The 56,324-nt window shown below is 64.9% G+C and carries 52 protein-coding genes and 1 riboswitch (1 of these 53 running past the window's edge); of the genes, 37 read left to right on the forward strand and 15 right to left on the reverse strand.

All coding sequences use genetic code 11. From position 1 onward, the window contains the following. Both AC1DGW_RS13605 and fabA read right to left on the reverse strand, forming a co-directional pair. Positions 1 to 972 (reverse strand): beta-ketoacyl synthase N-terminal-like domain-containing protein (locus tag AC1DGW_RS13605; protein ID WP_478023864.1); only part of this gene is annotated, 972 nt, incomplete at its 3' end. Next, positions 972 to 1,487 carry a 3-hydroxyacyl-[acyl-carrier-protein] dehydratase FabA gene (fabA, locus tag AC1DGW_RS13610; RefSeq protein WP_478023866.1) on the reverse strand — a complete coding sequence of 172 codons (516 nt, stop codon included), beginning with the start codon at positions 1,485 to 1,487 and terminating at the stop codon, positions 972 to 974. The genes fabA and AC1DGW_RS13605, both read right to left, overlap by 1 nt. A 191-nt stretch (positions 1,488 to 1,678) precedes the next feature. On the opposite strand from fabA, the gene dinB reads away from it, so the two are divergent. From dinB to AC1DGW_RS13630, 4 genes are all read left to right on the forward strand, one after another. Further along, on the forward strand, positions 1,679 to 2,764 hold the full coding sequence (gene dinB / locus AC1DGW_RS13615; RefSeq protein WP_478023868.1) for a DNA polymerase IV: 1,086 nt from the start codon (positions 1,679 to 1,681) through the stop codon (positions 2,762 to 2,764). 52 nt (positions 2,765 to 2,816) lie between these two features. Further along, the gene (gene gph / locus AC1DGW_RS13620; protein ID WP_478023870.1) at positions 2,817 to 3,464 is read left to right on the forward strand and encodes a phosphoglycolate phosphatase; all 648 of its coding nucleotides are present in this window, start codon (positions 2,817 to 2,819) and stop codon (positions 3,462 to 3,464) included. Positions 3,465 to 3,616: 152 nt separating this feature from the next. After that, complete coding sequence (locus AC1DGW_RS13625) at positions 3,617 to 5,860, forward strand: TonB-dependent siderophore receptor (RefSeq protein WP_478023872.1); 2,244 nt, start codon at positions 3,617 to 3,619, stop codon at positions 5,858 to 5,860. Beyond that, on the forward strand, positions 5,860 to 6,810 hold the full coding sequence (locus AC1DGW_RS13630) for an alpha/beta hydrolase (protein WP_478023874.1): 951 nt from the start codon (positions 5,860 to 5,862) through the stop codon (positions 6,808 to 6,810). Before AC1DGW_RS13625 ends, AC1DGW_RS13630 begins: the two co-directional genes overlap by 1 nt. Before the next feature lie 256 nt (positions 6,811 to 7,066). Here the strand turns inward: AC1DGW_RS13630 and btuB are convergent, their stop codons facing one another. Next, the gene (btuB, locus tag AC1DGW_RS13635; RefSeq protein WP_478023876.1) at positions 7,067 to 8,923 is read right to left on the reverse strand and encodes a TonB-dependent vitamin B12 receptor; all 1,857 of its coding nucleotides are present in this window, start codon (positions 8,921 to 8,923) and stop codon (positions 7,067 to 7,069) included. Between the two features lie 115 nt (positions 8,924 to 9,038). Continuing rightward, a riboswitch (cobalamin riboswitch) is annotated at positions 9,039 to 9,280 on the reverse strand. A gap of 133 nt (positions 9,281 to 9,413) precedes the next feature. Between btuB and cobT the strand changes: the two genes are divergently transcribed. Genes cobT through cobS form a run of 3 tightly spaced genes read left to right on the forward strand, consistent with a single transcriptional unit; the run spans position 9,414 to position 11,811 of the window. Then, positions 9,414 to 10,484: a nicotinate-nucleotide--dimethylbenzimidazole phosphoribosyltransferase gene (gene cobT, locus AC1DGW_RS13640; RefSeq protein ID WP_478023878.1), complete on the forward strand. Its 1,071-nt coding sequence runs from the start codon at positions 9,414 to 9,416 to the stop codon at positions 10,482 to 10,484. Next, positions 10,481 to 11,071 (forward strand): histidine phosphatase family protein, encoded by a 591-nt coding sequence (locus AC1DGW_RS13645; protein WP_478023880.1) that lies wholly within the window; start codon positions 10,481 to 10,483, stop codon positions 11,069 to 11,071. Before cobT ends, AC1DGW_RS13645 begins: the two co-directional genes overlap by 4 nt. Continuing rightward, positions 11,068 to 11,811, forward strand: coding sequence for an adenosylcobinamide-GDP ribazoletransferase (gene cobS, locus AC1DGW_RS13650; protein WP_478023882.1), 744 nt, complete (start codon positions 11,068 to 11,070; stop codon positions 11,809 to 11,811). Before AC1DGW_RS13645 ends, cobS begins: the two co-directional genes overlap by 4 nt. Positions 11,812 to 11,835: 24 nt before the next feature. Here the strand turns inward: cobS and AC1DGW_RS13655 are convergent, their stop codons facing one another. The 5 genes from AC1DGW_RS13655 to AC1DGW_RS13675 all read right to left on the reverse strand — a co-directional run bounded on the left by AC1DGW_RS13655 (position 11,836) and on the right by AC1DGW_RS13675 (position 15,438). Continuing rightward, positions 11,836 to 12,210 (reverse strand): TfoX/Sxy family protein, encoded by a 375-nt coding sequence (locus AC1DGW_RS13655; RefSeq protein WP_478023884.1) that lies wholly within the window; start codon positions 12,208 to 12,210, stop codon positions 11,836 to 11,838. Then, positions 12,207 to 12,689, reverse strand: a complete 483-nt coding sequence (locus AC1DGW_RS13660) for a GAF domain-containing protein (protein ID WP_478023886.1) — start codon at positions 12,687 to 12,689, stop codon at positions 12,207 to 12,209. Before AC1DGW_RS13660 ends, AC1DGW_RS13655 begins: the two co-directional genes overlap by 4 nt. A gap of 279 nt (positions 12,690 to 12,968) precedes the next feature. Then, positions 12,969 to 13,337: a phasin family protein gene (locus AC1DGW_RS13665; protein WP_478023888.1), complete on the reverse strand. Its 369-nt coding sequence runs from the start codon at positions 13,335 to 13,337 to the stop codon at positions 12,969 to 12,971. A 92-nt stretch (positions 13,338 to 13,429) separates the two neighbouring features. Next, positions 13,430 to 13,786, reverse strand: a complete 357-nt coding sequence (gene queD / locus AC1DGW_RS13670; protein WP_478023890.1) for a 6-carboxytetrahydropterin synthase QueD — start codon at positions 13,784 to 13,786, stop codon at positions 13,430 to 13,432. A gap of 242 nt (positions 13,787 to 14,028) precedes the next feature. Continuing rightward, positions 14,029 to 15,438 carry a DEAD/DEAH box helicase gene (locus tag AC1DGW_RS13675; protein ID WP_478023892.1) on the reverse strand — a complete coding sequence of 470 codons (1,410 nt, stop codon included), beginning with the start codon at positions 15,436 to 15,438 and terminating at the stop codon, positions 14,029 to 14,031. A 487-nt stretch (positions 15,439 to 15,925) separates the two neighbouring features. On the opposite strand from AC1DGW_RS13675, the gene AC1DGW_RS13680 reads away from it, so the two are divergent. Both AC1DGW_RS13680 and maiA read left to right on the forward strand, forming a co-directional pair. Beyond that, positions 15,926 to 16,915, forward strand: coding sequence for a fumarylacetoacetate hydrolase family protein (locus tag AC1DGW_RS13680; protein WP_478023894.1), 990 nt, complete (start codon positions 15,926 to 15,928; stop codon positions 16,913 to 16,915). A gap of 147 nt (positions 16,916 to 17,062) precedes the next feature. Beyond that, the gene (gene maiA / locus AC1DGW_RS13685; protein WP_478023896.1) at positions 17,063 to 17,719 is read left to right on the forward strand and encodes a maleylacetoacetate isomerase; all 657 of its coding nucleotides are present in this window, start codon (positions 17,063 to 17,065) and stop codon (positions 17,717 to 17,719) included. A gap of 81 nt (positions 17,720 to 17,800) precedes the next feature. On the opposite strand, the gene AC1DGW_RS13690 is transcribed toward maiA, so the two are convergent. After that, complete coding sequence (locus AC1DGW_RS13690; RefSeq protein ID WP_478023898.1) at positions 17,801 to 18,934, reverse strand: PilT/PilU family type 4a pilus ATPase; 1,134 nt, start codon at positions 18,932 to 18,934, stop codon at positions 17,801 to 17,803. A gap of 96 nt (positions 18,935 to 19,030) precedes the next feature. Between AC1DGW_RS13690 and AC1DGW_RS13695 the strand changes: the two genes are divergently transcribed. From AC1DGW_RS13695 to AC1DGW_RS13725, 7 genes are all read left to right on the forward strand, one after another. Continuing rightward, the gene (locus AC1DGW_RS13695) at positions 19,031 to 19,417 is read left to right on the forward strand and encodes a DUF4398 domain-containing protein (protein ID WP_478023900.1); all 387 of its coding nucleotides are present in this window, start codon (positions 19,031 to 19,033) and stop codon (positions 19,415 to 19,417) included. Next, positions 19,417 to 20,301 carry an OmpA family protein gene (locus AC1DGW_RS13700; RefSeq protein ID WP_478023902.1) on the forward strand — a complete coding sequence of 295 codons (885 nt, stop codon included), beginning with the start codon at positions 19,417 to 19,419 and terminating at the stop codon, positions 20,299 to 20,301. The genes AC1DGW_RS13695 and AC1DGW_RS13700 overlap by 1 nt, the downstream gene beginning before the upstream one ends. Before the next feature lie 383 nt (positions 20,302 to 20,684). Beyond that, a complete protein-coding gene (locus AC1DGW_RS13705; protein ID WP_056930865.1) occupies positions 20,685 to 20,903 on the forward strand; it encodes an HP1242/YdcH family protein in 219 nt (72 codons plus the stop codon). A gap of 185 nt (positions 20,904 to 21,088) precedes the next feature. Then, positions 21,089 to 22,459: a pyridoxal-phosphate dependent enzyme gene (locus AC1DGW_RS13710; RefSeq protein WP_478023905.1), complete on the forward strand. Its 1,371-nt coding sequence runs from the start codon at positions 21,089 to 21,091 to the stop codon at positions 22,457 to 22,459. 69 nt (positions 22,460 to 22,528) lie between these two features. Continuing rightward, positions 22,529 to 23,716: a cystathionine gamma-synthase gene (locus tag AC1DGW_RS13715; protein ID WP_478023906.1), complete on the forward strand. Its 1,188-nt coding sequence runs from the start codon at positions 22,529 to 22,531 to the stop codon at positions 23,714 to 23,716. After that, complete coding sequence (locus AC1DGW_RS13720) at positions 23,709 to 24,620, forward strand: GDP-mannose 4,6-dehydratase (protein WP_478023907.1); 912 nt, start codon at positions 23,709 to 23,711, stop codon at positions 24,618 to 24,620. The genes AC1DGW_RS13715 and AC1DGW_RS13720 overlap by 8 nt, the downstream gene beginning before the upstream one ends. Beyond that, entirely contained in the window at positions 24,617 to 25,603 is a 987-nt protein-coding gene (locus AC1DGW_RS13725) for a GDP-mannose 4,6-dehydratase (RefSeq protein ID WP_478023908.1), read from the forward strand. Before AC1DGW_RS13720 ends, AC1DGW_RS13725 begins: the two co-directional genes overlap by 4 nt. A gap of 245 nt (positions 25,604 to 25,848) precedes the next feature. On the opposite strand, the gene AC1DGW_RS13730 is transcribed toward AC1DGW_RS13725, so the two are convergent. Genes AC1DGW_RS13730 through AC1DGW_RS13745 form a run of 4 tightly spaced genes read right to left on the reverse strand, consistent with a single transcriptional unit; the run spans position 25,849 to position 33,548 of the window. Next, entirely contained in the window at positions 25,849 to 26,991 is a 1,143-nt protein-coding gene (locus AC1DGW_RS13730; protein ID WP_478023909.1) for a glycosyltransferase, read from the reverse strand. 5 nt (positions 26,992 to 26,996) lie between these two features. Next, positions 26,997 to 31,361 carry a glycoside hydrolase family 99-like domain-containing protein gene (locus AC1DGW_RS13735; RefSeq protein WP_478023910.1) on the reverse strand — a complete coding sequence of 1,455 codons (4,365 nt, stop codon included), beginning with the start codon at positions 31,359 to 31,361 and terminating at the stop codon, positions 26,997 to 26,999. Then, complete coding sequence (locus AC1DGW_RS13740; protein ID WP_478023911.1) at positions 31,358 to 32,722, reverse strand: ABC transporter ATP-binding protein; 1,365 nt, start codon at positions 32,720 to 32,722, stop codon at positions 31,358 to 31,360. The genes AC1DGW_RS13735 and AC1DGW_RS13740 overlap by 4 nt, the downstream gene beginning before the upstream one ends. Further along, a complete protein-coding gene (locus tag AC1DGW_RS13745) occupies positions 32,712 to 33,548 on the reverse strand; it encodes an ABC transporter permease (RefSeq protein ID WP_478023912.1) in 837 nt (278 codons plus the stop codon). Before AC1DGW_RS13745 ends, AC1DGW_RS13740 begins: the two co-directional genes overlap by 11 nt. Positions 33,549 to 33,669: 121 nt before the next feature. Between AC1DGW_RS13745 and AC1DGW_RS13750 the strand changes: the two genes are divergently transcribed. From AC1DGW_RS13750 to AC1DGW_RS13770, 5 genes are all read left to right on the forward strand, one after another. After that, entirely contained in the window at positions 33,670 to 34,548 is an 879-nt protein-coding gene (locus AC1DGW_RS13750) for a class I SAM-dependent methyltransferase (RefSeq protein ID WP_478023913.1), read from the forward strand. 54 nt (positions 34,549 to 34,602) lie between these two features. Next, entirely contained in the window at positions 34,603 to 35,493 is an 891-nt protein-coding gene (locus tag AC1DGW_RS13755) for a phytanoyl-CoA dioxygenase family protein (protein ID WP_478023914.1), read from the forward strand. Position 35,494: 1 nt separating this feature from the next. Next, positions 35,495 to 36,058, forward strand: a complete 564-nt coding sequence (locus AC1DGW_RS13760; protein WP_478023915.1) for a hypothetical protein — start codon at positions 35,495 to 35,497, stop codon at positions 36,056 to 36,058. 76 nt (positions 36,059 to 36,134) lie between these two features. Beyond that, positions 36,135 to 37,892 carry a hypothetical protein gene (locus tag AC1DGW_RS13765; RefSeq protein ID WP_478023917.1) on the forward strand — a complete coding sequence of 586 codons (1,758 nt, stop codon included), beginning with the start codon at positions 36,135 to 36,137 and terminating at the stop codon, positions 37,890 to 37,892. 87 nt (positions 37,893 to 37,979) lie between these two features. Beyond that, the gene (locus tag AC1DGW_RS13770) at positions 37,980 to 38,981 is read left to right on the forward strand and encodes a glycosyltransferase family 2 protein (protein WP_478023919.1); all 1,002 of its coding nucleotides are present in this window, start codon (positions 37,980 to 37,982) and stop codon (positions 38,979 to 38,981) included. 310 nt (positions 38,982 to 39,291) lie between these two features. Here AC1DGW_RS13770 and AC1DGW_RS13775 read toward each other — a convergent pair whose 3' ends face one another. Beyond that, positions 39,292 to 40,227, reverse strand: a complete 936-nt coding sequence (locus tag AC1DGW_RS13775; protein WP_478023921.1) for an electron transfer flavoprotein subunit alpha/FixB family protein — start codon at positions 40,225 to 40,227, stop codon at positions 39,292 to 39,294. Further along, positions 40,227 to 40,973, reverse strand: coding sequence for an electron transfer flavoprotein subunit beta/FixA family protein (locus AC1DGW_RS13780; RefSeq protein WP_478023923.1), 747 nt, complete (start codon positions 40,971 to 40,973; stop codon positions 40,227 to 40,229). Before AC1DGW_RS13780 ends, AC1DGW_RS13775 begins: the two co-directional genes overlap by 1 nt. 276 nt (positions 40,974 to 41,249) lie before the next feature. Between AC1DGW_RS13780 and rfbB the strand changes: the two genes are divergently transcribed. The 16 genes from rfbB to AC1DGW_RS13860 form a co-directional block, all read left to right on the forward strand. After that, a complete protein-coding gene (rfbB, locus tag AC1DGW_RS13785) occupies positions 41,250 to 42,305 on the forward strand; it encodes a dTDP-glucose 4,6-dehydratase (RefSeq protein ID WP_478023925.1) in 1,056 nt (351 codons plus the stop codon). A gap of 14 nt (positions 42,306 to 42,319) precedes the next feature. Beyond that, positions 42,320 to 43,207, forward strand: coding sequence for a glucose-1-phosphate thymidylyltransferase RfbA (gene rfbA, locus AC1DGW_RS13790; RefSeq protein ID WP_478023927.1), 888 nt, complete (start codon positions 42,320 to 42,322; stop codon positions 43,205 to 43,207). After that, positions 43,204 to 43,761, forward strand: coding sequence for a dTDP-4-dehydrorhamnose 3,5-epimerase (gene rfbC, locus AC1DGW_RS13795; protein ID WP_478023929.1), 558 nt, complete (start codon positions 43,204 to 43,206; stop codon positions 43,759 to 43,761). Before rfbA ends, rfbC begins: the two co-directional genes overlap by 4 nt. Beyond that, positions 43,758 to 44,675 (forward strand): dTDP-4-dehydrorhamnose reductase, encoded by a 918-nt coding sequence (gene rfbD, locus AC1DGW_RS13800; protein WP_478023931.1) that lies wholly within the window; start codon positions 43,758 to 43,760, stop codon positions 44,673 to 44,675. The genes rfbC and rfbD overlap by 4 nt, the downstream gene beginning before the upstream one ends. 199 nt (positions 44,676 to 44,874) lie before the next feature. Further along, positions 44,875 to 46,611 (forward strand): GspE/PulE family protein, encoded by a 1,737-nt coding sequence (locus AC1DGW_RS13805; protein WP_478023933.1) that lies wholly within the window; start codon positions 44,875 to 44,877, stop codon positions 46,609 to 46,611. Further along, entirely contained in the window at positions 46,604 to 47,812 is a 1,209-nt protein-coding gene (locus AC1DGW_RS13810) for a type II secretion system F family protein (RefSeq protein WP_478023935.1), read from the forward strand. Before AC1DGW_RS13805 ends, AC1DGW_RS13810 begins: the two co-directional genes overlap by 8 nt. Before the next feature lie 18 nt (positions 47,813 to 47,830). Beyond that, the gene (gspG, locus tag AC1DGW_RS13815) at positions 47,831 to 48,268 is read left to right on the forward strand and encodes a type II secretion system major pseudopilin GspG (RefSeq protein WP_478023938.1); all 438 of its coding nucleotides are present in this window, start codon (positions 47,831 to 47,833) and stop codon (positions 48,266 to 48,268) included. After that, entirely contained in the window at positions 48,243 to 48,668 is a 426-nt protein-coding gene (locus tag AC1DGW_RS13820) for a prepilin-type N-terminal cleavage/methylation domain-containing protein (RefSeq protein ID WP_478023940.1), read from the forward strand. The genes gspG and AC1DGW_RS13820 overlap by 26 nt, the downstream gene beginning before the upstream one ends. Next, positions 48,646 to 49,077, forward strand: a complete 432-nt coding sequence (locus AC1DGW_RS13825) for a prepilin-type N-terminal cleavage/methylation domain-containing protein (protein ID WP_478023942.1) — start codon at positions 48,646 to 48,648, stop codon at positions 49,075 to 49,077. Before AC1DGW_RS13820 ends, AC1DGW_RS13825 begins: the two co-directional genes overlap by 23 nt. Further along, positions 49,074 to 49,736: a prepilin-type N-terminal cleavage/methylation domain-containing protein gene (locus tag AC1DGW_RS13830; protein ID WP_478023944.1), complete on the forward strand. Its 663-nt coding sequence runs from the start codon at positions 49,074 to 49,076 to the stop codon at positions 49,734 to 49,736. The genes AC1DGW_RS13825 and AC1DGW_RS13830 overlap by 4 nt, the downstream gene beginning before the upstream one ends. 28 nt (positions 49,737 to 49,764) lie before the next feature. Continuing rightward, complete coding sequence (locus AC1DGW_RS13835) at positions 49,765 to 50,766, forward strand: hypothetical protein (protein WP_478023946.1); 1,002 nt, start codon at positions 49,765 to 49,767, stop codon at positions 50,764 to 50,766. Continuing rightward, positions 50,717 to 51,781 (forward strand): hypothetical protein, encoded by a 1,065-nt coding sequence (locus AC1DGW_RS13840; protein WP_478023948.1) that lies wholly within the window; start codon positions 50,717 to 50,719, stop codon positions 51,779 to 51,781. Before AC1DGW_RS13835 ends, AC1DGW_RS13840 begins: the two co-directional genes overlap by 50 nt. Beyond that, positions 51,778 to 52,407 carry a hypothetical protein gene (locus AC1DGW_RS13845; protein ID WP_478023950.1) on the forward strand — a complete coding sequence of 210 codons (630 nt, stop codon included), beginning with the start codon at positions 51,778 to 51,780 and terminating at the stop codon, positions 52,405 to 52,407. The genes AC1DGW_RS13840 and AC1DGW_RS13845 overlap by 4 nt, the downstream gene beginning before the upstream one ends. Further along, on the forward strand, positions 52,404 to 52,940 hold the full coding sequence (locus AC1DGW_RS13850; protein ID WP_478023952.1) for a hypothetical protein: 537 nt from the start codon (positions 52,404 to 52,406) through the stop codon (positions 52,938 to 52,940). Before AC1DGW_RS13845 ends, AC1DGW_RS13850 begins: the two co-directional genes overlap by 4 nt. A 125-nt stretch (positions 52,941 to 53,065) precedes the next feature. Continuing rightward, positions 53,066 to 55,321, forward strand: coding sequence for a secretin N-terminal domain-containing protein (locus AC1DGW_RS13855; protein ID WP_478023954.1), 2,256 nt, complete (start codon positions 53,066 to 53,068; stop codon positions 55,319 to 55,321). Positions 55,322 to 55,756: 435 nt separating this feature from the next. Beyond that, positions 55,757 to 56,324 carry the beginning of a hypothetical protein gene (locus AC1DGW_RS13860; protein WP_478023956.1) on the forward strand. Its footprint extends 911 nt past the window's final position, so 568 of the gene's 1,479 nt are visible here — the first part of the coding sequence; it begins with the start codon at positions 55,757 to 55,759; the stop codon falls past the right edge of the window.

Below are 56,324 nucleotides of genomic sequence, written 5' to 3' on the forward strand. Positions count from 1 at the left end.
CGAGGAGATCGGCGGCAACTCATCACCGAATACCTCGCGCACCGCACCCAGCTCCGTAATGTCTCCCAACGGCGTCGAGGTGCCGTGCGTGTTGAGGTAATCAACGCGACGATCCAGACCTGACAACGACATCTGCATGCAGCGTACCGCGCCCTCGCCGGAGGGGGCGACCATGTCGGCGCCGTCGGACGTCACGCCGTAGCCGATCAGCTCGGCGTGGATGCGTGCGCCGCGCGCGACGGCGTGGTCGTAGTCTTCCAGCACCAGCATGCCGGCACCGCCGGCGATGACAAAGCCATCGCGGTTGGCGTCGTACGGACGCGAGGCCTGGGCGGGAGTTTCGTTGAAGCCGGTGGACAGTGCGCCCATCGCGTCGAACATCACGCTCATCGACCAGTGCAGGTCCTCGCCGCCGCCGGCGAATACGACGTCCTGTGCGCCATGGCGGATCAGGTCCGCCGCTGCGCCGATGCAGTGCGCCGAGGTGGCGCAGGCCGCGGACAGCGAGTAGCTCAGGCCCTTGATGCTGAAGGCGGTGGCCAGGTTGGCCGACACCGTCGAGCACATCGTGCGCGGCACCATGTACGGGCCGACCTTGCGCACGCCGCGGTTGCGCAGCAGGTCGGCGGCTTCCACCTGCCACTGGCTGGAGCCGCCACCGGAGCCGGCGATCAGGCCGGTGCGGACATCGCTGACCTGGGCTTCATCCAGGCCGGCGTCGGCGATGGCGTCGCGCAGGGCGATGTAGCTGTAGGCCGCCGCGTCGCTCATGAAGCGCTTGAGCTTGCGGTCGATCTGCGCGTCCAGGTCGATGTCGACGCGGCCGCCGACCTGGCTGCGCAGGCCGGCTTCGGCGTGGTCGGGCAGGGCGACGATGCCGGAACGGCCTTCGCGCAGGGCGCTGGAAACGGTGTCCAGATCGTTGCCTAGGCAGGAGTTGATCCCCATGCCGGTGATGACGACGCGACGCATCAGAAGCTCTCGGTGGAAGTGAACAGGCCCACGCGCAGGTCCTTGGCGGTGTAGATCTCGCGGCCGTCGACCAGCATGCGGGCGTCGGCCTGGGCCATGACCAGCTTGCGGTTGATCACGCGGGAGATATCGATTTCGTACTGGACCCGCCTGGCGCTGGGCAGCACCTGACCGGTGAACTTGACCTCGCCGCAGCCCAGCGCGCGGCCGCGGCCTTCGGCACCCAGCCAGGTCAGGAAGAAGCCGGTGAGCTGCCACATCGCGTCCAGGCCCAGGCAGCCGGGCATCACCGGGTCGCCGATAAAGTGGCAGCCGAAGAACCACAGGTCCGGGCGGATATCGAGTTCGGCCCGTACCAGGCCCTTGCCATGCGGACCACCGTCATCGCGGATGTCGGTGATGCGGTCGAACATCAGCATCGGGTCGTTGGGGAGGCGGCCCTTGTTGGGCCCGAACAGCTCGCCGCGGGCGCTGGCCAGCAGCTGTTCGCGCGAGAACGCATTGAGACGGTTCATCGAAGCGGTAATCCGGAGCACGGAAACGTGGGTTAACGTCCGAGCATGCATGATGCGCGGGCTTTCAATCAACAGTTTTAACCGTACGCATCCGTAGTGTTGAAGGGAAAAGCCGGCATGTTCGTCGCAGATCGTACCGGTGCGTATGGGGCTCCGGGCTATGATGACGGCCCTTCGTCCCGCGGTCGACGTTGCTCGCCATGCGCAAGATCATCCACATCGACATGGACGCGTTCTACGCGTCGGTCGAGCAGCGGGACGATCCGGCGTTGCGCGGCAAGCCGGTGGTGGTGGCCTGGCGCGGGAACCGCTCGGTGGTATGCGCGGCGTCCTACGAGGCGCGCAGGTTCGGCGTGCGCTCGGCGATGCCGGCGGTGCGCGCCGAGCGGCTGTGCCCGGATGCCGTGTTCGTGCCGCCGGATTTCGCCCGCTACAAGGCCGTGTCGCGGCAGATCCGCGAAATCTTCCTGCAGCACACGCCACTGGTGGAACCGCTGTCGCTGGACGAGGCCTACCTGGATGTGACCGAGTCGCCGGCCTGCGACGGCATCGCCACCGAGATCGCGCGCACCATCCGCGCGCAGATCCGCGAGACGACCTCGCTCACCGCTTCGGCCGGGATCGCGCCGAACAAGTTCCTGGCCAAGATCGCCTCGGACTGGCGCAAGCCGGACGGCCAGTTCGTGGTGCCGCCTGCGCGGGTGGAACAGTTCCTGACGCCGCTGCCGGTAAGCCGCGTGCCTGGCGTGGGCAAGGTGATGGAAGGCCGCCTGGCGGCGCTGGGCATTGCCACCGTCGGCGACCTGCGCGGCCTGCCGCTGGAGCAGCTGGAGGCGCTGTTCGGCACATTCGGGCAGCGCCTGTACCGGCGGGCGCGCGGCATCGACGAACGCCCGGTCGAGCCGGACCAGCCGGTACAGTCGATTTCCTCCGAGGACACCTTCAGTGAGGACCTGCGGCTGGGCGAGTTCGACGAACTGATCGCCCAACTGGCCGCGAGGACCTGGCGCGCTACCGGGCGCACCGAACGCATCGGCCACACCGTGGTGCTCAAGTTGAAGACCGCGCAGTTCCGCATCCTCACCCGCAGCTTCACGCCCGATGCGCCGCCGGCCTCGGAAGAGGAACTGCGCGACATCGCGCTGGCCCTCTGCCAGCGTGTCCAGCTGCCGGCGGAGACGCGCTACCGGCTGGTGGGCGTGGGCCTGTCCGGCTTCCGCGACCGCGAGGATTCGGCAGTGCAGGGCGATCTGTTCCGCGACGCAGCCACCGACTGACGCGCTTCCGCGCCCGGCTACAATCGTCGGCTTCCTGTCATGGAGTGGATGCGTGGGCATCGCAGCGCTGGTATTCGACCTGGACGGCACGCTGGTGGACAGCGCCGATGACATCGCCGAAGCGGTCAACCGTACGCTGGACGACCTCGCACTACCGCGCGTATCCGAAGCGACGGTACGCAGCTGGATCGGGGAAGGCGTGCGCCGGCTGGTGACCACCGCATTGGCGCATGCCGGCAGCGCGCGCCCGCTGGACGGGGTGATGCCCGCCTTCATGTGCCACTACCGCGACTGTCTGCTGCGCAGCCCGCGCCTGTACGAGGGCGTGGCCGAAGCGCTGCAGCAGCTGCAGGCGCACGGCCTGCCGATGGCGATCTGCACCAACAAGCCATCGGCGCTGGTGCCGCCGCTGCTCGAGCATCTGGGCATCGCCGGGTACTTCGCGCACATCATCGGCGGCGACACGCTGCCGCAGCGCAAGCCGGCCGCCGAGCCGCTGCTGCATGCGGCCCGGCTGCTGGAACAGGCGCCGGCGCATTGCCTGATGGTCGGCGATTCGGCGACTGACCTAGGTGCGGCGAGTGCGGCCGGCATGCCCATCGTGCTGGTGCGTTATGGCTACCCGCGTGATCTCGACCTGGAAGCGGCCGGTGCGCTGGCAGTGATCGACGATCTGCGACAACTGGTCGCATGCGTATGAGTGCAACCGCCTCCTTCATTTGATGATAACGATTCTCGTTTGATGTAAAGTGCGCTGCATCCATGGCGACGCCATCCCGCGCGTCACGCCATCGCTGAAACGTCGCACCTCGAGCCGTCGCCAGAGGTCTATCCCCTGTCGAGAGGCTTTCCATGATCCGTGATCCCCGATCGCGGCTGGCGCTGCGCGCCCAGCCGTTCCCCCGTCATCCGCTTGCCGCCGCGCTGATGCTGTCGCTGTTGGCGATGGGCCCGGCCGTCGCCGACGAAGCGCCGGACGCCACCAACATCGACACCGTGCATGTCACCGCCGAGCAGATCGCGAGGCAGGCGCTGGGCACGTCGGTGATCACTGCGGTGGACCTGGAACGCATGCCGCCGGCCAACGACCTGTCCGAGGTCATCCGCCGCATGCCGGGCATCAATCTCACCGGCAACACGGCCTCCGGCGCCTACGGCAATTTCCGCCAGATCGACATCCGCGGCATGGGCCCGGAGAACACCCTGATCCTGGTCGATGGACGACCGGTCAGCGCGCGCGATTCAGTACGCATGGGCCGCAGCGGCGAGCGCAACAGCCGCGGCGACAGCAACTGGGTGCCGGCCGAGGCGGTGGAACGCATCGAAGTGCTGCGCGGTCCTGCCGCGGCGCGTTACGGCTCCGGCGCGTCCGGTGGCGTGGTCAACATCATCACCAAGCGGCCCACCGGCGACCTGGCCGGCTCGGTCACCCTGTATGGCAGCGTCCCGGAACATGGCGACGAGGGCGGCAGCAAACGCGCCGGCTTCCAGTTGTCCGGTCCGCTGGGCGAGCGTCTCTCGTTCCGGCTGTACGGCAACGCGGGCAAGACCGATGCCGACTCGCTGTACCTCAACAAGGATTTCGCCACTGGCGTAACCCCGCCCGCCGGGCGCGAGGGTGTGCGCAACCGCGACATCAGCGGCCTGCTGCGCTACGACATCAACGACGCGCATGTGCTGGAACTGGATGCCAGTGTCAGCCGCCAGGGCAACCTCTATTCCGGTGAGCGCGGTGTCGCCGGCGACGGCTTCCAGCGCCTGAACGACCTGTACGGCGCTGAGACCAACGTCATGCTGCGGCGCGCGTTCGGGTTGACCCATCGCGGCAGCTACGACTGGGGCACGTCGCGCCTCAGTGCGGCCTACGACCACACCGGCAACACCCGCTTGAACGAAGGTCTGGCCGGCGGCCCGGAAGGGTCGATCAACGAAGGCGCGACCTTCTCCACCTCGGACCTGGCCTCCACCCGCGTCGATGGCGAGATCAACCTGCCGCTGGCCTGGGGCGGCATCGAACAGGTCGCCACGCTCGGCTTCGAGTACCGCGACGTGCGCCTGGACGACCCGTATTCGATGACGCAGAGCCCGGGCAGCGGCGGCGGCATCCCCGGCGTGGGTGAAGGCCGCTTGGGGCGGAGCGACCAGCAGTTCGCCGCGCTCCATGCCGAGGACAACCTGTACCTGGGCGAGCGCTGGACCGTCACCCCGGGCCTGCGCTTCGACCATCACTCGCAGTTCGGCAACAACTGGAGTCCCAGCCTCAACGTGCAGTTCAAGCTCGCCGAAGACTGGGCGCTCAAGGGCGGCATCGCGCGCGCGTTCAAGGCGCCCAACCTGTACCAGGCCAATCCGAACTACCTGTATTACACCCGCGGCAACGGCTGCCCGGTGCTCAGCCCGAACATGGGGTCGGGCTGCTATGTGATGGGCAATGCCGACCTCGACCCGGAAACCAGCGTCAACAAGGAGATCGGCATCGAGTGGGCGCCGGATGGCGGCTGGCACGCGTCGTTGACCTATTTCCACAACGACTACAAGGACAAGATCGTCGCCGGCCAGGAGCGCATCGGCCTGACCAACGATACGAAGGGCCAGGTGTTCCAGTGGAGCAATGCGCCGCGGGCCATCATCCGCGGCATGGAAGGCAATCTGAGGGTGCCGCTGCTGGCGGGAGGCGATGTGCTGTCGTGGAACAGCAACGTCACCTGGATGATCGAGAACAAGGACAGGAACAGTGGTCAGCCGCTGTCGATCATCCCGCGCTATACCGTCAATACCTTCCTGGACTGGCAGCCCGGCGAACGCTGGTCGTTCCTGCTGGCCGGCACTTTCTACGGTCGCCAGGAAGCGGCCACGCAGTCCAGCACCACGGGCGCGCCGTTGCCGCCGGATACGCGCGAGGCCTACGACCTGTGGAGCCTCAGCGGGCAGTACCGGATCACCCCGGATGTGCGGCTGGGTGCGGGCGTGGCCAATCTGTTCGACAAGCGCCTGTTCCGCGAAGGCACCACCAGTACCAGCGCCACCGGTGCGGGCGCGGCGACCTACAACGAACCCGGACGCAGCTTCTGGGTGAACCTGACGGTCGGCTTCTGATGGGGAATACGGTTCGGACAACCGGCTGGACCGCGCGGCTGGCGCCGTTTCTCATCGCGTTGCTGGTCGCTTTGCCGGCAGGGGCACAGCCCGATCCCGGTGCGCGCGTCGGCCAGACCGTGGCTGACGCGCGCCTGCGCGGGTACCGCTTCGAGCGGCTTTCCATCGCCTCGGCCGACGGCCAGCGTCACTACCGCGTGCATCTGGCGGTGCCGACGGGCGCCACGCCGGCGCACGGTTTCCCGGTGGCCTGCATGCTCGACGGCAATGCGGTGCTGATGGCGTTGGAGGCGCCACTGCTGGAGCGGTTGGCAGCCAGTGCGCGTCCGCCGGCGCTGGTCCTCATCGCCCACGACAACGACCTGCGCATCGATGGCCCGGCGCGCACGCTGGACTACACGCCGCGGCGTGGCGAAGGCGGGGGCGAGGAGTTCGATGCGAGCGGCAACGGCCGCCGCAGCGGGGGCGCCGACGCGTTCCTCGCGCTGATCGTCGAACGGATCATGCCGGCGGTGCGGCAGCGCGTCGCCATCGACGAGGGCAGGCGGATGCTGTGGGGCCATTCCTATGGCGGGCTGTTCGCGCTGCACGCGCTCGCCACGCGCCCGGATGCCTTCACTGATTACGTGGCGGTCGATCCGTCGCTGTGGTGGGGCGAAGGTTTCATCGTCGATGAGCTGGAGCGCGCCGCGCCGCGGCATCCTGCCGTGTCGGCACGGCTGTGGTTGATGCGGGGCGCACCGGTGGATTCCCGCAGTGGCGACAAGGCGGGCCCGGGCGGGCGCGGTGCGGGCAATGCCGAGGCCGGCAGGCGGCTGGATGAGGCAGTCGCCGACACGCCCGGCATGGAGGTGCGGTACGTGCCCCTGCCCGGTCTGAGCCATGGGCAGACATTGGGTGCCGCCATCGCGCCGGCGCTCCAGGCGCTGGCGGTCGACGCATCGCCGTAGCGCCGGGCCTGCCCGACGGTGGCTCTGCCAGCGATGCCCACCGGAGCAGGCCCCGCTTCCCCAGGCAGGCCGTTGCCATGCCCTTGGCGCCGGGCTGTTCGAACACCTGTCCGATGGGGCCAATCCCGGCCGGTCCGGTTTGCAGCCAGGCGGGTCCTTCAACCCATGGCGTGCTGTTGCATGCCGGCATCCGCATGAAACACCAACGCCCCGGCATGGTGGCCGGGGCGTTGGTGGATCGCCTGTCGCTGGCTTTTCAGAGCGAGCGGTAGCGCAGGGTCAGCTGGTACTCGCGGCCGGGCTGGTTGTACCAGGCCACGGTTTCATATTCGCGGTCGAACACGTTGGCCGCCTTGGCCTGCAGGCTCCATGCCTCGTTGATGGCGTATTCCACGCGCAGGTCCACCGTGCCGTAGCCGGCCAGGCGCAGGCTGTTGGCGGTGTTGTCGAAACGATGGCCGGTGCCGGTGGCGGTCACGCCCACGCGCAGCGCGCCGAAGCCGCGGTCCACGTCGAGGCGGCCGCTGGTACGGGCGCGGCGCGGCAGCCAGTTGTCGTAGCTGGTCGCGCCGCTGGTGTGGTCGCGCGGATCGGTGAAGCTGGCCTGCGCATTGATGTCGAACCCGGCCAGCGACACGAAGCCGGTCAGCTCCGCGCCGCGGATGCGCGCCTTGGCGATGTTGTACGGCGTGTAGGTGCTGTCCAGCGCGATCAGCTGGTCGATGCGCGTTTCATAGGCGTTGAAGGTCCAGTTCCAGCCCTCGGCGTACTGTGCGATGCCGACGTTGACGCTCTTCGATTCTTCCGGCTTCAACGCCGGATTGCTCGACCACGGGTAGTACAGGTCGTTGAAGGTCGGGGCCTTGAAGCCGGTGCCGGCGCTGGCGGTCAGGCGCAGGCCGTTGCCGAAGGCGAAGCCGTAGCCGAGGCTGCCGGTGGTGTGGTTGCCGAACTGCTCGTTGTCGTCGTTGCGTACGCTGGCCTGCAGCGCATGCGCGCCGAACTGGCCCTGGTATTCGACGAACACGCCGGTGTTGTCGCGGCTGTCGATCGCATAGGCCGTGGTGCTGGTGACCTCGTCCTTCTGCCAGTCGGCGCCGGCGGTCAGCTGCTGGCCTTCGGCAAACAGGAAGTCGCCCTGAACACTGGCGGTGTCGCGGCGCGTGTCGAAGGTGGAGACGAAGCTGCGCTTGCCGGCCTGGACGAAGTAGCTGTCGGCCTGGTCGTTGTTGCGGCCGACCTGGGCGGACAGGCGGAACGCCTCGCTGGGCGTCCACAGCAGTTTGCCGCCATACACCTGCTGGTGGTTGTCGGCCTCGTTGCCGCTGTAGATGCTGCCGTCGTATTCGTTGCGGCTGCTGGCGTCGAGCACGTGGCCTTCCACGCTCAGGGTCTGCGCCAGCGCGTAGCCGCCGCGCACGTTGAGCGAGGTGTTGCGGTAGCCGTCGCGGTCGGGTTCATCGACGTAGCAGCCCTGGAACAGCATGGCCGAGCCATTGCAGGCGTTGATGCCGTCGGTCTCCTGCCAGGCGCCCTGCGCCGAGACCCAGCCACGTTCGCCGCGGTTGCTGAAACCGGCGCTGGCCTGGCGCAGGTTGTGGCTGCCGGCGGTCAGCGCCAGGTTCTGCTGCAGGCCCTTGCCGGCGCTGCGGGTGAAGATCTGGATCACGCCGCCGATCGCCTCCGAGCCATACAGGCTCGAACGCGGTCCGCGCACGATCTCCACGCGCTCGATCTGGTCGATGGGCAGGTCCTGCAGCGCCGGCATGCCGCTGGTGGCGGCGCCGATGCGCACGCCGTCGACCAGCACCAGCACCTGATTGGAGGCGGTGCCGCGCATGAACAGCGAAGTGAGCTTGCCGGTGCCGCCCTGGTTGGCGAAATCCAGGCCGGCGCGGCCGCGCAGCAGGTCCAGCACCGAGCCGGCCTGGCTGCGGTCGATCTGCTCGCGGTCGATCACCTGCACCGGCACCACGCTGTCGGCGATGGAGACCGGCGTGCGGGTGGCGGTGACCACGACATCGTCGAGCTCGGTGGGTGCCTGTTCGGCAGCGGCGACGCCCGGCAGCGCGAGCGCCAGGGCGAGGGAAAGGGTGTGGTACGGCAGTTTCATGGGAACTCCTGGATCCGCGCGCTCCCGCGCGGACGGACGGTGGGGGCTGCCAGGAGAAGGGAGTACGACGGAGCGCGCGCACGGCGTCACTGCCGCCGCCATGCCCTCCGCATCGCAACCAGTCGGCTTCCGGGCCGGTCTCCGGGCTCGCAGGCGAAGCGTGTCGACGCTTCCGTCCAGGCGCCTTCCCGTGCGGTGGATGCACAGTGGCGGTATGCCTGTCCTTGTCCTGCTTACCGTTGCGGGGGCAGCGCCGGAATGGCGCGTGCAGGGGCATCCCTGGCATGCGCGGCACCGGCTTCCCGTTTCAACCGGCCGGAGCAAGTCCGGCCGGTCACCCGAAAGTGCGCGCATTCTATGCCATCGCCCGCTCCGCCGCCCGCTCCGCCCGATGGCGGGCGGGCATCGCCGGATTGGCGCCCGGCACGGCACATCGTGGAAGCGGCCCGCGCCCTACAATGCGCGATTGCAACGCGGTATCGGAACACACGTGACAGAAGCATGGTTCACCCGGCCCTGCCCGGCGCCTTCGCAGGCGCACCGGCAGCACGCCATCGCCCGCCAGCGGCAACTGACCAAGCCGGAGGGCGCGCTGGGACGTCTGGAAACACTCGCCATCGAGCTGGCCGCCCTGCAGGGGCGTGAGCAGCCGCAGGCTGCGCGGGTGCCGGTGCTGGTGTTCGCCGGCGACCATGGCGTCGCCGCACAGGGCGTGTCGGCGTATCCGGCGGAGGTGACGGTGCAGATGCTGCGCAACTTCGCCGCCGGCGGTGCTGCCATCGCCGTGCTGTCGCGCGAACTGGGGTTGCCGCTGCATGTCTGGGATGTGGGCAGCCTGGCCGATAAGCCGGTGGCCGGCGTGACCTGCGACAAACCGCGGCGTGGTACCGACGATTTCAGCACCGGTCCGGCGATGACGCCGGCCGACCTCGATGCGGCCTTCGCCGCCGGCCGGCGCGCGGTGGAAACCGCTTGCGGCGACGGCGCGGACCTGCTGCTGCTTGGCGAGATGGGCATCGGCAACACCACCGCGGCCAGCGTACTGGCGGCGGCGCTCGGGCCATTGCCGCTGGTGGAGCTGGTCGGCGCCGGCACCGGCCTGGATGCGGCGCGCATCGCCCACAAGCAGGCCGTGACCGCACGTGCGCTGGCCCTGCATGGCGACGCGATCGCGGCCGCCACCGATCCCGGTCGTGAAGCCCTGCGCCGCGTCGGCGGGTTGGAGATCGCCGCACTGGCCGCGGCCATGATCGCCGCCGCCCAGCGCGGCGTGCCGGTGCTGGTGGACGGTTTCATCGTTTCGGCCGCGGCGCTGGCCGCGGTGCGCATCAATCCATCGCTGCGGCCATGGCTGCTGTTCTCGCACCGCTCGGCCGAGCGTGGCCATGCGCTCATACTCGGGAGCCTGCAGGCCGAACCGCTGCTGCAGCTGGATCTGCGCCTGGGCGAAGGTTCCGGTGCCGCGCTGGCGCTGCCGCTGCTGCGGCTGGCCTGCGCATTGCACAACGGCATGGCGACCTTCGCCGAAGCTGCTGTCGCCGAGCGGAGCGCCGCGCCATGATCCTGGACCTGATGCGCCATGCCTCCACCGGCCGCCAGGGCCATCTGGATGGCCGCACCGATCCGCCGTTGCTCGACGGCGCGATGGATGCGCTGCTGCGCTGTCATGGCGGCGGCCAGTGGAGCCGGGTGATCGCTTCGCCGCGGCGCCGCGCGCTGGATACCGCCACCGCGCTGGTCGCTGGCCGCGACCTGTTCTGCGAGATCCACCCGGATTGGGCCGAACTGGATTTCGGCGACTGGGACGGTCGCCATTACGACGAGATCCCTGCCGAGCTGCTGGCCGGGCTTTACGACGCACCGCACGCGGTGGTGCCGCCCAATGGCGAGAGCTGGCAGCAGTTCCAGTCGCGCATCGACGCGCAGCTGCAGCGACTGCTTGACGAGGACGAAGACGACGGTGCCGGGCCGGTGCTGGTGGTCAGCCACGCCGGCGTGCTGCGGCTGGCGGTGTCGCGAGCGTGCGGCATGCCACTGGCAGCCTTGTGGGCGATGCGCATCGACTACGGCACCCGCGTGCGCCTGCGCGTGGAGCGTGGCGAGGACGGCCAGTTGTGGGGCGAACTGCTGGAGCTGTGCCAGCCATGAGCGTGCGCCGGCTGATCCTGGCCATCCAGTTCCTGACCCGGCTGCCGACGCCGCAGGTGAAGGATTTCCGCGACGACGACCTGAGCCGCGCGGCGGTGTACTACCCGTTGGTCGGCGCGCTCATCGGCGTGCTGCTGGCTGTGCCGCTGTACCTGATCGCCGATCGTCCCTGGTTGGCCGGCGTGCTCACGCTGCTGCTGTGGGTATGGGCGACCGGTGCATTGCACCTGGACGGGCTGGGCGACGTGGCCGACGCTTTCGGGGCCGCGCACCGCGATCCGCAGCGCTTCCTCGAGGTGCTCAAGGATCCGCATATGGGCGTGTTCGGCGTGGTCACGCTGGTGATGCAGCTGCTGCTCAAGTTCGTGCTGCTGACCGAACTCGCCGCCGGTCCGCTGTGGTTCGGCATCGTACTGGTGCCGGCGTGGGCGCGTTGGGGCACGCTGTGGTGGAGCCGCCTGCTGCCTTCGCTGCATGGCGCGGGCATGGCCGAGCGCTTTTCCTGGCAGCTGAGCCTGCGCTCGATGTGGCTGTGGGCGCTGCTGCTGGCGGCGGTCACCGCTTTCGTCGCCTGGCCGCTGTTGCTCGCGCTGCTGCTGGTGCCGCTGATCGCGGCCTGGTGGCGGCGCCGGCTGGGCGGCATTTCCGGCGATTGCCTCGGCGCCAGCGTCGAGGTCACCGAAAGCCTGCTGCTGCTGGCGCTGGTACTGCTGGGCGGCGTCGCACTGCCCCTGCCGTAGCTGCCGGGCTGGCAGGAGGCCGCTTCAATCCTCGCCGAAGCGGATCTCGCCGGTGTCGTCGCCGCTGTCGTCAGGGGCCATATCGGGTTGCATATGGGTCTCGCGCACCGGCCCGGCCATCTGTCCGGCGCGTGCGGTCGGCAACCCGCCGGCCGCGGTTTCGTACTCGGCGACCAGTTGCTGGCGGCGTGCCTCCGGCACTTCCTGCCAGTGGCAGCCGACCAGCGCGCCCTCCAGCGAATAGAGCAGGTTGAGACTGGGCTTGAAGCCGGCGCGGCGTACCTTGACGAAGGCGCCAACCGCGCCGACGGCGGCCAGGTCCTCGGCGCTGCGCAGCCCCACCTGGCGCAGCCACGCCGCGCTCTTGGGGCCGATGTTGCGCAGTTTCAGTGCGCTCATGCCAGCGCCTCGACAAATACCTGGGCGATGGCTTCCAGCCCCGCCTGGTCGTCGGCATCGAAGCGCGAGGTGACCGGGCTGTCCAGGTCGAACACGCCGACCAGCGCGCCGTCATGGACCAGCGGCACCACCAGTTCCGAACGCGAGGCCGAGTCGCAGGCGATGTGGCCCGGGAAGGCGTCCACGTCTTCCACGCGCTGGGTCTGGCGGGTGCTGGCCGCCGCACCGCACACGCCCTTGTGCAGGGGAATGCGCACGCAGGCCGGCAGGCCCTGGAACGGGCCGACCACCAGCTCGGTGCCGTCGAAGAAATAGAAACCCGCCCAGTTGAGCTGCGGCAGCGCGTGATACACCAGCGCCGAGAGGTTGGCGGCGTTGGCAATGCGGTCGGTTTCGCCATGGACGAGCGCGCGGGCCTGGGCCAGCAGCTGGGCGTACTGTTCCGGCTTGCTGCCGGTGAGCGTGGTGGCACTGAACATGCCCAGAGTCTAACCGCTGCCCGCCGGCGGTGGTTCCGCGTGGCGCTCGCGGGAACGGTTCCTGACGGTCGTCCGTTGCTGGCCGGAAGAGGCGAGGCCAGCGATGGCGGCGATAGAGAAATCGCCGGGAGCGATTCCCGATACTCCCTGGCAATCGCCTGAAGGGGCATCGACAGGATGGCGACGACAAAAAGAAAGACCCGGCAACGGGAGAGAGGTCGTTGCCGGGTCCGGACAGGGCGCGGGGGAGGGGGTTCCGCGCGCTGTTGAGAGGGTGCGTCAGCTGGCCTTGGCGCGTGGGCGCCTGGCGGTACTGCTCTGGAACGGTTGCCCGGCCAGTTCGGCCAGTGCCTGCCCGGTCTTCAGGCCCAGGCCAGCGATTTCCTGCCCGGCCGTCGCCAGCCGCTGCAGGTTTTCCTGCGCCACCTGCAGGCCCTTGGGCAGCAGCGACGGCAGGTCGGCCTGCGGGCCGGGTTGCGCCAGTTCGCCGAGGAAGCCGGCGGTGGCGTTGGCATTGCGTTCGAAAGTGCGCAGCTGCACGCCGAACGCGCTTTCCGCGTTCTCCAGTGCCAGCCGGTTGGCGCGATTGGCCAGTGCCGCGAACTGCCGGGTGTAGCCGCTGATACCGTCGTCGAACCGGGCAGCCATGGCCGTGCTCCGTCATTTGTTGCGACGCAGCATAATGCCGGGTGCGGTAGTGCGGAAGCCCGGCGCCTGCCGCCGCCGGGGAATCGTTCAGGTCAGCTGCCGCGGTAGCGGCAGCCGGAGGTGCAGGTCTCGTGCACGGTCACCGCGCTCAACTGCGGCAACGCCGGCCTGAGCCGGTCCCAGATCCAGATCGCCAGGCGCTCGCTGGTCGGGTTTTCCAGCCCCGGGATGTCGTTGAGGTAGTGATGGTCGAGCTGATCGTAAAGCGGCTGGAAGGCCGCCTTGATGTCGCCGAAATCCATCACCCAGCCGGACTCGGCGCCGGGTTCGCCGCTCACCTCCAGGCGCACGCGGAACGAGTGCCCGTGCAGGCGCGCGCACTTGTGGCCGGTCGGGACGTTGGGCAGCCGGTGGGCGGCCTCGAGGGTGAAATCTTTGAAGATATCCATGCCGCGATTGTAACGGTCAGAGCAGGAAATCCCTTGCGCCGGAAATCGATCCGCTCAGGGGAATGAAGGGGACGCATGCGCTTTCCGCCATATCCGCATGAAGGCAGGTGACGGGCCCACCTGGAGCGTTGGATACGGCTTGTCCTTGTCCTTGTCCTTGTCCGGGGCCGGCCCTCCGCAGGGCTAAGGAAAAGGAAACGGCCGCAATGCGGCCGTTTCCTTTCTCCGGTACCGGGCGTCGGTCAGACCGCGCTGTTCGGCCGTGATGCGTTGCCGCGGCCACGGCCGCCGCGTCGGCGGCGTGCCGCACCGGCCGGCTGGCCTTCGCGGCGCTGGCTGTTGCCTTCGCCACGCGGCGCGCCGGAGGGCGCGCCCGCGCCGCCACGGCGCTGGCTCGGATTGTTGTCGCGGTGGCCGGCAGGGCGGCCACCGTTGCCGCGACGCGGCGGACGTTCGCCGCCCGGCTGCTCGGCCTTGCCGGGGGCGCTGTTGCCCCAGCGGATCGGCGTCTGCGGCTCGAAACCGGCCACGTCTCGGATGTCCATGTCGCGATCGAGCAGGCGCACGATCTGGCGCAGGTACTTGGCGTCTTCCTGCGCCACCAGCGAGACCGCCTGGCCGCTGGCGCCATTGCGGCCGGTGCGGCCGATGCGGTGCACGTAATCCTCGGCCACCATCGGCAGGTCGTAGTTGATGACCTTGGGCAGCTCGTTGATGTCGATGCCGCGGGCGGCGATGTCGGTGGCCACGAGCACGGTGACGCGGCCGGCCTTGAAGTCGCCCAGCGCGCGCAGGCGCTGGCTCTGGCTCTTGTTGCCGTGGATCGCCGCGGTCTTGATGCCGGACTTGTCCAGGAACGTGGCCAGCTTGTCGCTGCCGTGCTTGGTCTTGGCGAAGACCAGGGTCTGCTCGCGCGAATCCTGGGCCAGCAGGTGCAGCAGCAGTTCGCGCTTGCGCCCGGCATCGACCGGGTGCACACGGTGGGCGATGGTCTCGGCCACGGTGTTGCGCGGGGTCACCATCACCTCGCGCGGGTTGCGCATGAATTCCAGCGCCAGCTGCTTGATCGGGTCGGCGAAGGTGGCCGAGAACAGCAGGGTCTGGCGGTTCTGCTTGGGCAGCTTGGCCAGGATGCGCTTGATCGAGGGCAGAAAACCCATGTCGAGCATGCGGTCGGCCTCGTCCAGGATCAGCACCTCGATGCCGGACAGATCGACGCTGCGGCGCTCCAGGTGGTCGATCAGACGGCCCGGGCAGGCCACCAGCAGGTCCACGCCACGGCGCAGGATGTCGAGCTGGTTGCCCATGCCGACGCCGCCGTAGATGCAGGTGCTGGGGATGCGCAGGTACTTGCTGTAGCCGCGCAGGCTGTCATGCACCTGGGTGGCCAGTTCGCGGGTGGGGGTGAGGATCAGCGCGCGCGGCCGGCGCGGGCCGCTGCGCACTTCCTGCGCCGAGGTGGCCAGGTGCTGCAGCAGTGGCAGGCCGAACGCGGCGGTCTTGCCGGTACCGGTCTGCGCGCCGGCCAGCAGGTCGTGGCCTTCCAGCACCAGCGGGATCGCCTGCTGCTGGATCGGGGTGGGGTTTTCGTAGCCCTGCTCGGCGAGCGCGCGCAGCAGGAAGGGCGCAAGGCCCAGATCTTCGAACGACATTGGAAACTCCGTGATGGACGCGCCGGCCAGCAAAGGCTGGCGCTGGCGATCGGCATGACCGACCGGCTCGGAGCGTTCCCGTGTAACCGCGCTGCGAGGTGGGGTGCGACCGGCGCAGGCGCGCAGGCCGGAATGCATGACGAAAGGCGTCGGAGTGGGAGCGGGCGGGCGGATTCCCCGGGAGGATCCTGCGCCGCCGGTAATCCCCGAGGGAAACGGACGGCCGCTGGCAGACCGCGATAGTCTAAGGGATGTTCGGGAGCGGTACAAAAACCCCTGTTCAGGTATGGTCAGGGTGCCAGGGGTTTCCCGGCGCCCTTGGGGAATGGTTCCGTTGCCGGCCCCGGAGGGCGCAACGTGCAGGCCGGGCGGGCGCCCGCCATTGCGCGCATGCCTGATGGCCCGGCGTTCCTTCCGCGGCGCTGGTCGTTGTCAGACTATTCGTTACAATCGAAACTTATTTTCCGACCCTGAACTGGATGCTCCGATGAAGCTTGGTTCCCTGAAGGAAGGTGGCCGCGACGGCACCCTGATCGTGGTCTCGCGCGACCTGACCCGCGCCGTGCGTGCCACCGGCATCGCCGCCACCCTGCAGCAGGCGCTGGAGGACTGGTCCAACGTCGCACCGCGGCTGAACGCGCTGTCCGAATCGCTCAATGGCGGCGATGCCGACGGCGTGTTCGACCTGGACATGCAGGCGCTGGCCGCGCCGCTGCCGCGCGCCTACGAATTCGTCGACGGCAGCGCCTACCTGCCGCACGTGGCGCGGGTGCGCAAGGCGCGCGGCGCCGAGGTACCGGAAACCTTCTACACCGATCCGCTGATGTACCAGGCCACCAGCGCCGGCTTCCATGGCCCGCGCGACGCGGTCAAGGTGATCAGCGAGGACTACGGCATCGACCTGGAAGCCGAGATCGTGGTCGTCACCGACGACGTGCCGATGGCGGCGACGCCGGAGCAGGCCGCTGGCCACATCCAGCTGGTCGGCCTGGTCAACGACGTCAGCCTGCGCAACCTGATCCCGGCCGAACTGGCCAAGGGCTTCGGCTTCCTGCAGTCCAAGCCGCGCTCGGCGCTGAGCCCGGTGTTCGTCACCCCGGACGAGCTGGGCGAAGCCTGGCAGGGCAGCAAGGTGCACCTGCCGCTGGTGACCCACATCAACGGCGAGTGGTTCGGCGCGCCGGAAGCGGGCGTGGACATGCAGTTCGATTTCGCCCAGCTGGTGGCGCATGCGGCCAAGACCCGCCCGCTGTCGGCCGGCGCCATCGTCGGCTCGGGCACCATCGCCAACGAGGACACCTCGCTAGGCGCTTCCTGCTTCGCCGAGCGCCGCACCGTGGAAACGCTGCGCGACGGCAAGCCGTCCACGCCGTTCATGAGCTTTGGCGACGTGGTGCGGATCGAGATGTTCGACCGCGCGGGCAACAGCATCTTCGGCGCCATCGAACAGCGCATCGAGCAGGCTGCGAGGCCCTGAGGACAGTGCGTGCATCCGCCGGTCCGTGGGCACCCGCGCGCGGACCGGCGCGAGGCGTTCCCGGCCGGCGGCGCGATGGACCGACCGGCGGTGCGGGCCACCCCATCGCCGGCGGGTAAGGTGGCCTGCAGGCAACAGGAAACGGACATGCAACCGGCATTGACGCTCTACAGCTACTGGCGCTCCAGCGCCGCCTATCGCGTACGCATCGGCTTGAACCTGAAAGGCCTGGACTACGCCATCGCACCGGTGCACCTGGTGCGCGACGGCGGCCAGCAGCATGCGCCGGCCTACGCCGCGCTCAACCCGCAGGAACTGGTGCCGACGCTGCGCGACGGCGAACAGGTGCTGACCCAGTCGCTGGCGATCCTCGAATACCTGGAAGAAACCCATCCGCAACCGGCCCTGCTGCCGGCCGACGCCGCCGGCCGTGCGCGGGTGCGCGCGCTGGCGCAGCTGGTGGCCTGCGACATCCACCCGCTCAACAACCTGCGCGTGCTGCAGTTCTTCGACCAGGAATGGAACGTGCCGCAGGCCGAGCGCGACGAATGGATCCTGCACTGGATGCGCACCGGCTTTTCCGCGATGGAAACCGCGCTGGCGGGCTCGACGCAGACCGGCCGCTTCTGCCATGGCGATGCGCCGGGGCTGGCCGACTGCTGCCTGGTGCCGCAGCTGTACAACGCGCGCCGCTTCCACCTGGACATGGAGGCTTTCCCGACCCTGCGCCGGATCGAGGCCGCCTGCCTGGCGCTGCCTGCGTTCGACGCCGCGCGGCCGGAGAACCAGCCGGACGCCGCCTGATCGCATCGCGGAAGGACAGCAACAACGACAAAGCCCCGCCGAAGCGGGGCTTTGCGATGCGCCATCGAAGGCGTGATCCGCTCAGAACCCGTGGGTGATGGACGACGGCGCCGCCGCCGCGGAGAAATCCGCGTAGGGGTCGTGTTCGCCGCTGGCGCCTTCGGACAGCCGGAACTTGAGCGCCAGCCCGTCGCGCGAATCGGCCGCGCGCAACGCTTCTTCCTGCTCGATCAGCCCGTCCTTGGCCAGCCGGAACAGGCACTGGTCGAAGCTGTGCATGCCTTCCTCCAGCGACTGCTCCATGGCCTGCTTGATCTCGTGCACCTGCCCGCGGCGCAGCAGGTCGCGGATCATCGGCGTGTTGATCAGGACTTCGGTCGCTGGCCGACGGCGGCCGTCGGTGCCCTTGACCAGGCGCTGGCTGACCACCGCGCGCAGGTTCAGCGACAGGTTCATCAGCACGTTGCGGTGCGCACTCTCGGGGAAGAAGTTGAGGATGCGCTCGATGGTCTGGTCGGCATTGTTGGAGTGCAGGGTGGCCAGGCACAGGTGGCCGGTTTCGGCAAAGGCAATCGCCGCTTCCATCGTCTCGGCGTCGAGGATCTCGCCGATCAGGATCACGTCCGGCGCCTCGCGCATCGCGTTCTTCAGCGCGTTGTGGAAGGCATGGGTGTCCAGCCCGACCTCGCGCTGGTTGACGATGGACTGCTTGTGCCGGTGCAGGAACTCGATCGGGTCCTCGATGGTGAGGATGTGCCCGGTGGTGGTGGCGTTGCGGTGGTCGATCATCGACGCTAGGGAAGTGGACTTGCCCGAGCCGGTGGAGCCGACCACCAGCACCAGGCCGCGCGGGGTCATGATCACGTCCTTGAGCACGTCCGGAAGCTTCAGCTCCTCGATCGAGGGAATCCGGTTCTTGATCGCGCGGATCACCATGCCCACTTCGCCGCGCTGCTTGAACACGTTCACGCGGAATCGGCCCACGTCGGCCAGCGCGATGGCCATGTTCAGCTCCAGGTCGCGCTCGAACTGCGGTACCTGGCCCTCGTCCATCAGCGAGTAGGCGATCTTCTTGACCATGCCCGGCGGCAGGCCGGTATTGCCCAAGGGATAGAGCTTGCCCTCGATCTTGATGTGGACAGGCGCTCCCGTGGTCAGGAACATGTCCGAAGCGTTCTTTTCGGTCATCAGCTTCAGGAAATAGCCGATATCCATGGATGCGATTCCCCGGGCAATGGCCGCCCACCGTTGCAAGCACACGGCGGCCTTGACGACAATGGCCGCGCTCAACACTTTCGCGACGGCTCCCCAATGAAACCTAGCTTCGCACACTTGCGACACCTCCTGTATGTGACCGCGTGCGCATCTGCGCTCTGTGCCAGCGCGATGGCGCAGGATCCGGCCGCGGCCGACCTGCTTGCCGCGCAACAGGCGGTGGAACGCGCCGACCGCGCCGACGCCGACCAGTACGCGCCGGACACCATGGCCTTGGCCCGGCAGCAGCTCGAACAGGCCCAGCGCGCGGCCGGCGACCGCCGCGAGCGCAAGCAGGCGCCGTTGCTCGCGCAGCGCGCCACGGTCGACGCCGACCTGGCCCGCGCGCAGAGCGAGGAAGCCGTGGCGCTGGCCACGCTGGCCCAGCGCAAGGCCGAGGTGGAACGCCTGCAACGCCAGCTGGCGACCGGGGAGGGACACTGATGGGTATCCGCACTCTGCTCGTGGCCGGCCTGCTGGCCATGCCGATGCTGGCGTCCGCCGCCGCCGAAGACCCGGCGGTGGCGATGTTGAACCAGCGCCTGATCGCGCTGCAGGCCGACACGCGTACCACCGACCTGGCGGCGCTTGAACGGCTGCAGGCGCAACAGGCGATCGGCGTGCTGGCCAAGGCCAAGCGCAAGGAGCTGGACCAGGCGCGCTACCTGGCCGAGCGCCGGGTGACGATCGCCGAGACCAGCGCACGTGCCGAAGCCGCCCGCCGCGAGGTCGACCAGCTCGAACGCACGCGCAGCGAACTACTGGTCGAGGCCAGCCGCCGCGAAGCCGCGCGCGCGCGTCAGGAGGCCGAGCGCCTGCGCGTGCAGGCGCAGATCCAGGCCGAGGAGACCGAACGCATGCGCCAGGCCGCCGAGGCCGAGACGCTGGCCAGGCAGGATGCCGAGGCGGCGTTGACCAGCGTGGCGGGCAAGCAGGCGGCGCGGGTGAACTCGGCCCAGCAGAATGCGGCCAAGCTGGCCCGCGAAGAGGCCGAGCTGGTCTCCGGACAGAAGCTGCCGGCCTCGAAGTTCGACAACCGCGGCGAGATATTCACCCTCGCCGGCGACGCTTTCGCGGCGGGCCAGGCGACCCCGTCCAGTGCCGCGCGCGACCAGCTCAAGGCATTGGCCGAGTACCTGAACATCGGCAGGAAGGGGCGGGTGACCATCGAGGGCTACGACAGCGCCAACGGCGTCGGCCAGCGCCGCGCGCAGGCGTTGAAGGATGCGCTGGTGGCGGCTGGCGTCGGCGCCAACCGCATCCAGGTCAGCGGCAAGAAAGCCGCCGCCACGCGCGCGCGTTCGGCCGAGGTGATCGTCGCGCCGTGATGCGTGCCGACACCCATGGAGTGGGGCGTTGTCCCGCTCCGGCACTACCGGTTGTGTTCCTCTGACGGGGGCCATCTGGTACCGCACGGGCGTGCCGAGAAGGCAGGACGTGCGGCCGTTCCTGAACCTTTTCAGGCTCTCTCTGCTCCCCTTGCCGGAACCTTTTTTCAGGCGTAGGGTCAATCGTCCGGGCGACATTCTCGTCGTCCGGACAGCGGAGGACCGGGCCAGTGCAACCGTGGCGCGAACCAGTACCAGACAGCTTCCGGGGAATGGACCGGAAGGCGGCTGAAGGTTCGGCCGTGCCCCGCCCGGATCTCCATCCCGAAACGCCCCGTGCCGCAAGGCCGGGGCGTTCGTGTTTCCGCATGTAGGAGGTAGTCATGTTCGAAGGGCAGCCGCAGAGTGAGATCGACGCGTTGATCAAGGTCAACCCCGAGTTCAAGCAGCTCTATCAGCAGCACCAGAAGCTGAACAAGAAATGCATGGATGCGGAACTGGGAGTACTCCCCATCGACGATGTGACCCTGGGGCAGATGAAACGCGAAAAGCTGCTGGCCAAGCAGAAACTGCTGCGGATCTATGAAGACCGGCTCAACTGAACCTTCCCCACGCTGAGTCTTTCCGTCGCGGGCAATGGCGGCCTCCTCGTCGGTCGCCATTGCCCGCGTCACTTGCGCAGAGGCGGGATGGCGATGGCGCAAGAACCAATCGTCGCCTGACTTTCAGGCATATCCATCGGATAATCGGGCTCCGGCCGCCGCGCGGCGCGATTCCAAGCATATCGATGGCAATCCACTCCTCCGTACTCGAACTCATCGGGCGCACGCCGATCGTCAAGGCCCAGCGCCTGGATGCCGGCGTCTGCGAGCTCTATCTCAAGCTCGAAAGCGCCAACCCGGGCGGCTCGATCAAGGACCGCATCGGTCTGTCGATGATCGAGGCGGCGGAGAAGCGTGGCGACCTCACGCCCGGCGCGACGCTGGTGGAAGGCACCGCCGGCAACACCGGCCTGGGCCTGGCGCTGGTCGCCCAGCAGAAGGGCTACAAGCTGATCCTGGTGGTTCCGGACAAGATGAGCCGGGAGAAGATCTTCAACCTCAAGGCGATGGGTGCCGAGGTCGTGCTGACCCGTTCGGACGTGGCCAAGGGCCATCCCGAGTACTACCAGGACCTGGCCAGGGCCATTGCTGAGCGCACCCCGGGCGCCTATTTCATCAACCAGTTCGGCAACCCGGACAACCCGGCCGCGCATGAGTTCGGCACCGGCCCGGAGATCATCGAGCAGATGGGCGGCGAACTCGACGCCATCGTGTTCGGCTGCGGCAGTTCCGGCACCATGACCGGCCTGTCGCGCGCTTTCGCCAGGCTGTCGCCGAAGACCGAGCTGGTGCTGGCCGATCCGGTCGGTTCGATCCTGGCCGAATACATCAACGATGGCACGCTCAACGAGAAGTCGGGCTCGTGGCTGGTGGAAGGCATCGGCGAGGATTTCCTGCCGTCCATCTCCGATTTCAGCCGGGTCAAGAAGGCCTACGCCATCACCGATGCGGAAAGCTTCCATACCGCGCGCGAACTGCTGGGCAAGGAGGGCATCCTCGGCGGTTCCTCCACCGGTACGCTGTTGGCCGCCGCGCTGAAGTACTGCCGCGAGCAGACCGTACCGAAGAAGGTGCTGGTGCTGGTGCCGGATACCGGCAACAAATACCTGTCGAAGATGTACAACGACTACTGGATGCTGGACAACGGCTTCCTCGAGCGCCCGCAGTACGGCGACCTGCGCGACCTGATCCTGCGCCCGTACAGCCAGCGCGACACCGTGGTGGTCGGCCCGAACGACCTGCTGACCACGGCCTACCAGCGCATGAAGCTGTACGACGTGTCGCAGCTGCCGGTGATGGACGGCAACCGCCTGGTTGGCATCATCGACGAGAGCGACGTGCTGCTGCACGTCTATGGCGACGAGGCGCGCTTCCGCGACCCGGTGGCCATCGCCATGGTCAGCAAGCTCGACCGCCTGGACGTGAAGTCGCCGATCGAGGCGCTGCTGCCGGTATTCGACCGCGGCCAGGTCGCCATCATCATGGACGGCGGCGACTTCCTGGGCCTGATCACCCGCATCGACCTGCTGAATTACCTGCGGCGGCGGGTGCAGTGATCGCGGGCACCGGAACGGCTGGTTCAGGTCGGGCCGGTAGAATTCCACTCCTTTAAGCCGGAAAGCACCATGACGGACCAGCATCCACGCAGCCAGCACGGCGAGCGCAGCCTGTCGCTTACCACCCTGGCCATCCATGGCGGCCAGTCGCCGGACCCGAGCACCGGCGCGGTGATGCCACCGATCTACGCGACGTCGACCTATGCGCAGTCCAGTCCCGGCGTACACCAGGGCTTCGAGTATTCGCGTACCCACAATCCCACCCGCTTCGCCTATGAGCGTTGCGTGGCAGCGCTGGAAGGCGGCAGCCGCGGCTTCGCGTTCGCCTCCGGCATGGCCGCGACCTCGACGGTGATCGAGCTGCTCGATGCCGGCAGCCACGTGGTGGCGATGGACGACATCTACGGCGGCAGCTTCCGCCTGTTCGAGCGCGTGCGCCGCCGTACCGCCGGGCTGGATTTCAGTTTCGTGGACCTGACCGATCCGGCCGCGTTCGAAACGGCGATCACGCCGAAGACGAAGATGGTGTGGATCGAAACGCCCACCAACCCGATGCTGAAGATCGTGGACATCGCCGCGGTCGCCGCCATCGCACGGCGCCATGGCCTGATCGTGGTGGTGGACAACACCTTCGCTTCGCCGATGCTGCAGCGCCCGCTGCAACTGGGCGCGGACATCGTCGTGCACTCGGCCACCAAGTACCTCAACGGCCATTCGGACATGGTCGGCGGCATGGTCGTCGTCGGCGACAACGCCGAACTGGCCGAACAGATGGCCTTCCTGCAGAACTCGGTGGGTGGCGTACAGGGTCCGTTCGACAGCTTCCTGGCCCTGCGTGGCCTGAAGACGCTGCCACTGCGCATGAAGGCGCATTGCGCCAACGCACTGGAACTGTCGCATTGGCTGGAGACGCATCCAGCCATTGAAAAGGTGATCTACCCCGGCTTGCCGTCGCATCCGCAGCATGAACTCGCGACCCGGCAGATGGGCGGCTACGGCGGCATCGTTTCCATCGTCCTCAAGGGCGGCTTCGAGGACGCCAGGCGCTTCTGCGAACGCACGGAACTGTTCACCCTGGCCGAATCGCTCGGCGGCGTGGAAAGCCTGGTCAACCATCCGGCAGTGATGACCCACGCCTCGATTCCGCCAGTCCGCCGCCAGCAGCTGGGCATCAGCGATGCGCTGGTACGGTTGAGCGTTGGGGTGGAGGAGGTTGGGGACCTGCGCAGGGATCTGGAGCATGCGCTGCATGCCTGAGCTCAACGGGCGTCGCATTCTGGTAACAGGAGCGTCCGGCTTCGCGGGCAGGCATCTGATGGCTTCTGCTGCCTTCGCCGGCGTTGAGTTCGCGACCCTGCAATGTGTGGACATAAGAGATCGATCTGCGCTTGATGCGCAGGTCGCCTCGATCAAGCCTGATCACGTTATCCACCTGGCAGCGCAGAGCTTCGTGCCCCGATCCTTCGAGGATCCCGCCGGAACTCTCGAGGTCAATCTGATGGGAACCCTGAACCTGCTGCAGTCATTGGACAAGGTTGGTTTCTCCGGGCGCTTTCTCTATGTCAGTTCCGGTGACGTGTATGGAGCGGTGCGTGAATCCCAGCTGCCGGTGAAGGAGGAGCTGGTTCCGGCGCCAAGAAATCCCTATTCGGTTTCCAAGCTGGCGGCGGAGCAGTTGTGCCTGCAGTGGCATCGATCCAACAGGCTGGATGTGGTGATTGCCCGCCCCTTCAACCATGTTGGGCCCGGCCAAGGCAATGCATTCGTCGTGCCGGCGCTCGCTGCCCAGGTGGTGGCGATCTCGCGTGGGGAAGCCGTCCCCGCTATCAGCGCCGGGGACATCGATGTGACAAGGGATTTCACCGATGTCCGGGATATCGTTTCCGGCTATGCCAGCCTGCTTGCCTCCGGCACCTCTGGAGCGATCTACCAGCTCTGCAGTGGAGTCGAGCGCAGCGTTCGCGGGATCCTGGAGCAGCTCCTGGCACTCAGAGGAGTGGCGGCGAAAATAGAGCAGGATCCTTTGAAGTTCCGCCCGGCGGAACAGCGTCGGATGGTGGCGGACAACAGTCTGGTGTCGAGGGATACCGGCTGGCTTCCCACGATCCGATGGGAGACGACGTTGGAAGACATTATTGAAGAAATGGAGAGTAGGACGTGAGCATCCGTGGAAATTCGGCCCTCATTACGGGAATCACCGGGCAGGACGGTGCCTACTTGGCGAAGCTGCTGCTGGAAAAAGGGTATTCGGTCAGCGGGCTGCTCGCGCGCCGAAGTACCGATACGCTATGGCGTCTCCGCGAGTTGGGGATCGTTGATGATGTGAAGTTCATCGACGGTGACCTGGCTGATCTGTCGTCGCTTATCCGCGCGATGCAGTCGTCGAATGCGCAGGAGGTGTACAACCTTGGTGCGCAGAGCTTCGTTGGTACCTCCTGGCAGCAGCCGCTGCTTACTTCAGACGTGGATGGCCTTGGGGCGCTGAGAGTTCTCGAGGCCATCAGGCTGGTAAACCCGGAGGCGCGGTTCTACCAGGCATCCACGAGCGAGATGTTCGGGCTGATCCAGGCGGAGCGACAGGATGAACTGACTCCTTTCTATCCACGCAGCCCTTATGGAGTCGCGAAGCTGATGGCGCATTGGGCGACTGTCAATTACCGCGAAAGCCATGGGATGCATGCGTCAAGCGGCATTCTTTTCAACCATGAATCCCCGCTGCGCGGCATCGAGTTCGTTACCCGCAAGGTGACTCACGCCGTAGCGTCCATCAAATTGGGCCGGCAGAAGGAGCTCAGGCTCGGCAACATCGACGCGAAGCGTGACTGGGGGTTTGCCGGGGACTACGTGGAAGCGATGTGGATGATGTTGCAGCAGGACGTGCCCGATGATTACGTGGTGGCCACGGGCATCACCTCGACCGTAAGGGAAATGTGCGAGATCGCCTTTGCCCATGTTGGATTGCGCATGGAGGATCATCTGGTCATTGATGAGAAATTCATGCGGCCAGCCGAAGTGGATGTTCTGCTCGGAAATCCAGCGAAAGCCCGGGACAGGCTGGGCTGGAAGGCGACTACTTCGTTGCAGCAGCTCATCGAAATGATGGTTGAAGCGGATCTGCGGCGCATCACGGATGGCCGCTGCTGACAGCGGGTTCGTGCTCAAGCAAGCAGAGCCGCCCTGATGCGGTTCCCTTTTGACGTGGGGCGACGGACCTTCATGCGTAGAACCAGCGAGTGGCTGATCGGAGCTCCGTGATCAGCCTTTCTGCCTTTCCTGGTGGAGCCTCGGGTGCATTCCCCGGCAGCGCTTTGCCGGGGACAAGACCTGCAAAGCCGGAGGTCAAGGACAGCATCCTCGACCAGGCCTGAGCATTGACTGGAACGCTCTGCCTAGAGCGCCCGCATCCTGCGGCCATTCCGCATCTCATCGCGGATTTCCTGGATGCGTCTTCTGTAATTCATGCCCACAGTACGATAGCTGACGCGTGAGCGGACGGTACGGGAGGCTTGTTTTCCAAGTTCACGTGCGAGGTCCCTGTCCAGATACAGTTCGGACATGAACCTGGCGGCCTGCTCCACGTCCGCCTCTGCCCATACCTGGCCTGCCGCGAATGGATACTCCCCGTCCTTGACAGGTACGAGCGAGAAACTGGTGAGCAAGGCCGACTGGGCATCCATGAAATCAAGATTCCCGGAGTATCCGGTACAGATCAGCGGCTTTCCAAGGTACATCGCTTCGGCCAGGCCGCGTCCATAGCCTTCGGAACGATGAAGCGAAACAAAACTGTCGCAGCAGCGGACCAGGTTCTTGATCTCGTTGTCGCTGATCGTCCTGTTGATGAACGTCACCCGGCCGCGAAGGGGGCTCAAGGTCTCCTGCAGCCGCTCGAATGCAGCAGGGTCCGCTTCTGCTCCGTTCGTTTTGACAACCAGATGCGAGTTGGCGGTAGGCAGCGCCTGGCAATGCTGAAGAAAGGCGCTTACCACTGCCTCCGGATTTTTCCGGGCCGCGAATGAACGGAAATCGAAGAAGAACAGAAAGGTGAATGCGTTCTCCGGAATGCCGAAATACCGGCGGGAGAGCATCGACGAGAGTGTCACTTCACATGCGACCGGAAGGTGCCTGGTAATCGCTCTGGTATGGCCATCGATGGAGTCGAAAATGAACTGCGAAGGGCACCACACCTCATCAAATCTATCCAGGGATCCGATCCACGGCTCCGGGAAGTGCGATAGCTCCCAGTTCGGATAAAGAATGTTGTAGGAATCCGCGGGCAGTTGAAGGAGCGACAGCGCGGTGTCGACTTCATCTGCGTTGAGGTGAAATACGTTGATCCGTCCGAGCTTGTCGGTAAGGGCCCGGCCGAATTCCTGTTCGGCGTCATGTTCCGGCTTGAAATGGCCGAATACATCAAGCAGGAGCGGCGCGAGTGCGACAGAGCGGAACGCACGATACGAGCAGCGCAGGCTCTCGCCGCAGCCAATTGGTGCGAAAGGATGTCCAATCAGGACGATGTCGGATCCGTTGCTCATATTGCTCATCCGGGGAAGGAAGTCTTGCGCTCGACCAGATGCTCCGCTTCCAGCGCGTTGAGGTGTGCCTGCAGGAAGGAATGGCCGAAGCGCCTGTCCGGTTCCAGGTACGCACCTTCGGCCCATTCGTTCCATGCATTGATGAACACGATCTGCTCATCGCCGCTGTACTGCTGACGGGTACGTTTGACGGATGCCTCAAGCCATGCCTGGAATGCTCCAGGGCTGGAGTGCTCGAAGCTGTAGCTGTTGTTCTGCCTGCGTGCGGTATTGTCCCAGCCGGGCATGACCCCCATGAACCGCTTGTAGGCTGGGAGCTCGCGGGTCGCGTAGCGCACGGCCAGATCGCGGTAATCCGCGACGGCGCCGACGAAGTTCTTGTTGACGACTTCTCCCGACGGCGGACGGGGCTCGGCCATGCCTTGCGGGGGGAACTCAACGGCCGCATCACATCCGAGATCCTCGGGATGGATGCCGGCACTCGCCAACTCGAACGATTCGACCTGTGCCAGATATATCTCGCCGATGCCATTCTCGCGGCAATACTTTCGCCACAGTGAAGACGTGCGGGCGAAATCAGGGAAAAGCGTCACGCGATACACAAGCAGGAGCGGCTTGCCGTTGATGCGGATGTAGTTCGGGCTGCGGAAGTAGCGTGCGAGATCCTCGATGACTGCGAGATCATCCTCATCTGAGTGTTGCTGGGCCATCAGGACGTCCTGTTCCTGCCCATCCCAGCGACGGGTCCAGTTCTCATTGGCCCAGCACAGGCAGAAGGGGAAGTCGGGCTTGCCCGATGCAAGCATCTGTTCTATTGGCCGTTCCAGGAGCCTGTGGCCGGCGAACCAGTAGTAGTAGAAACAGAAGCCACCTATTCCGTAGCGGCGTGCCAGCTCAGCCTGTTTGCTCATTACCTCCGGGAGGCGAAGGTCGTAGTAGCCAAGATCGGCCGGAATACGGGGTTGGTCGTGGCCCACGTAGTTCGGGCGCGCCTTGGTGACGTTCGTCCATTCGGTGAAGCCCTCGCCCCACCAGAGATCGTTCTCCGGGACGGGGTGGAACTGCGGCAGATAGAACGCGATGGTGCGTACCTGCTGCATGGCATCCAGTTCTTCCCGCCACTTCTCGGTGAAAATACCAAGGTTGCGGGTTATGCAGCTGAGCTTGTAGTCGCTGGGCAGCGAGTCGGAGGTGACGCTCAGGTGATGGACTATTTCCGCCGATGCACAGAACACGATCCGCTTGCCGCGCTTGCGCAGTTGCATGCAGAGATCGGAATCCTCGCAATAGGCGGGTGCCAGCCGGTCGTCAAAGCCGCCAATGGCGAGGAAGTCGGCCCGCCTCACCAGCAGGCAGGCGCCAGAGCAATAGTCCACATCGCGGTCATACGAATAGGCAGCCTTGTCGGGCAGGCTGTTCAGCCCGATCATCTCGGTAGTTCCATCGCGATGAAGGCGTGTTCCCGCATCCTGCAGCCAACCGCTGGGGTAGATGATCCTGGGGCCGACCGCTCCAATCTGGATATCGGAGTTCAGGCAGGTCCATAGTGCTTTGAGCCAGCCCGGCTTTACCTGCACGTCATTGTTGAGGAAAAGCACGGCCTTGCCATTGGCCTGCCCGCCGGCTCGGTTGCAGTTCCTCAGGAAGCCAAGATTCTCCTCCTGCCGGACAAAGCGGATGCCGGCGACGCGCGATACGGCAAGAGCGGACGCTTCGGTTGATGCATCGTCCGCAACGATGATCTCCATTGTCGGGCCTGCCGGATCATGGGAATCTGCAATCGACGCAAGGCATTCGAGCGTGCGGGCGGCATGGTTGTACGCCGGAATCACGATGCTCACATCGGGCGAATCTCCGGTCGTGGGCAGTCTCAGTTGATCTGCGATCTTTTCCAGATCCCGGGTGCTGAAGTCCAGCATCCCGACGGCAGCCGGTGGCTGTTCTTCATGCGAGTGGAGTGTTTCCGCGATCCTGCGCTTGACGTCCCCGTAGTCCCGCCATTCCGCCACGCCGTCCGCCGTGTATAGAGCCGGCAGGAGGCCCATTGCATCCGATGATTCGAAGTAGGCAGCAGGCGAATACGCGTGGACTTCCGCCGCGTGGGTCGCGATATGGGCCCTCCAGCGCCTGTATGCATTGGTCCTTGAGAAAAGCAACGGGAAATTTCCGAACAACGCAGTCTTTATGGAGAGCTTGCTGTGCATGGAAATAGGCAGCTTGCGATATATCTTCCGGGCAGCGTTGGTCGAGCTTGTGACGGCCGCATGAAGTATTCCGCGGGCAAATGCCTTCGTGGATCTAAGCGGTCGGGTGAGGCGCCAGCTGGCTGAGTTCCTTATCAGGTCGAGATCCGCGATGAGGTGATCGACGGCATTGCGCTCGCCCTGCAGCTGCTGCTGCAGGGAAATCGTTGCAGCGTTTGCCGTATGCAGCAACGAAGATGTCTCCGCGAAGCGATCGTTCTGTTCAGCCAGGCGGCTATTGCATGCGGAAAGCTCCGCAACGCGGGCTTCAACTTCATTCTCCATCTCCTCGAGCCTGTGCCGGAGAGCTCCATGCTCCTGCTGCGCGGACTCGAGGATGGCCTTCTGCCGGGCCAGCGTTTCCAGGAGCTCTGCTGGCATGCGTGCCTTCGCGCCGTGCAACATCGAGGTGACATCCGGGGCGGATACCAGTACATATGCCTCGTATTGGTCAAGCGTAAGCGGCCTGGCCAGCTTGCCTCGAACCTCGCTCTCGAACGCGGCATCGAAGTCGAGATAGTCGAGGATATGGGATGCCGTGACGATCAGGCCGAGCTGCCGCAAACATGCACGGAAAAGCGTCGGCACGTGCAGCAGCGCGATATCCGCCGGTTCCGCTACACATGTGATCGATGCCAGGCTCACATTGAATGCCCTGAACATCAGGTAGCCAAGGCTTATGGGATGGAGAAGCTCCCACTCCTGGTCGAAGAAAATCCATCTGCCGTCGGCAGCTCTGATCAGGTTTCTTGGCACGGCGTCGATCAGGCTGCCCGGGAGTTCGTCGTGCAGCGAGATCCTGTCGGCCATGCCGGGACCGGTGGAATGCCGTTGCAGCGCTTCGAGCCATGAGCGCAGCCAGCCCGCTACGTCGTCCGCAGTCCAGCCATGCCGGCTGAGTACCAGATCAAGTTCATCCACCCAGTGCCTGCCGAGTACATATGGCTCAGTCCGTGACGCATGGGAAAGCAGGGTGGAGTGCTTCGCCGGCGCATCCTCGAGCAGCGGCCGCCTGCAAACTTCGATCGATCCGGATTTTTCCTGGATGGTCGTCGAGGTGGCATAGCGCGGACTCCGTTCGGCAGCATAGTGATGCGCCAGGACCCCTGGAGAGAACTGAGCGAAGCAGGGAGAGCCGCTGGTTGCCTGTGCGAGCACCAGGAACGAATTGGATAGATCCGCGAGCAGGCCATTGCGTTGCGCTACCGAGAAAGCCTGGTTTGTTGAAAACAGCAGCGGATGATCGAGCTGGCGATCGCTGCGCGTGGCCTGGCCCGCGAGCGTGGCGCTATCAAAGCGTTCGTTTCCATCCCAGCCGGCAGGGAGAATCAGATTGCTGGGAAGCTTGTAGTCGGGAAATGGCAATGCGAACTCGCAGGAAGCGAAGCCCGCAGCCCGGATGTGATTGGACAGTTCGCGGCGGCCGAATGTCACCACGCCGTTGGGCGCGTAGTGGTCCTGGATGCCCTCCATCGCGCGCCCGAGGTGGTCCTCGTGCATTCCGGCGAAGTATTTCAATCCCAGTTGATTCTCTATCGCGACCACAAGCACGCCGTCTTCGCTCAACAGCGATCTTGCTTTGCGCAACGTGCTCGCAATGCCATCACCTTCCGATGAGTACTTGCGGGCATACTCAAGCACGCCGATCAGCGTCACGACGTCGAAACGTTGTCCTTCCGGAAGCTCATCGAACCTGCAGTTGACGATGGTGACGTTATCCAGGTCACGACAGCGGCTCGCGGCGATTGCAGCCCGTCGTTGGCTGCCTTCCACGGAGAGGAGTTCACACCCCTGTTCCCCCAGGTATCTGCTGATGGCGCCACACCCGGCGCCGATCTCCAGGATCCTGCGGTTTTTGAGGATCTGATGCAGTGGGCGCATCAGATTGGCGCGGATGGGGCTCAAATGATAGATGGATGCCCAGTCGGTCTGATGGAGAGCCAACTCCTCCGAGAAAAGAGAAACGTCACTGCTGGCCGCAATGATGTCCGCGATCCTGGTCTCGACTTCATCACCATCGGTATAGTCGAACGTGGCCTCCGGCCCGCACGACCATACCCTCGAGTCATCGCTCCTGCGAAACCCGTTCCGGTGCAGAAGTTCGGAGTAGCTGTTGCTGGTAGTCAAGACCGTAGTTCCTTGATGCTGAATGTCATTGGTAGCTTGTTGAAGCCAAAGCATTCATCGTCCATGACGGTGAAGTGTATGGAGTCATAGCGTCTGTCATGAGGGACGAGCTCATCGCCGTTCCTGCTGGCCAGGCCGACCGATATGAAATAGTCGCCGGGGCCGAGATTGCAGTCAAAACGTATGTCCACTTCTATCTCCGCTCCTTCCTCCACCGATGCGGGCAGGCCGGTAAACTGGACCAGCTCCGAATTTGTTCCAAAAACAGTGACGCCGTCCTTCGATTTGATCGTCAGGCCCATGATCGGGCGGCTGATGTCGCGCTGGAACGATATTCCGAACAGCAGTTGCAACGGGGTTCCCGCCGCAATGATCTGTGCAGCCTCCATGCCGTTATCGAGGAGTCTGAAATCCGCTATGCAGGCGGCTCCGTCACCCCATCGGAATTCATAGGGATTGTAATGTGGCTGGCTGGCATAGCCGTTGCCGTGGGTTCCCAGCGGGACTTCGTCGCTGCCGGTGGGCAGTGGGCTCTCGGGTTGAGGCGCGAGTTGTTTCGATGGCGCCTGCGCCGGAAGTTTGCCGAACAGCAGGTCCAGGTAGGTATGGACGACATCCTTGGGCTGGCCGCGTTGCTGCAGCCGTCCTCCCTCGATCAGGATGGCGTCATCACAGTGACTGACGATCTGCTCGGTCGAGTGGGATACGAACAGGATGGAGGTTCCTGTTTCCTTCAATGCCTCCAGCCTGGCAAAGCACTTGGATTGGAACTTCGCATCTCCGACGGCAAGCGCCTCGTCGACGATGAGTATCTCGGGATCTACCTGGGCCTGAACGGCGAACGCAAGGCGGACCATCATGCCCGATGAGTAGGTCTTGACCGGCCGATTCACGAAGTGCCCGATATCGGCGAATGCGAGGATGGAGTCCATCCGCTCGTCGATCTCTCCCGGAGAAAGTCCAAGAATCGCGGCATTCAGTCTGGCATTCTCGATGCCGTTGAACTCGGGATTGAAGCCCGATCCGAGCTCCAGCAGCGCGGCGATTCTGCCGCTTACATCCACCGTGCCTTGGCTGGGGGACAGCGTGCCCGCGATTATCTGCAGCAACGTCGACTTGCCGGCGCCGTTGCGCCCAACAATGCCCGTCGTATGGCCCCGCATGACTTCGAAGCTTATATCGCTGAGCGCGACGAACTCCTGGACGGCTTCCTGATCGGTCGCAATTTCCGGAAGCCCCATCTTCCTGAGGACATTGTTCGCGCGGAGGCCGAGTGCATGGGTGAGGCGCTTCGCTGGATTCGAATATGCGCGGAACACCTTGCTTACGTGATCGACGCGCAGTGCGACCTCAGAGGACATCGGCGAATCCTTTGCGGGTGAACTGGAACCAGGCGAATCCGAGGTAGCAGGCGAGCGCCGCGATTCCTGTGAATGCCAGAAGCTGCGGCCAATCCGGCTGCAGGCCGAGGATTAGTATTCTCCGGGTCTGCTCGACGAGAAACGTCAATGGATTCAGGTAAAAGAACGGACGGAACTTTTCCGGGATTGCGGTTATCGGGTAGAAGATGGGGGAAAGAAACATCGTCACCATCAGCAGATGTGCGATCAGCTGGCTGATGTCACGGATGAAAACGCCAAGCGACGATATGAACCACGTCGCGCCGAGGGTGAGCAGGATGAGCGGGATTGCGACGGCAGGGAACAGAAGGGCCGTCGCCGGCGGCGGTCCCTTGGTCGCTGTGAACACTATCAGCAGCAATGCCAGGCCGATCATGAGCTGGAACAATCCGCTGATCACCGTTACCGGTGCGGATATTTCCAGGGGAAATACGATCTTCTTGACGAGATTGGGGTTGCCGGTGATCAGGTGAGGTGCGCGGGACAGGGTCTCGGAGATGAAGCCGAAAATTATCATCCCCGTAAACAGCATCAGCGCGAAGTCCAGCGGGTGGTCCAGTCCGCCGCCCCAGCGCATGCGGAAGATTTCGCTGAATACGAACGTATAGATGGCAAGCATCAGCAGCGGGTTGATCAGCGACCAAAGGACCCCGAGCACCGACCCCCTATATTTGCTCTGCACCTCGCGCTTGGCCAGTGCACGGATCGTGGCGCGGTGGCGCCAGATCGATGCAGAGAGCGCAACGGGAGAAATCGATGAGGTTGAGCTGGGTCCTAGAGGGGGCATCAATCACTGTCCTTGGCTGGCGTGGCTGGCATAAGTATCGATGGGCCTTGTATCGGCGCCTTGAACCGATGAATTATAAGGCTTGTAGAGAACGGCTTGCGGGTCGTGCGGAGGAGGTGTGATGCCGGTTGCAGATGAACCCACGCGAGGCTTCGACGGCATGTCGTCGCTGGAGCAGGTGATGGATGCTTTGTCTCCCATGGCGGCCATGCTGGAAAGACGCTCACTCGATGAGGGAGGGGTGTTCGGCTATTGCCGAGGCTGCGGCGTATGGGGTTGGTTTGCCCAGCCGACTGACGTGGAGGGCTGGGCGAACCTATCAGAAGGCATGCTGTGCGGCTGCGGCCTGAACGGAAGGATGCGGGGCGTACTCGCGGTCGTTGACGATGTGCTGGCGCGTGGACGCGTCGCCGCGGAAGCCGCGGTGTTCGAACGGCTCACGCCCATGTTCGAGCCCCTGCTCCGAAGGGTGCCGGGCATGACGGGAAGTGAATTCCTGGGGGCGCGCTACCGATCCGGGGATCTTGTGGATTGCGGTGGGCTGCTGGTGCGCCACGAGAGCATGGATGATGCATCGTATGTGAACGATGCGCTGGGTCTGGTGATGCACTTCGATGTACTCGAGCATGTGCCGGACCCGATGGCCGCACTGCGGGAGTGCCATCGCATTCTTGCGCCTGGCGGCTGGCTGGTCTTTTCCACGCCTTTCTATGAGGAGCTGGCTACGTCCATCAGGCGTGCGCGCATAAGCGAAGGCGTGCTGGTGCATGACCTGCCCGCTGCCTATCATGGCAACCCGGTTGACGAAGGTGGTGCCCTGGTCTTCACCCAGTTTGGCCGGGATCTGTTTGATATGTTGACGGAGGCGGGCTTCTGCAAGGTGGAAGCCCAGCTTGCGTTCAACCCCGTCGAGGGCGTCTTCTCGAATGGGTGTCCTTATCCGGACGGGCACGCGTGGCCCGTAGTCTTCGTGGCAGCGAAGCCGATGCTTTCGGCCTGATGCATCGGGATGGCTTTCCGGTTTTTCAATTTTCGAGTTGCTGAGGAGTGGTCGATGGAAGGGTTGTGGCTGGATGAAGTCGATGCGATCGCTCAGTTGGAGCGGCGGGCAGGAGGGGATAGGCAGTTGGAGGCCATCGGCTCGAGCATGATCAACGATGGTTTCGTGGTGCTCCCCGGGGCGATAGCCGGCTCGGAATGCGATGCCGTTGTCCAGGATTATCAGCGCTTCATCGATGGTCTGGGCGCCGAGGTGGAGAAGCACAAGGATCCATCGGGGCGGTTGCTGCGGGTCGTCAACTTCCACCTGACTTCAGCGTCGGCGGCAAATGTCGGATCGAATTCCCGGCTGATGGAGATTCTCGATTTCCTGTTTGGTGATGAGGCTTCGATCTATTCCTCGTTGTACTTCGAGTATGGAAGCCAGCAGCCCATACATCGTGATTCTCCCTTCTTCGAAACTTTCCCGCGCAATCTTTTCTTTGGCATGTGGGTTGCGCTTGAGGATATCTCGATGGATGCGGGCCCGCTCATGTATGTTCCCGGCGGGCATCGCTTTGAATGCGATCCGCACGGCATCTACGACGCGGTGGCGGCGCGCATGCCTGGGGCGCCGCGCGAAGCGCTGATCAGTGAGTCGCTGGAGCAGTACTACGGTGACGTGATCAGGACGGCTTCCGGCTTTGATGCGCCGACGCGAACGTCATTGAAAAAAGGTGACGTGGCGATCTGGCATCCGCAGTTGCCCCATGGAGGCAGTCCTGCGGTGAATCCTGACCTGACCAGGCGGAGCATGGTTTTCCACTGTGCGCCATCTTCGCGCCAGGTATATCAGCAGGACGTATTCTTCGCGCATCGCGGGCAAGCTCCGGCACCACGTTACGGTTTCACCCGGGTCAATGGGAGGAATGTCGCGCTCTCGGGTGGCACGACATTCCAGCATTGATATGTTCGATGTGAATCGCCTGTCCATGCAGAGAGTCGGCATGAAAATTCTTTTTTCCTTGGCTTTGGTTTTTCTTGTTGCCGCCTGCAGTCGTCCTGAGCGGGCGGCTTCCGGCCGGCAGGCCGATGTCGCTGCTGAGAAGGGGGTCCTGGTCGCCGAGTCCCCAATGGCGGTTGCCCCGGTTCTTTCCGGGGCATGCAACATTGAAACGGTGGATGGTGCCGTTGTGCAGGACATGAATCCCGTCGTGACCAAGGGCAGGGTCTTCCCGATCGGTGGATGGCTTATTGACGAGGTTGATGGCGTAGCGCCCTCCGAAATAGGAGTCCGGATTGCTTCGCAGTCGGGCGACGGGCGTGTTTGGCAGCAGAAAATCGTGCCCGCCCTCGATCGCCCGGATGTGCGGCAGGCTCACGGTGGAGCTGCGGATGCGCTGAAGTCGGGCTTCTCCAGCGAGATCGACGCTTCGGCCCTCGAAGGTGGCACCTACCGTTTGGTGCTTTCCTACGTACGTGGCGGGCAGAATGTCGTATGTGACAACGGGCGGGCCGTGATCCTGAAGTGACTGGTCCCGACATCTTCCGTGGCGCCGGGAATGTCCGGCTTCCAGATATCCTCTTTTCTTACCTTTGGAATTTCCTATGAGGCATTTCTGGGAGCGTGCGTACGCCACGCAGGTGCCAAAGGCGCTTCTGGTTGCGATGTTTGTTGCATTTGTTGTCCTGGTCGGCAGGGTTGTTTCCACCGAATCACCGGTGATGGCCAGTGATGAATATGCCTACTTCATGGGGGCGAAATACGCGGCTGAAGGGCAGGAGCTGTATCGCTATGACCCTGCGATGCAGCCCGTCGACAACAAGGCCTACCGGCTTCTTTTCGATGCATGGGCGCTGGTTTCAGTCGAGCATGTGGCTCTCGTGGGGCGTTTGTTCAATTCCCTGGTGTTCGTGCTGTCGTCCCTGCTGGTGTTTTTCCTGGGGTGCAGTGCTTTCGACAGGAAAACCGCCGCCATTTCGTCGATAGTCTATCTGGCATTCCCGTTCTCCTTCTATTCAACGATTCTCCTCCCCGAGGTTGAGTTCCAGGCGCTCGTCTATGCCGGCGTGCTCCTTGCCCTGTGGGCATCGAGCCGGCGGTCGGCCTGGATGGTTCTGCTGCCGGCTCTGGTGTCGGCAGCTGCATATTTCGTAAAGCCTCATGCGGTGGCCTTGGTGGTCGGCACCGCGGCATTCTTTGCGGTGAGCGATCTGATAGGCAGGATCGACGGCAGGTGGGCGGGGATGAAGTCCGGCCTGCTCCGTGCCGCGCTTTATATTTTTTCAACCGGCGTATTTGTCCATGTCGTGCGCCTGCTTTCCGGCGAAGCGGGTGGCGGCGGGGTTGTCTCCAGTTTCTACGCGTATTATCTGCAGCGGTTGTCCTCGCCCGCGTATCTGCTTGGTAATGCCTGGTCGATGCTCGATTATATTGCCGGGCATGCATGGGTGCTGATGGTGATGTTCGCTCCGGGCTGCCTGTTGATCGCTGGCGAATGTTGGAAGGCGGCAAGGCCCCGGCCTGCAAGTCGCGCCGAAACTGCACTCCCGGATGAGGCTCTTCAGCGGAGGCGGTTCGCGGTTCTTCTCGCGCTGCTCTGCATTGCTTTCCTGGCGATGATTGGTGCGTTCACCAACGCGGCATCGCAGGTAAGCGAGTTCGAGAGGTACCGCCTCCACGGCCGCTATCTGGAACCGTTGTTGCCCCTGCTGCTGTTGTTCTCGGTATGGGCCGTGTATGTCTCGCGAAGGCTGAAGGTGATGAGCGGGGCCTTGTTGGTTTCGGTGCTCATGTTCAGCTTCTATCTGCGTTTCCAGTACCACATTTATCCATGGGACTATCCCGATATATTTGTTTTCTTTACGTCTGCTTTGCAGCACTGGTCGCTTCCGGGGATGAACGATTGGCTGATGTGGCTGGTCGTGCTTGCAGCCTTCATCTTCTTCATCTGTGGACTCGTGGACAGGTTCGCGGCGAAGGCCTATCTCTTCTATCTTGTGCTTCTGATGGTTGGGAGCCACGTCCAGATGGCCAATTGGCTGCGACAAGTCTCAAGGGATAATCAGGCGATGATCGAGGCCGGCGATATGCTGCGGGAATGTCTGGTCGGCGCCCAGCCGGGAAGCGGCCTGATCCTTGTCGACGATCGGTATGGAAAATCTTCGTTCTTTCTCATGCAGTTCGCCGGTCTGCAGCATGTCCGTAGCATCGAGAAGGCAGCGGATTTCTCAGGTGAGCTGCCGCCGGGTGTCAGGTGGATCATTGCTCCTTCCGACGTGCATGTTGATCGAGAGGCATTGGGAAGATTGGAGTTTGGACCGCAGAGCTTGTATCGCTTCGATCAGGTCGGGGCCTGTCAATGACAAGAAGGAGAGTCTTTTGTCATCGTATGGAACGATACTGGCTGGAAATCGCGGCTCTTTGTGTTCGTGCTGGCAGCGTGAACGGCAATGAAGGTGGGCAGCTTCGCCATGAATTCGATTGAATCCAATGACGTAATCGCGGTTGTCATTCCCTGTTACAAAGTGCGCAGGCATGTGCTGCAGGTGATCGGCGCGATTGACGACAAGGTAAGCCGGATCTATTGCGTCGACGATGCCTGCCCGGATGGGAGCGGTGATCTGGTCGAACAGGAATGCCGGGATCCGCGGGTGACGGTGCTGCGACACGCCGTCAACCAAGGGGTAGGTGGCGCGATGCTTACCGGATATCAGCGGGCAGCAGCGGACGGAGCCACGATCGTCGTGAAGCTGGATGGCGACGGGCAGATGGACCCGGCGTTGCTGCATCAGTTCGTACTTCCCATCCTGATGGGGGAGGCTGATTACACGAAAGGGAACAGGTTCTGGGATCTCGGCGAGATCCGGCAGATGCCATGGCTCCGCAGGGTGGGAAACCTTGGGTTGTCCTTCATGTCAAAGGCATCGACGGGATATTGGGATGTATTCGACCCAACCAATGGGTACACCGCCATCCATTCGAGAATAATAGAAAGACTTCCCGTCAGTTCGATCAGCAGGCGCTATTTCTTTGAAACCGACATGCTGTTTCGGTTGAATACGATGCGGGCAGTGGTGGTGGATATCCCGATGGATGCAAGGTATGCCGATGAGGAAAGCAACCTCAGGATATCCCAGGTCGTCGGCGAGTTTTCACTGAAGCACTTGAAGAATTTCTTGAAGAGAATCGTATACCGATATTATCTGCGAGACCTTTCGGTCGCGTCCCTCGAGCTTATGGCTGCGATCGTGCTGCTGACCGGGGGGCTTGTTCACGGCGGCGTGCATTGGTGGATTGCCGCGCGTTCAGGGGTGCCCGCATCCACAGGTACCGTCGTTCTGCCCGCATTGGCCATCATCAGTGGGCTTCAGTTTCTTCTGGCCTTCCTTGGATATGACATCCAGGCTGTGCCGAAGCGCCCCATTCATCGATCGCTTTCGAGAAAGGGCTAGCGTTTCCTGGCCTTCATATGCCGGGCGCCGTTCGTGGCTCGGCGGGCTTTATGTGCATCCACTCCGACGGCACCGCCACTCGCCGTCCTGACGGGCAGGTGCGAGTAGTCTGGTGTACTCGATGCCGTGGATACCCGTATACGGTTCTCGCCTCATGGGTCGACCATCCTGCTGGACGATCAGGCTTTGCCGCCCGTAGAGGTAAGGGCCGGGCATACGAAGGATGCGATGGCGCCTGCGATGACAGGAAGCCCCGAAAGCTGGTTCGCACGGATAGGGGCGCCGTGTCCGGCGCCCCTATCCGGCGGTGTCAGAGCGCGGCTTCCAGCTCAGGCAGGATGGCGAACAGGTCGCCCACCAAGCCGATATCCGCAACCTCGAAGATCGGCGCGTCGCCGTCCTTGTTGATGGCCACGATGGTGCCGGCGTCCTTGATGCCGGTCAGGTGCTGGATGGCGCCGGAAATGCCGACGGCGACGTACAGTTCCGGGGCGATGATCTTGCCGGTCTGGCCGACCTGCATGTCGCTGGGCACATAGCCGGCATCGACAGCGGCGCGCGAGGCGCCGACGGCGGCGCCGAGCTTGTCGGCCAGCTGGTAGATCACCTTGAAGTTCTCTTCCGAACCGACGCCACGGCCACCGGAGACCACGCGCCTGGCGCTCTGCAGGTCCGGGCGGTCGCTCTTGCCGGCGGCCAGGCCGACGAAGCGGGTGTGCGAGGGCAGGGCGGCGTCGACGCCGATGGCCTCGACCGGGGCGTTGTTGCCTTTGGCCGCTTCCGGCCACGAGGCGGCGCGCACGGTGGCGACGACCACCTGGTCGGCCGGCACTTCGACGGTGATGATGGCGTTGCCGGCGTAGATCGGGCGCTTGAAGGTGTGCGGGCCATCCACGGTCATCAGGTCGGACACCTGGTTCACGCCCAGCAGCGCGGCCACGGCCGGCATCAGGTCCTTGCCGGTGGTGGTGGACGGGCCGAACACGTGGCTGTAGCCGGCGGCGGCCTTGGCGATCTGCGGGGCCTGGACCTGCGCCAGGGCGTGTCCGTTGGCCGGGTTGGCGACAGTCAGCACCTTGCCGACGCCGGCGATCTGCGCGGCCTGCGCGGCGACGGCGGCCGGGTCGGCAGCCAGTACGAGAACGTCGATATCGCCGCCGACGGCGGCAGCGGCCGAGACGGTCTTGGCGACGGCGCTGTTGAGCTTGCCGTCCAGGTGTTCGGCGATGACGAGAATCTTGGCCATTACAGCAACCCCTTCTGCTTGAGTGCGGCCACCAGTTCGGCGGCGTCCTTGACCATCACGCCCTTGCTGCGCTTTGCCGGCGCGGCGTAGTGGGTGGTCTTGAACGTATCGGCGGCTTCGACGCCCAGGTCGGCCAGCTGCAGGGTCTCCAGGGGCTTGGCCTTGGCCTTCATGATGTCCGGCAGCTTGATGAAGCGCGGCTCGTTCAGGCGCAGGTCGGTAGTGATCACCGCCGGCAGGTCGACTTCCAGCGTTTCCAGGCCGGCGTCGACTTCACGCGTGACCGTGGCCTTGCCGTTTGCGATCTCGACCTTGGAGGCGAAGGTGGCCTGCGGGCGCGCCCACAGCGTGGCCAGCATCTGGCCGGTCTGGTTGGCGTCGTCGTCGATGGCCTGCTTGCCGAGGATCACCAGGTCCGGCTGCTCCTTCTCCACCAGCTTGAGCAGGGTGCGGGCCGCGGTCAGCGGCTGGATGGCCTGGTCGGTGACCACGTGGATGGCGCGGTTGGCGCCCATGGCCAGGCCGTTGCGCAGGTGTGCCTGGGCGTCGGCCGGGGCGATGGTGGCGACCACGACCTCGGTGGCGATGCCCTTGTCGCGCAGGCGGAGGGCTTCTTCCAGCGCGATTTCGTCGAACGGGTTCGGCGAGAGCTTGACGCCGTCAGTGACCACGCCGGAACCATCCGGCTTGACCTGAATGCGGACGTTGTAGTCCACCACGCGCTTGTACGCGACGAGGATTTTCATGTGCTGCGGGATCCTTCGGTTGCAGGGGGCCGGCGCCAATGCCGGACGGAGGAAAGTCCCGATTCTAGCGGGTGGGGGATTCCCATGCGAACGCGTATGGATACCTGCTCAGGCCCCGCAGGCCAGTGGCCCTGCCGCGGCCTGTTTCTGCCTGCCTTTGCCGCGCGTTTCAGTGGTGTCAAGGCAGCGAAGGTGGGGCAGCCTGTATCCTTTGCCGCCTGGAGCAAGCTTCGGATCGTGGAGATCCGGGCGTATGGACGTATCAGGAGACAGATAGTGCCCACCTGGCTAGTAACCGGCGGTGCCGGCTTCATCGGCGGCAACTTCGTGCTGGAGGCGGTCGCCCGCGGCATCAAGGTCGTCAACCTCGATGCCCTGACCTACGCAGGCAACCTGCGCACGCTGGCGAGTCTGGAAGGCAATCCGGACCATGTGTTCGTGCAGGGCGACATCGGCGATCGTGCCCTGGTCGAGCGCCTGCTGGCCGAACACCAGCCCGACGCGGTGCTGAATTTCGCCGCCGAGAGCCACGTGGACCGCTCGATCGACGGCCCGGGCGCCTTCATCCAGACCAACGTGGTCGGTACCCTCGGCCTGCTCGAAGCGGTGCGCGATTACTGGAAGGCGCTGCCGGCCGGGAAGGGCGAGGCCTTCCGCTTCCTGCATGTCTCCACCGACGAGGTCTACGGCACGCTGGGCGAGACCGGCAAGTTCACCGAAACCACGCCGTATGCGCCGAATTCGCCGTACTCGGCCTCCAAGGCCGCCTCGGACCACCTCGTGCGCGCGTTCCACCACACCTACGGGCTGCCGGTGCTGACCACCAATTGTTCCAACAATTACGGTCCGTACCATTTCCCGGAGAAACTCATCCCGCTGGTGATCGCCAAGGCGCTGGCCGGCGAGCCGCTGCCGGTGTACGGCGATGGCAAACAGGTCCGCGACTGGCTGTTCGTCACCGACCACTGCGAGGCGATCCGTACCGTGCTGGCCAAGGGCAGGGTCGGCGAGACCTATAACGTCGGCGGCAATTCGGAAAAGCAGAACATCGAAGTGGTGCAGGCGATCTGCGCGCTGCTGGACCAGCGCCGTCCACGCGAAGATGGTCAGCCGCGCAGCAGCCAGATCACCTACGTCACCGACCGCCCCGGCCATGACCGCCGCTATGCGATCGATGCCTCCAAGCTGAAGAACGACCTGGGCTGGGAACCGGCCTACACCTTCGAGCAGGGCATCACCTTCACCGTCGACTGGTACCTGGACAACCAGGCATGGGTCAACGGCGTGCTGGATGGCAGCTATCGCCTGCAGCGCATCGGCACCGCCGCCTGATCCTCGGAGACGACATGACCCAACGCAAAGGCATCATCCTCGCCGGCGGTTCCGGCACGCGCCTGTATCCGATCACCAAGGGCGTCAGCAAGCAGCTGCTGCCGGTGTACGACAAGCCAATGATCTATTACCCGCTCAGCGTGCTGATGATGGCCGGCATCCGCGAGGTGCTGATCATCAACACGCCGCATGAGCAGGCCCTGTTCCAGGCGTTGCTGGGCGACGGTTCGCAGTGGGGCATGGACATCCAGTACGCGGTCCAGCCCAGCCCGGACGGCCTGGCCCAGGCCTATCTGATCGGCCGCGACTTCGTCGCCGGCAAGCCCAGCTGCCTGGTGCTGGGCGACAACATCTTCCACGGCCATGGCCTGCGCGACACGCTCAAGCGTGCCGATGCCCGCGACGCGGGCGCGACCGTGTTCGGTTACTGGGTCAACGACCCGGAGCGCTACGGCGTGGCCGAATTCGACCAGGAAGGCAAGGTCGTGGGGCTGGTCGAGAAGCCGGAGAACCCGCGCTCCAACTACGCGGTCACCGGGCTGTATTTCTACGACGGCAATGCCAGCGACCACGCCGCCGGGCTCAAGCCATCGCCGCGCGGCGAGCTGGAGATCACCGACCTGAACAAGTGCTACCTGGATGCCGGTGCGTTGTATCTGGAGCAGCTGGGGCGTGGCTATGCCTGGCTCGATACCGGCACCCACCAGTCGCTGCTGGAGGCATCCAACTTCATCGAGACCATCCAGACCCGACAGGGCCTGCAGGTCTGCTGCCCGGAAGAAATCGCCTACGGGCAGGGCTGGATCGGCGCCGGTGAACTGGAAGCGCTGGCCGCACCGCTGCTCAAGAACGGCTACGGCCAGTACCTGCAGAAACTGCTGCAGCGCGGAGTGGTGCCATGAAGGTGATCGCGACCTCGCTGCCGGGCTGCGCAGTGATCGAGCCGGCGGTGTTCGGCGACGCGCGCGGCATGTTCTTCGAGACCTGGAACGCCGAGCGGTTCGCCGAACATGGACTGCCGACGCAGTTCGTGCAGAGCAACGTCTCCACCTCGGTCAAGGGCGTGCTGCGCGGCCTGCATTACCAGTGGCCGCGGCCGCAGGGCAAGCTGGTCAGCGTGCTGGAAGGCGAGGTATATGACGTGGCGGTGGACATCCGCCGCGGCTCGCCGACTTTCGGCCACTGGGAAGCCGTGCTGCTCAGCGCGGAGAACCACCGCCAGTTCTGGATCCCGGAAGGTTTCGCGCATGGCTTCGCGGTGCTGTCCGAGCGCGCGGTGTTCAGCTATCTGTGCACTGACGTCTACGTGAAGGAGGCCGACGCCGGCGTGCGCTGGAACGATGCCGACATCGCCGTCGACTGGCCGATCAGCGCGCCCACGCTCTCGGCCAAGGACGATAACGCGCCGTTCCTCAAGGACATCGCAGAGGATCGCCTGCCGGTGTACGCGCCATGACGCTGCTGGTGTTCGGTGGCAACGGCCAGGTGGGCCGGGAGCTGCTGCGCGCGCTGGCGCCGCTGGGCACGGTGGTGGCTACCACCCGCAGCGGTGCGTTGCCCGACGGCAGCGCCTGCGAAGTGGCCGATTTCGACCAGCCCGACAGCCTGCCGGCGTTGCTGGACCGTCTGCAGCCTACGGTGGTGGTCAACGCCGCGGCGTACACCGCGGTGGACCGCGCCGAGCAGGAGCCGGAAGCGGCGTTCCGCGCCAATGCGCAGGCGCCGGGCGTGATCGCGCGCTGGTGCGCCGCCCATGGCGTGCCGCTGGTGCATTACTCCACCGACTACGTCTTCGACGGGCAGGGCAATGCGCCCTACCGCGAGGACGAGCCGACCGCGCCACTGGGGGTGTATGGCACCAGCAAGCGCGATGGCGAGGAGGCGGTGCGTGCGGCGGGTGGGCGCCACCTGATCTTCCGCACTGCATGGGTGTATGCCTCGCATGGCGGCAATTTCCTGCGCACCATGCTGCGCGTGGGTGCCGAGCGCGAGCAGTTGCGCGTGGTCGCCGACCAGATCGGCACGCCGACACCGGCGACGCTGATCGCCGACGTCACCGCGCAGGCGCTGCGGCATCCGGGCGGCCTGTCCGGCACCTGGCATCTGACCGCTTCGGGGCAGACCAGCTGGCATGGTTTCGCCGAGGAAATCTTCAGGCAGGCGGATGCGATGGGAATGATCGGGTACATGCCGGAGGTGCTGCCGATCACCACGGCCCAGTATCCGACGCCGGCGCGACGCCCTGCGTATTCATGCTTGGACACCTCTGCGTTGGTGGCGGACTTTGATCTTGAACTGCCTGATTGGCGCGAAGGCGTAGGGCGGGTGCTGCGCGAATTGGCGCAGCACCGGCGGGAGGATCGACGGTAGCCGGTTGGTCTCCATCTTCCGGGCGCCATCGGAGGGCGGGATCTGCGCGCGGATGCCTCCATCGAGGGCATGGCTCCGGCTTGGGTTTTGCGGATACCATGTCGCCCGGCTTACCTTCGAGTGAGTGCGGGGTTGCGGGCGTCGATGCGCCGCACCCCCTAGACCTCCGGTATCGCATCGCCTTCTGGATAGTCCAAGCATGAATCCGTCGATTGACACGCATCCCCTGCCGCCTTCCGCTGCAGCAGGTATTGCAGGGCGGCGGCTGGGCGAGATTCTGGTAGAGCGCCGGTTGGTTTCCAGCAACGATGTGGGCAAGGCGCTGGCTTTCCAGGAGCAATACGGTGGGCGCATCGGCAGCGTTCTGGTCCGGCTTGGCGCCCTTTCGGAAGAATCATTGCTGCCGGTGCTTTCCGAACAACTGGGCATGCCGCTGATCCACGCTTCGGAATGGCCCATGGAAGCGGAGGCCATCCGCAGCCTCCTGAGCGCATCGCCGTATGCGCTCGGCTGGTGGCTGGACAATGGCGTGGTGGCGTGGGAATCACCAGGCGGCGATGGGATTCTGGTCGCTGGTGTCGACCCACTGGAGCCGGTGGTCAACGAAGCCTTGCTGCGCGCGTTCCCCGACCGCCCCTGGCAATGGCGGCTGCTTCAGTCGCAGGAGCTTGCCCGGCTGCTGGAGCTGGCCAATGCGGGAGGAGGCGGTTCCGATCCGTCATGGGACGATGATGTCAATCATCTGCGTGAACTGGCTGAAGAAGCTCCGGTCATCGAACTGGTGAACAACATGCTTGCGCAGGCGATGGACTTGCGTGCCTCGGACGTCCATATCGAGCCTGAGGAGGCCCAGTTCCATGTGCGCATGCGCATCGATGGCATCCTCCATTCGCGAATGACCCTGCCCGCCAGCCGTTATCCGGCAGTGGCCTCGCGCGTGAAATTGATTTCCGGCATGGATATCGCCGAACGTCGCCTGCCGCAGGATGGACGCCTGAGCATCCGTGTCAGCGGCAAGGAAGTGGATATCCGCGCTTCGGCCGTTCCGGCCGTGCATGGCGAATCGATCGTGATGCGCCTGCTGCCAAAGGAGCGGGAGGATCTGAACCTGGAGCGACTCGGTTTTTCCCCCCAGGACCTGAAGCTGTTCCGTGCATGGGCGCGCGAACCCCACGGCGTCATCCTCGTTACCGGTCCGACAGGGTCGGGCAAATCGACGACGCTGTACGGAACGCTGGAAGAACTGAACCAGACCGACCGCAAGATCATCACGGTCGAGGACCCCGTCGAGTACGAGGTCAAGGGTGTCACGCAGATTCAGTGCAACGCCGAAATTGGCTACACGTTCGCTCGTGCGTTGCGAGCCATCCTGCGCCAGGATCCGGACGTCATCATGATTGGCGAAATCCGCGATCTGGAAACGGCGGGTATCGCTGTCCAGTCGGCTCTCACCGGTCACCTGGTGTTGTCCACGCTGCATACCAACGATGCGGTAAGCGCCTTCACCCGCTTGACGGACATGGGGGTCGAGCCGTTCCTTGTCGCGACCAGCGTACGCGCCGTGCAGGCGCAGCGGCTTGTGCGCAAGCTCTGCACGCAATGCAGCGAACCTGCCGAAGCGCCACCGGCAATCGAAGCGCTGGTCGCCGATATGGTGGAAGGTCATTCCCCTGCCAACTGGCGCCAGCCGAAGGGGTGTCCGCGCTGCCAGGGCAGTGGTTACCGCGGCCGGGTGGGCATCTATGAGCTGGTGGACGTCACTCCCGCGATGCAGGAGCTGATCGTCGCCCGCGCGCCCGCTGAACGCATGCGTGCGCTTGCGGATGCCCAGGGCGGGCGTGGTCTCCGCGAGGATGGTCTGCTCAAGGCGCGTGCGGGGCTGACCAGCATCGACGAGGTCGTACGCGTGACTGGGGGAATCAGTCTCGATGAATGAGAGTGCAGGCTTCCGTTACGAAGCATTCGACCGCGCCGGCAAGCGTGCGACCGGCAATGTGGAAGCGGCCAGCGAGGCAGAGGCATCGCGCCTGCTGGCCGCGCAAGGACTGACGGTATCGGCCCTGTCTCCGGTCCGTCCCGCGTGGCGTGGATTCAAGCGCGGCAAGGCTTCCACGCGCGAACTGCAGTTGATGCTGCACGAATTCACGACCTTGCTCGAGGCCGGTGTCCGGCTGGTGACTGCGTTGTCTTCCCTGGCCCATTCCAGCCACCACGCTTCTCTCGTCGCCGCTTTTGCCGAGATGGAGCGCATGGTGCGGCGTGGCGAGAGCTTCAGCATGGCCTTGCGCGCCTCCGTATTGCCCGTGCCGGAGTACTTCCACCAACTGGTTCAGGCCGGTGAAGCCACCGGCCGGCTGGCCGAGTCATTGCGCAGCGGCGTCGAACAGTTCGAATACGATCAGCGCGTCCGCCAGGAAATGACCGGGGCGCTGATCTATCCCCTGGTGCTGGTAGGGTCGGGTATCGCGGCGGTGGGCATCATCTTCATGTGGGTGGTGCCGCGCTTTGGAGGTCTGCTTACCCAGCATGGAGACAGCATGCCCGCGCTTTCGCGCTGGGTGATCAGTACCGGCGTCTGGCTCAGCTCGCATGCATGGCTGGTGCTGGGCGTGGTGTTGGTCCTGGCCGTGGCCCTGCGCGCCGTGTTCAAGCTGCCCGGATTCACCGCAGGCTTGATTGAACGCGCCGCGCGCTTGCCGGTATTGGGAGAGTGGTTGATAGAGGCCGAGGTGGGGCGTTGGGCCAGTACGCTGGCGGCCCTGCTCGCTGGCAAGGTGGAGCTGATCCGTGCCCTCAACCTGGCGGCGGCATCGGTCAAGATGGGCTTCCTGCGCGACCGCCTGGGCGCTGTCGCCAAATCGGTCAAGGCGGGCAAGTCAATTGCCGTCTCATTGCGCGAACACCGGGCCTTGAACGACACCGGCTACGATCTTGTCGCCGTTGGCGAAGCCAGTGGCGAGCTGCCCAAGCTGCTCACGGCGCTCGGCAAGTTGTATGAGACAATCGGCCGCGACCGCATGAAGCGCACGCTGCAACTGGTCGAGCCCCTGGCCATCATCTTGATCGGCATCGTGGTCGGCACGATCATGACCGCCATCATCTTGGCCATCACCAGCGTCAACGACGTGCGCCTGTAAGTCATTCCGGAGTATCACATGCGTTCCCATCGAATCGAATCGGGCTTCACCCTGCTGGAAATGCTGGTGGTTCTGGTGATCATTGGATTGATCGCCAGCCTTGTCGGTCCGCGCCTGTTCAGCCGCGTGGACAGTTCGAAGGTCCAGGTGGCCGAAACGCAGACGCGCCTTCTGCGCGGCGCGGTTGAAACCTTCCGGCTCGAGGTGGGGCGTATCCCGACAGAGAGCGAAGGCCTTGCCGTACTTTACGTTGCTCCTGCCGACGAGCGCGCCAAGGCCCGATGGCGCGGTCCGTACCTGGACGAGCAGGTTCCGTCCGATCCTTGGGGTAATCCGTACCAGTATGCAATTCCCGGGCGCGATGGCCTGCCGTTCGCGGTGTATTCGTTCGGCGCCGATGGCAAGGCCGGGGGCGAGGGCAATGATGCGGATGTCGGGTTCCTGCCGGGCAAGTGATGTCGGCCATCGCCGGGTGATCGCACAGCGCGGCTTCACCCTGCTCGAGTTGCTGATCGTGCTGGCATTGACTTCCATGGTCGTGGCACTCGTGGCGCCGCGTCTTTCGCAGACGGTGGCGGCGATCAGCCGCAGCGGCGATCGCGCCGAGGTGGCGCGCCAACTCGAGGAACTGCCGATGCACGCGCGCAGGCAAGCTGCGGCCATTGCCGTACAGGAGCATGCCGATCTGTCCACGTTGCTGGATCTGCCGGAAGGTTGGAGCGTGGTCGCCCTGACCCCGTTGCGGGTAAGAGAAAACGGAATCTGCGACGCCGCTGATGTGCAGGTGCGTACCGAAGGTCTTGTCGAGAGCTGGCATCTGCAGATGCCGGACTGTGCTGTCGGCGATGCGCGCTGAGCGGCAGAGCGGGTTTTCCCTGCTTGAGGCGATCGTCGCATTGGCGATCCTGGCATCGGTCGGCATGGCATTGTTTGCCGCAATGAATCAATCCCTGAGCATGGTGGCCAAGGCGGAGAAGGTGCGCGAGCGCGAATCGGCCTTGCGCAACGCCGTGGCATGGATCCAGATCGTCAATCCAGCCTTGCAGCCGCGGGGGGAGCATGAGCTGGGCGACCTGCTGCTGCGCTGGACTTCCGAGCCGGTGGAGCAGCCTCGCGATGCCACGACCGGGCATGCCCAGGCAGGCTTGTATCGCGTCGGTCTCTACAGGATGCGGCTGGAGCTTGACCGGGAGGGGCAGCCGCTGGCGGAAATCGAGCTGCGCCGCGTCGGCTATGAACAAGTGCGCGAGCCCGGGGTGCTATGAAGAAGACGAGTCTGCGCGGCCAGTCCGGCTTCACATTGCTGGAGGCAATAGTGACCTTGGTGATTGTCTCCATGTTGATGGCGGTGCTGATGCAGGCGCTATCGCAGTCGCTGGGCCTGAGGACGCGTTTGTTGAGGTTGTATGGTGAGTCGCGGCAGATGTTGCTGCAGGAAGCATGGTTCAGGGAGAACGTCGCTACCGCCCAACCTCCGGTCATGGGGGTGGGTGACGCCTTCGATGGCACTGCCGACAGCGTGTCCTTCATCAGTGCCGCGCCGTTGATGACTGGCGGCAGCGGGCGGGTGCGCTGGTGGCTTGCCCCGGACGAAACGGGGGGCGTTTCTCTGAACTATTCCGACTCGACAGTGAAGCAGGTCGTCATCGTCAAGGGACCACTGCGCGATGCGGGCTTTTCCTATGGGTCTCCGGATGATGAGTGGCGGGAGCAATGGCATGGCCAAGCACCCGAACTGGCGAGTTCGCTCGATGCGCAGCCGGCTTCCCCGGAAACGGTTCCTCCCCCCATCCTGCCGCGTCTGCTTCGCTTTCAGGCCGTGACTGCGCAGGGGCGTCATCTGGACTGGGTGGTTCATCTACCCTCGGATCTGAGGCCGGTAGACCAGAACAACAGTTTCAGGGAGTTGATAGGTGGGCAGTAGCCATCGACAAGCTGGATTCGTGCTGGCGGTGACGCTTTGGCTGCTGGCGGGTATTGCCGTTGCGGTGGGATTGATGTCGCTGTGGGCGCGCATGCAGGTAGAACAGGCGCATGTCGACAGCGAGCGCCTCGACGACGAAGTGGCTGCTCTGGAAACTCGGGATACTCTGCTGTACGTCGCCTCTACGCGCGAGTTCACTCTGGCCGGGCTGCCTTTGAAGCCGCTGGCCGAAGATGAGCTTGCGGTCAGGCGGCTGGATGAGTTGGGCGGTACCGTCATTGATCCGGTGGGCGGGGAGCTGCGGCTCGACGGCACGCTTTACAGGGGGCGGGGCAGCGCCATTTTTGATGTCCAGGACGAGTCGGGCCTGTTCTCGCTACGGGCGATGCCCAGCGGCAGTATCGAGCGTTTGCTCCATGCCAATGGAGTCGAGGCGGAAAAGATCCCCCGCTTGCGCGATACCCTGCTCGACTATATCGACGACGACGACCTGAATCGCTTGAATGGCGCCGAGCGGCGTGATTACGAGCGCCTCGGCCGGGCCCCGCCTCCGAACCGACCGCTGCTGTTGCCTGGTGAGCTGGCCAACGTCCTGTCGTGGGATGAACTGCCTCCGCTCCGCCTCGCGGTCATCACCTCACAGGTGACGGTCAATTACGCAGGGTCCGTCAATCTCAATACCGTCCCTGCGGCGTTGTTGCCGGCCTGGGTGCCGAACTGTCCGCAAGCCTGTGACGCCGTGCTTGCACGCCGGGCAGAGCGTCCCTTGGTGCGTGCCTCGGAGGTGGAGGCGTTGGCGGGTGCCCTGCTGCCGGGCGACGCCAGCGTGGACTACCGGTTCGTGCCCTCCGACGTGATGCGGCTGGATGTATGGGGGCGCACAGGGCCAGGTCAGCGGTATCATATAAGATTGACGCCCCTTGCCGATCGGCGAGGGCCTTGGACAATTCTGGCCGCTTACCCGGTCCCACGCCCAGCCGATGACCACACTGCAAAAACGACCGACGGCGCTATTTTTGCCGAGCCGTAGCCTTGTCCGGGATGGCGGGGCAGCACCTACGCCCGGCGGCCTGCTGGGCGGGCGTGAATGGGTTGTTCCGCGTGGGGAATGCCAGTACCGGCAACACGACTTCTCGCAATTGCCGGCGCGTCGCCGACGTGCCGCCGCGCGCCTCGCGGTACCTCGCTTCGAGCCTGCACCCGGCGCCAAGGTGCATATCGCCTGGCAGGAGGGCATCGCGCACTATTGGATATGGATGCCTGGCGACGAAGGCAACGACCAGGTCGATTATCGGCGCTGGCTGCCGGAAAGCCGTCTGTATGCCCCGCCGCTGGATTCGGGTGCGCGTCTGCTGCGTGTATCGCAGGGCGTGGAAGGGCAGATCTGGCATGAAGGACGGCTGCAGGCCAGCCAGTGGTGGCCCAAGCCGCCGGATCTCCAAGTCTGGCAACGATTCCTGCGTGCCGGTGGACTTGGCTTGATTGATGTGATCGCCGTCCCCGAGCCGCAGCACGTGAACTGGTCTGACACGCCGTGGGGCGGGTCCGAAAGCAGGTTTTCCTTCGATGCGGTACTGGCCGAACGCCTGGCATGGTGGAGCATCGCTTTTGTTCTCCTGTTCGCGGCGGGCTGGCAGCTGACGGCTCTGCTGCGCTGGAACGCCGCCGTCGAAAGCGGAACATTGCGCCTGGAGCAGGCTCGGAAGAAGGCGGGGCCATTGTTGGATGCCCGTGAGCGGGCCGAAAGCGCGGCGGGCCAGATTGAAGGCATGCTGGATCTGAGGCAGACGGCCAGCAGTGATTACCGCCTGATGCTGGATGTGTTCTCGCTGTTGCCCGAGGGCACGCAGATCACGAGTTGGAGCCGCGAGCCGGGAAAACTACGATTGACGGTGACTTCGTCCGAGACCGACCCGCGTAAATTCATTCTTCCCTTCATCCAGGCGGCTTGGCTGCCTGACGTGACCGCGACCCCCACAGGCAAGGGGGGCATGCTGCTTGAGTTCGAGTTGGCCGGTACCGTAAACGGCGAGGTGAAGGAATGAGCCGCGAACAGTGGGACAAGCTTCGCGGGCAGTGGCTCAAAGTGCGTGAGCAATGGCAGGGCAATGTTCGCCTGAGGGTGGCGGGGATGGTCATCGTGGTCTTTGCCGGCCTGCATGTGCTCAGTGCTCTGGATGGTGGCCGGGCCAAGGCCGCTGCCCAGTACGAGGCCGATCTGCAACTGCGCGAACGCATGGAACTGGTGGCGGCGCAGCCCGAATGGACGGAGCGTGCCGACCAGGCGGAGGCGGAGCTGGATGCCCTTCGACGGCAGATGATGCAGGTAGGCAGTGCCGGGCAAGCGCAGGCGGAAGCCCGCGCATGGCTCACCGAACTGGCTGGAACGGCGGGCCTGGATGGGCCGACAATCAAGGTGGAGAGCGTCCTGGATGTTCCGGGTCATGCGGAACTGCAGCAGGTACTCGCCCGGCTTGACGGGAAATTGCCTGAGTTCGGCCAGGCCGTTCTGTTGCGCGGTCTCTCCCGTGGCTTGCCGTGGGTGCAGGTCGAGCGGCTGGAACTGGGCGAACAAACCAAGTCCTCGCGGGTCAACATGGTTGTGCGCTTCTACTACAAGCGTGGCGGCGGCGATGCGCCGGCAACCGCGCAGCAGGGGGAGGGGCAATGACCGGCGTCTGGAAAATTCCGCTGGTAGGCCTGGTTGCGCTGGGGCTGGGAGCAGGCGCATCGATCCTGTTCGGCGCGGCGCCGCCATCGGTTTCGGCAAGTCCGCCTGCGCCGCTTGACTGGCAGGTGCCGGAACTCCCCATGCTCGACTTCGCCGCACTTGACGCCAAATGGGAGGGGAGCCCGCCTTGGCCGGCCCCGCCTCCGCCGCCGGCTGCGGCCGAGCAGGCCAAGGCCGACGAGCCGCCGCCGCCGATGCCTGTGGGCATCGCCAGGGGCAGGCGTGCCTTCGAAGCGCTTTTCAGCGTGCAGGGTGCGGGCGAATTGCGCGTTCCTCCAGGTGGTCGGCTGCCCGATGGCGGCCGCGTGCTGAAGGTTTCGCGCCTGGGTGTCGAATGGATCGATGGCAAGGGGGAGCGTCACGAGCACGAGATGTTCAATGCCTACCGCGTCCAGGAGGATGTGCCGGCGGGTGGAACTCCCCGTGCCGGTGCCCGGTCTGATGCTGCCAAGCCCTCGCGGAGGACGCGTTGATGCATTTCCAGCCGCGCCCGTGCGCCCCCGCGATTCGCGCAAACCAACATATGTCTGAGCCAGTGACACACTTGCAGAACCCTTCCCGGCCCCGCTCGGGCCATGCCAGCCGATTCGCTGTTTTCTTGGCCACCCTGCTGGTGTCGCTGCTGGCCGCTGGCTGCGCCACCCGGCCGCCGCAGTTGCCCACTCCATTACGGGGGCCCAAGACCGAGGCCAGCGCCGGCGAGGTGCTCAACCAGGAGCGTACCGCCGAACAGTCACGGCCGCGTATCGAGGCAGGACCGAAACCCGCAGGGCCGGTGCGCGAAGTGCAGCGGGCCGATCCGGGTTTGAGCCGCATTCCGCCGATGCAGCGCACCGAGCCGGTATCGCTGGTGCTCGATGGCGTGGCGATGGACAGCTTCATCAACATCGTTTACGGCATGGAACTGGGGCTGCCCGTCCAGATCGATCAATCCCTGCGTCGCCGTCCGGAGCTGCTGAGCCTCAGTCTGGCGGCGCCCATGCCGCCGGAGCAGGCATTCCGTGTTGCCGAGGAGGTCCTGCGCAGCTACGGCGTGCGGATCGAAGAGCTGGGCGGCGTTCTGCGCTTCATGCCGGCCGAGCAGCGCGCCGCCGAACAGGCGCAGATGCTGGTGACGCGCTCGTTGCCGGAAGTGCCGGCGGGGCAGCGGTCGGTGTTCGTGGCCATGCCTTTGCAGTTCCGGCGTCCCAGTTCGGTCATTCCGCAGGCGAAGGAATTGGTGGGGGGGAACACCGTTGCTTTCACTCCGCTGGTGGAAACCAATGCCGTACTGCTCAGTGGCCCGGGAACCTCCGTGCGCGCTGCCATGCAGGCCATCAACGCCCTCGACCAGTCTGTGTTGCGCGACAAGTACTCCATGCGCGTCAACCCGCTGCACATGCCGGCCGACCTGTTGGCCAAGGAGCTCAGTGACGTCCTGACGGCGCAGGGCATGGCCATCCGCCTGGGGCCGGGAGAGCCGGGTGCGGTGAACTTCGTGCCGATCAATTCGGCCAATGCGCTCGTTGTGTTCGCCAACAGCCAGGAAGCGCTGGACGCGATCAGCGAATGGGTGCTGAAGCTGGACCAGCCCAACGAGAATAGTGGCGGCGGCGGAATGTATGTCTATGCCGCGCGGCATACCACGGTTGAAACCATGCTGCCGGTCCTGCAGGCGTTGGCCGGCGGGGGCACGGTCAGCGCCGCCGCTCCGGCAGCCGCGCCTGCGGCCCCGGGGGCTGCAGCCCAGCCCGCTGCCGCGAGGCCGCGGGCGGGCGGTGTGGCGGCAGTCAACGGCTTCGGCGGGCAGCTGGCCGCCGATACCGTGCGCAACCTCATCGTGTTCCAGGGGGATGCACAGAGCTGGCGCGCGTTGCAAGGCGTCCTGGCGCGGTTGGACCAGCCGGCGCGCCAGGTATTGATCGAAGTGACCGTGGCCGAGGTCACGCTTACCGATGAGCTCAGCCATGGCGTCGAATGGGCGCTGCGGAACGTCTCGGCAGGGGGAATGTCCGGGCCGCTGACGGCCCTGGCGGGGATGTCGGCATCCACTGGCGGGCTGCGCTGGGCTGCGTTGTCGTCGTCGGGCCAGACCCGGGCCACACTCAACCTGTTCGCCAAGGACAGTCGCGTCACCATCCTCTCCACGCCGCGGATCATGGTGAAAAGCGGTGAGAGCGCCAGCATCGATGTCGGCACCGAAGTGCCCATCATCACCAGCCAGGCAACGGCGTCGGATCTGGGCAACAACGGCTCCATCCTGCAGTCAATCCAGTACCGCAAGACCGGTACGCTGCTGGATATCGAGGCGGTCGTGCACTCCGGTCAGCGCGTGGACCTGAAGGTCTCGCAGGAAGTCAGCGAGGCCACGACCACCGACACCAGCGATATCTCGTCGCCCAGCATCCTCAGCCGCAAGCTGCAGACCAGCCTCAGCCTGGCGGACGGTCAGAGCACGCTGCTCGGTGGGCTGATTTCCAGCACGCACAGCGATGCCAAGACCAAGGTGCCGCTGCTCGGGGATATTCCCTTGATCGGACGGGCGTTCCAGAACCGCAGCAAGACCGGCAATCGTACCGAACTGCTGCTGCTCATCACTCCTTATGTGCTGGAAGACGCCACACAGGTGGACGATATCAGTCGTGCCGTCCGTGATCGTTTCGGCCGTAACGAGCGCCAGTGGCCGGGCAAGCCCGATCCGGGCCGTCGGGAAGAAGCGCCGGAAAGCGACGCCATGCCTCCCCAGTCCCCCCATTCCAGCGACACCGTCACCCCGGTGAAAGGCGCACCGGCGACGGAGACTCCCGCAAACGAGGCTCCCGCGGCGACGCAGGTGCCGGTGAAGGAGACTACGGACGAAGGTGGCGGCATGTGAGTGGGGCCGTACACTGCGGCTCGCCATTCCGGATTCACATAACCAGATGTGGTTCCATCCGATCGGCATCGGGTGTAGCCGGTCCGGCGTCTGGGTACGCTGCCGCCGCAGTCCCCCGTCCGCTGGAATGCCGCGGCTCGCGGCGCAAGAGGAAAAGTCCCTGATTTTAGGGGCGCGGACACCTGCCTTCAGCGGGCATCCAGCATCGTTGACACTCTTTGAACGATGCCCGTATGATGCCTCGGCATCTGGGGGCTGCGCTTGGATTTGCATGCGCAGGTGTACCAAAGGCATAGGGGACAGGGGCTTCATGCAGCTGTGGACCTGCCAATGGTTACGTATCGGCGCCGATACGCATCTGCGAACGGCGAGTGGTGCCCATGGTGTTGAAAAGCGTCAAATGATTGACAAACCCTAAGCTTAGGAGCTGAGTAAATGAAGTTCATCAACAAGAAGGTCCTGGCCGTCGCCGTTCTCGGCGCACTGGCTTCCGGCAATGCGCTGGCCGCCGCTGAAATCCAGACCAACAACACCGTGTTCGCCAAGGAAATCGCTCTGCCGGCCACCCTGACCGTGCCGACCGAATGGAAGCTTGGCTACAACTTCAACGCCGGCGAAGTGCGCTACGCCTGCATCAAGCTGGACGGCGCCACCCCGGTGGCCGGCACCGTTACCCCGGTCGTTCTGGATGACACCACTGCCAATGGCGGTGCGACTTCCACCGATCTCACCGTGGGTTCGGTCAACACCAACGGCAACGTCGCTTTCTTCACCCTGACCGCCGACGCTGGTCTGGCCGCTCCGACCGCTGGTGAAGTGGTCAATCTGGCTGGCCTGCAGTTCCAGGTCACCAACTACAGCGACACCGTCACCGGCACCGTTGGCCTGTACGACAACCCGGCTGCTGCCGGCGCTTGCGGCAGCAACCAGCTGATCCCGGGCACCGGCGATACCGAAAAGCTGATCTCGTTCAAGAAGAGCTACGCTTTCACCATCGACCCGA

This window comes from Stenotrophomonas sp. 05N423 (genome assembly GCF_056397145.1).

Bases quoted from the DNA above. Each gene is read 5' to 3' on its own strand.
- fabA (WP_478023866.1), bottom strand. From the start codon at position 1,487: ATGAACCGTCTCAATGCGTTCTCGCGCGAACAGCTGCTGGCCAGCGCC.
- AC1DGW_RS13625 (WP_478023872.1), top strand. From the start codon at position 3,617: ATGATCCGTGATCCCCGATCGCGGCTGGCGCTGCGCGCCCAGCCGTTC.
- AC1DGW_RS13630 (WP_478023874.1), top strand. From the start codon at position 5,860: ATGGGGAATACGGTTCGGACAACCGGCTGGACCGCGCGGCTGGCGCCG.
- btuB (WP_478023876.1), bottom strand. From the start codon at position 8,923: ATGAAACTGCCGTACCACACCCTTTCCCTCGCCCTGGCGCTCGCGCTG.
- AC1DGW_RS13645 (WP_478023880.1), top strand. From the start codon at position 10,481: ATGATCCTGGACCTGATGCGCCATGCCTCCACCGGCCGCCAGGGCCAT.
- cobS (WP_478023882.1), top strand. From the start codon at position 11,068: ATGAGCGTGCGCCGGCTGATCCTGGCCATCCAGTTCCTGACCCGGCTG.
- AC1DGW_RS13655 (WP_478023884.1), bottom strand. From the start codon at position 12,210: ATGAGCGCACTGAAACTGCGCAACATCGGCCCCAAGAGCGCGGCGTGG.
- AC1DGW_RS13660 (WP_478023886.1), bottom strand. From the start codon at position 12,689: ATGTTCAGTGCCACCACGCTCACCGGCAGCAAGCCGGAACAGTACGCC.
- AC1DGW_RS13665 (WP_478023888.1), bottom strand. From the start codon at position 13,337: ATGGCTGCCCGGTTCGACGACGGTATCAGCGGCTACACCCGGCAGTTC.
- queD (WP_478023890.1), bottom strand. From the start codon at position 13,786: ATGGATATCTTCAAAGATTTCACCCTCGAGGCCGCCCACCGGCTGCCC.
- AC1DGW_RS13675 (WP_478023892.1), bottom strand. From the start codon at position 15,438: ATGTCGTTCGAAGATCTGGGCCTTGCGCCCTTCCTGCTGCGCGCGCTC.
- AC1DGW_RS13680 (WP_478023894.1), top strand. From the start codon at position 15,926: ATGAAGCTTGGTTCCCTGAAGGAAGGTGGCCGCGACGGCACCCTGATC.
- maiA (WP_478023896.1), top strand. From the start codon at position 17,063: ATGCAACCGGCATTGACGCTCTACAGCTACTGGCGCTCCAGCGCCGCC.
- AC1DGW_RS13690 (WP_478023898.1), bottom strand. From the start codon at position 18,934: ATGGATATCGGCTATTTCCTGAAGCTGATGACCGAAAAGAACGCTTCG.
- AC1DGW_RS13695 (WP_478023900.1), top strand. From the start codon at position 19,031: ATGAAACCTAGCTTCGCACACTTGCGACACCTCCTGTATGTGACCGCG.
- AC1DGW_RS13700 (WP_478023902.1), top strand. From the start codon at position 19,417: ATGGGTATCCGCACTCTGCTCGTGGCCGGCCTGCTGGCCATGCCGATG.
- AC1DGW_RS13705 (WP_056930865.1), top strand. From the start codon at position 20,685: ATGTTCGAAGGGCAGCCGCAGAGTGAGATCGACGCGTTGATCAAGGTC.
- AC1DGW_RS13710 (WP_478023905.1), top strand. From the start codon at position 21,089: ATGGCAATCCACTCCTCCGTACTCGAACTCATCGGGCGCACGCCGATC.
- AC1DGW_RS13715 (WP_478023906.1), top strand. From the start codon at position 22,529: ATGACGGACCAGCATCCACGCAGCCAGCACGGCGAGCGCAGCCTGTCG.
- AC1DGW_RS13720 (WP_478023907.1), top strand. From the start codon at position 23,709: ATGCCTGAGCTCAACGGGCGTCGCATTCTGGTAACAGGAGCGTCCGGC.
- AC1DGW_RS13730 (WP_478023909.1), bottom strand. From the start codon at position 26,991: ATGAGCAACGGATCCGACATCGTCCTGATTGGACATCCTTTCGCACCA.
- AC1DGW_RS13740 (WP_478023911.1), bottom strand. From the start codon at position 32,722: ATGTCCTCTGAGGTCGCACTGCGCGTCGATCACGTAAGCAAGGTGTTC.
- AC1DGW_RS13745 (WP_478023912.1), bottom strand. From the start codon at position 33,548: ATGCCCCCTCTAGGACCCAGCTCAACCTCATCGATTTCTCCCGTTGCG.
- AC1DGW_RS13750 (WP_478023913.1), top strand. From the start codon at position 33,670: ATGCCGGTTGCAGATGAACCCACGCGAGGCTTCGACGGCATGTCGTCG.
- AC1DGW_RS13755 (WP_478023914.1), top strand. From the start codon at position 34,603: ATGGAAGGGTTGTGGCTGGATGAAGTCGATGCGATCGCTCAGTTGGAG.
- AC1DGW_RS13760 (WP_478023915.1), top strand. From the start codon at position 35,495: ATGTTCGATGTGAATCGCCTGTCCATGCAGAGAGTCGGCATGAAAATT.
- AC1DGW_RS13765 (WP_478023917.1), top strand. From the start codon at position 36,135: ATGAGGCATTTCTGGGAGCGTGCGTACGCCACGCAGGTGCCAAAGGCG.
- AC1DGW_RS13770 (WP_478023919.1), top strand. From the start codon at position 37,980: ATGAAGGTGGGCAGCTTCGCCATGAATTCGATTGAATCCAATGACGTA.
- AC1DGW_RS13775 (WP_478023921.1), bottom strand. From the start codon at position 40,227: ATGGCCAAGATTCTCGTCATCGCCGAACACCTGGACGGCAAGCTCAAC.
- AC1DGW_RS13780 (WP_478023923.1), bottom strand. From the start codon at position 40,973: ATGAAAATCCTCGTCGCGTACAAGCGCGTGGTGGACTACAACGTCCGC.
- rfbA (WP_478023927.1), top strand. From the start codon at position 42,320: ATGACCCAACGCAAAGGCATCATCCTCGCCGGCGGTTCCGGCACGCGC.
- rfbC (WP_478023929.1), top strand. From the start codon at position 43,204: ATGAAGGTGATCGCGACCTCGCTGCCGGGCTGCGCAGTGATCGAGCCG.
- rfbD (WP_478023931.1), top strand. From the start codon at position 43,758: ATGACGCTGCTGGTGTTCGGTGGCAACGGCCAGGTGGGCCGGGAGCTG.
- AC1DGW_RS13805 (WP_478023933.1), top strand. From the start codon at position 44,875: ATGAATCCGTCGATTGACACGCATCCCCTGCCGCCTTCCGCTGCAGCA.
- AC1DGW_RS13810 (WP_478023935.1), top strand. From the start codon at position 46,604: ATGAATGAGAGTGCAGGCTTCCGTTACGAAGCATTCGACCGCGCCGGC.
- gspG (WP_478023938.1), top strand. From the start codon at position 47,831: ATGCGTTCCCATCGAATCGAATCGGGCTTCACCCTGCTGGAAATGCTG.
- AC1DGW_RS13820 (WP_478023940.1), top strand. From the start codon at position 48,243: ATGTCGGGTTCCTGCCGGGCAAGTGATGTCGGCCATCGCCGGGTGATC.
- AC1DGW_RS13830 (WP_478023944.1), top strand. From the start codon at position 49,074: ATGAAGAAGACGAGTCTGCGCGGCCAGTCCGGCTTCACATTGCTGGAG.
- AC1DGW_RS13840 (WP_478023948.1), top strand. From the start codon at position 50,717: ATGACCACACTGCAAAAACGACCGACGGCGCTATTTTTGCCGAGCCGT.
- AC1DGW_RS13845 (WP_478023950.1), top strand. From the start codon at position 51,778: ATGAGCCGCGAACAGTGGGACAAGCTTCGCGGGCAGTGGCTCAAAGTG.
- AC1DGW_RS13850 (WP_478023952.1), top strand. From the start codon at position 52,404: ATGACCGGCGTCTGGAAAATTCCGCTGGTAGGCCTGGTTGCGCTGGGG.